The organism is Flavobacterium sp., assembly GCF_041392005.1.
In the GTDB taxonomy this organism is placed as follows: Bacteria; Bacteroidota; Bacteroidia; order Flavobacteriales; family Flavobacteriaceae; genus Flavobacterium.
Genome location: NZ_JAWKMX010000011.1, coordinates 1 through 57,016, shown reverse-complemented (window position 1 = coordinate 57,016; position 57,016 = coordinate 1). Strand labels below are relative to the sequence as shown.

At 32.2% G+C, this 57,016-nt stretch carries 60 protein-coding genes and 1 pseudogene (1 of these 61 cut by a window edge); 29 read left to right on the top strand and 32 right to left on the bottom strand.

Annotation, left to right across the window (positions count from 1 at the left end; all coding sequences use genetic code 11):
• The 6 genes from R2808_RS07120 to R2808_RS07095 form a co-directional block, all read left to right on the top strand.
• Positions 1-298 carry the 3' portion of a DUF1599 domain-containing protein gene (locus R2808_RS07120; protein WP_371270276.1) on the top strand. The gene continues 245 nt to the left of window position 1, outside the view, so the window shows 298 of its 543 coding nt (coding positions 246-543); the start codon falls outside the window, past its left edge; it ends in the stop codon at positions 296-298.
• Positions 299-321: 23 nt separating this feature from the next.
• Positions 322-1,437 carry a BT_3928 family protein gene (locus R2808_RS07115; RefSeq protein ID WP_371270275.1) on the top strand — a complete coding sequence of 372 codons (1,116 nt, stop codon included), beginning with the start codon at positions 322-324 and terminating at the stop codon, positions 1,435-1,437.
• 1 nt (position 1,438) lies between these two features.
• Positions 1,439-1,939, top strand: coding sequence for a TlpA family protein disulfide reductase (locus tag R2808_RS07110; protein WP_371270274.1), 501 nt, complete (start codon positions 1,439-1,441; stop codon positions 1,937-1,939).
• Between the two features lie 31 nt (positions 1,940-1,970).
• A complete protein-coding gene (gene trmD / locus R2808_RS07105) occupies positions 1,971-2,645 on the top strand; it encodes a tRNA (guanosine(37)-N1)-methyltransferase TrmD (protein ID WP_371270273.1) in 675 nt (224 codons plus the stop codon).
• A 120-nt stretch (positions 2,646-2,765) separates the two neighbouring features.
• Positions 2,766-3,116 (top strand): 50S ribosomal protein L19, encoded by a 351-nt coding sequence (gene rplS, locus R2808_RS07100; RefSeq protein ID WP_371270272.1) that lies wholly within the window; start codon positions 2,766-2,768, stop codon positions 3,114-3,116.
• A gap of 222 nt (positions 3,117-3,338) precedes the next feature.
• Complete coding sequence (locus R2808_RS07095) at positions 3,339-5,561, top strand: NADP-dependent isocitrate dehydrogenase (RefSeq protein ID WP_371270271.1); 2,223 nt, start codon at positions 3,339-3,341, stop codon at positions 5,559-5,561.
• A gap of 66 nt (positions 5,562-5,627) precedes the next feature.
• Here the strand turns inward: R2808_RS07095 and R2808_RS07090 are convergent, their stop codons facing one another.
• Together R2808_RS07090 and R2808_RS07085 are read right to left on the bottom strand one after the other, a co-directional pair.
• Positions 5,628-6,665 (bottom strand): PLP-dependent cysteine synthase family protein, encoded by a 1,038-nt coding sequence (locus tag R2808_RS07090; protein WP_371270270.1) that lies wholly within the window; start codon positions 6,663-6,665, stop codon positions 5,628-5,630.
• Between the two features lie 152 nt (positions 6,666-6,817).
• Positions 6,818-8,950 carry a S9 family peptidase gene (locus tag R2808_RS07085; RefSeq protein ID WP_371270269.1) on the bottom strand — a complete coding sequence of 711 codons (2,133 nt, stop codon included), beginning with the start codon at positions 8,948-8,950 and terminating at the stop codon, positions 6,818-6,820.
• A gap of 64 nt (positions 8,951-9,014) precedes the next feature.
• On the opposite strand from R2808_RS07085, the gene R2808_RS07080 reads away from it, so the two are divergent.
• Positions 9,015-9,338: a YbaB/EbfC family nucleoid-associated protein gene (locus R2808_RS07080; protein ID WP_371270268.1), complete on the top strand. Its 324-nt coding sequence runs from the start codon at positions 9,015-9,017 to the stop codon at positions 9,336-9,338.
• A 27-nt stretch (positions 9,339-9,365) separates the two neighbouring features.
• Here R2808_RS07080 and R2808_RS07075 read toward each other — a convergent pair whose 3' ends face one another.
• On the bottom strand, positions 9,366-10,385 hold the full coding sequence (locus R2808_RS07075; protein WP_371270267.1) for a low specificity L-threonine aldolase: 1,020 nt from the start codon (positions 10,383-10,385) through the stop codon (positions 9,366-9,368).
• 166 nt (positions 10,386-10,551) lie between these two features.
• Between R2808_RS07075 and prfB the strand changes: the two genes are divergently transcribed.
• From prfB to R2808_RS07060, 3 genes are all read left to right on the top strand, one after another.
• A protein-coding gene (prfB, locus tag R2808_RS07070) for a peptide chain release factor 2 (protein WP_371270266.1) occupies positions 10,552-11,650 on the top strand; the annotation gives its coding sequence in 2 pieces (ribosomal slippage) (positions 10,552-10,614 and positions 10,616-11,650; 1,098 coding nt in all).
• Positions 11,651-11,721: 71 nt separating this feature from the next.
• Positions 11,722-13,365, top strand: a complete 1,644-nt coding sequence (locus tag R2808_RS07065; protein WP_371270265.1) for an acyl-CoA carboxylase subunit beta — start codon at positions 11,722-11,724, stop codon at positions 13,363-13,365.
• Between the two features lie 101 nt (positions 13,366-13,466).
• Positions 13,467-15,128 (top strand): pseudouridine synthase, encoded by a 1,662-nt coding sequence (locus R2808_RS07060; protein WP_371270263.1) that lies wholly within the window; start codon positions 13,467-13,469, stop codon positions 15,126-15,128.
• Here the strand turns inward: R2808_RS07060 and R2808_RS07055 are convergent, their stop codons facing one another.
• Genes R2808_RS07055 through R2808_RS07045 form a run of 3 tightly spaced genes read right to left on the bottom strand, consistent with a single transcriptional unit; the run spans position 15,129 to position 18,264 of the window.
• A complete protein-coding gene (locus R2808_RS07055; protein ID WP_371270262.1) occupies positions 15,129-16,616 on the bottom strand; it encodes an aminotransferase class V-fold PLP-dependent enzyme in 1,488 nt (495 codons plus the stop codon).
• 3 nt (positions 16,617-16,619) lie between these two features.
• On the bottom strand, positions 16,620-17,651 hold the full coding sequence (locus R2808_RS07050; RefSeq protein ID WP_371270261.1) for an RluA family pseudouridine synthase: 1,032 nt from the start codon (positions 17,649-17,651) through the stop codon (positions 16,620-16,622).
• A complete protein-coding gene (locus R2808_RS07045; protein WP_371270260.1) occupies positions 17,638-18,264 on the bottom strand; it encodes a PASTA domain-containing protein in 627 nt (208 codons plus the stop codon). The genes R2808_RS07050 and R2808_RS07045 overlap by 14 nt, the downstream gene beginning before the upstream one ends.
• Before the next feature lie 82 nt (positions 18,265-18,346).
• On the opposite strand from R2808_RS07045, the gene R2808_RS07040 reads away from it, so the two are divergent.
• From R2808_RS07040 to R2808_RS07030, 3 genes are all read left to right on the top strand, one after another.
• On the top strand, positions 18,347-19,345 hold the full coding sequence (locus tag R2808_RS07040) for a D-alanine--D-alanine ligase (protein WP_371270259.1): 999 nt from the start codon (positions 18,347-18,349) through the stop codon (positions 19,343-19,345).
• A gap of 7 nt (positions 19,346-19,352) precedes the next feature.
• Positions 19,353-19,808, top strand: coding sequence for a pantetheine-phosphate adenylyltransferase (gene coaD, locus R2808_RS07035; RefSeq protein WP_371270258.1), 456 nt, complete (start codon positions 19,353-19,355; stop codon positions 19,806-19,808).
• Between the two features lie 72 nt (positions 19,809-19,880).
• Complete coding sequence (locus tag R2808_RS07030; protein WP_371270256.1) at positions 19,881-21,419, top strand: SulP family inorganic anion transporter; 1,539 nt, start codon at positions 19,881-19,883, stop codon at positions 21,417-21,419.
• Between the two features lie 57 nt (positions 21,420-21,476).
• Here R2808_RS07030 and R2808_RS07025 read toward each other — a convergent pair whose 3' ends face one another.
• Positions 21,477-21,950 carry a Dps family protein gene (locus R2808_RS07025; RefSeq protein ID WP_371270254.1) on the bottom strand — a complete coding sequence of 158 codons (474 nt, stop codon included), beginning with the start codon at positions 21,948-21,950 and terminating at the stop codon, positions 21,477-21,479.
• Between the two features lie 99 nt (positions 21,951-22,049).
• Here R2808_RS07025 and R2808_RS07020 point away from each other — a divergent pair, with 99 nt between their 5' ends.
• Positions 22,050-22,991 carry a LysR substrate-binding domain-containing protein gene (locus tag R2808_RS07020; protein WP_371270253.1) on the top strand — a complete coding sequence of 314 codons (942 nt, stop codon included), beginning with the start codon at positions 22,050-22,052 and terminating at the stop codon, positions 22,989-22,991.
• Here R2808_RS07020 and R2808_RS07015 read toward each other — a convergent pair.
• The 4 genes from R2808_RS07015 to R2808_RS07000 all read right to left on the bottom strand — a co-directional run bounded on the left by R2808_RS07015 (position 22,988) and on the right by R2808_RS07000 (position 24,931).
• Entirely contained in the window at positions 22,988-23,182 is a 195-nt protein-coding gene (locus R2808_RS07015; protein WP_371270252.1) for a hypothetical protein, read from the bottom strand. The genes R2808_RS07020 and R2808_RS07015 overlap by 4 nt on opposite strands.
• An 82-nt stretch (positions 23,183-23,264) precedes the next feature.
• Positions 23,265-23,930 (bottom strand): tRNA (5-methylaminomethyl-2-thiouridine)(34)-methyltransferase MnmD, encoded by a 666-nt coding sequence (gene mnmD, locus R2808_RS07010; RefSeq protein ID WP_371270250.1) that lies wholly within the window; start codon positions 23,928-23,930, stop codon positions 23,265-23,267.
• A 46-nt stretch (positions 23,931-23,976) separates the two neighbouring features.
• Complete coding sequence (locus tag R2808_RS07005) at positions 23,977-24,420, bottom strand: hypothetical protein (protein ID WP_371270249.1); 444 nt, start codon at positions 24,418-24,420, stop codon at positions 23,977-23,979.
• 1 nt (position 24,421) lies between these two features.
• Complete coding sequence (locus R2808_RS07000) at positions 24,422-24,931, bottom strand: DUF4920 domain-containing protein (protein WP_371270248.1); 510 nt, start codon at positions 24,929-24,931, stop codon at positions 24,422-24,424.
• Positions 24,932-25,110: 179 nt separating this feature from the next.
• Between R2808_RS07000 and R2808_RS06995 the strand changes: the two genes are divergently transcribed.
• Positions 25,111-26,178: a branched-chain amino acid aminotransferase gene (locus tag R2808_RS06995; protein ID WP_371270247.1), complete on the top strand. Its 1,068-nt coding sequence runs from the start codon at positions 25,111-25,113 to the stop codon at positions 26,176-26,178.
• Positions 26,179-26,786: 608 nt separating this feature from the next.
• Here R2808_RS06995 and R2808_RS06990 read toward each other — a convergent pair.
• Positions 26,787-27,170 (bottom strand): hypothetical protein, encoded by a 384-nt coding sequence (locus R2808_RS06990; RefSeq protein WP_371270246.1) that lies wholly within the window; start codon positions 27,168-27,170, stop codon positions 26,787-26,789.
• Positions 27,171-27,241: 71 nt separating this feature from the next.
• Here R2808_RS06990 and R2808_RS06985 point away from each other — a divergent pair, with 71 nt between their 5' ends.
• From R2808_RS06985 to R2808_RS06975, 3 genes are read left to right on the top strand one after another with little or no spacing between them, the layout of a single operon-like run.
• The gene (locus R2808_RS06985; RefSeq protein WP_371270245.1) at positions 27,242-27,430 is read left to right on the top strand and encodes a hypothetical protein; all 189 of its coding nucleotides are present in this window, start codon (positions 27,242-27,244) and stop codon (positions 27,428-27,430) included.
• Between the two features lie 52 nt (positions 27,431-27,482).
• Positions 27,483-28,616: an SRPBCC family protein gene (locus tag R2808_RS06980; RefSeq protein ID WP_371270244.1), complete on the top strand. Its 1,134-nt coding sequence runs from the start codon at positions 27,483-27,485 to the stop codon at positions 28,614-28,616.
• 26 nt (positions 28,617-28,642) lie between these two features.
• Entirely contained in the window at positions 28,643-29,563 is a 921-nt protein-coding gene (locus R2808_RS06975) for a T9SS type A sorting domain-containing protein (protein WP_371270243.1), read from the top strand.
• A gap of 129 nt (positions 29,564-29,692) precedes the next feature.
• Here R2808_RS06975 and R2808_RS06970 read toward each other — a convergent pair whose 3' ends face one another.
• From R2808_RS06970 to R2808_RS06960, 3 genes are read right to left on the bottom strand one after another with little or no spacing between them, the layout of a single operon-like run.
• The gene (locus R2808_RS06970; RefSeq protein ID WP_371270242.1) at positions 29,693-30,418 is read right to left on the bottom strand and encodes a ThiF family adenylyltransferase; all 726 of its coding nucleotides are present in this window, start codon (positions 30,416-30,418) and stop codon (positions 29,693-29,695) included.
• Between the two features lie 14 nt (positions 30,419-30,432).
• Positions 30,433-31,077, bottom strand: a complete 645-nt coding sequence (locus tag R2808_RS06965) for a TatD family hydrolase (protein WP_371270241.1) — start codon at positions 31,075-31,077, stop codon at positions 30,433-30,435.
• Positions 31,077-31,670, bottom strand: coding sequence for a DUF1684 domain-containing protein (locus R2808_RS06960; protein WP_371270240.1), 594 nt, complete (start codon positions 31,668-31,670; stop codon positions 31,077-31,079). Before R2808_RS06960 ends, R2808_RS06965 begins: the two co-directional genes overlap by 1 nt.
• An 85-nt stretch (positions 31,671-31,755) precedes the next feature.
• On the opposite strand from R2808_RS06960, the gene R2808_RS06955 reads away from it, so the two are divergent.
• Positions 31,756-32,976: an MDR family MFS transporter gene (locus R2808_RS06955; RefSeq protein ID WP_371270239.1), complete on the top strand. Its 1,221-nt coding sequence runs from the start codon at positions 31,756-31,758 to the stop codon at positions 32,974-32,976.
• A 2-nt stretch (positions 32,977-32,978) separates the two neighbouring features.
• Here R2808_RS06955 and mtaB read toward each other — a convergent pair.
• A pseudogene (mtaB, locus tag R2808_RS06950) lies at positions 32,979-34,306 on the bottom strand (tRNA (N(6)-L-threonylcarbamoyladenosine(37)-C(2))-methylthiotransferase MtaB).
• 144 nt (positions 34,307-34,450) lie between these two features.
• Between mtaB and R2808_RS06945 the strand changes: the two are divergent.
• Positions 34,451-34,744 carry a hypothetical protein gene (locus R2808_RS06945; RefSeq protein ID WP_371270238.1) on the top strand — a complete coding sequence of 98 codons (294 nt, stop codon included), beginning with the start codon at positions 34,451-34,453 and terminating at the stop codon, positions 34,742-34,744.
• A gap of 44 nt (positions 34,745-34,788) precedes the next feature.
• On the opposite strand, the gene R2808_RS06940 is transcribed toward R2808_RS06945, so the two are convergent.
• Positions 34,789-35,964, bottom strand: a complete 1,176-nt coding sequence (locus R2808_RS06940) for a GlmU family protein (RefSeq protein ID WP_371270237.1) — start codon at positions 35,962-35,964, stop codon at positions 34,789-34,791.
• Positions 35,965-36,271: 307 nt separating this feature from the next.
• A complete protein-coding gene (locus R2808_RS06935) occupies positions 36,272-36,523 on the bottom strand; it encodes a type B 50S ribosomal protein L31 (RefSeq protein ID WP_371270236.1) in 252 nt (83 codons plus the stop codon).
• Between the two features lie 220 nt (positions 36,524-36,743).
• Here R2808_RS06935 and R2808_RS06930 point away from each other — a divergent pair, with 220 nt between their 5' ends.
• From R2808_RS06930 to R2808_RS06915, 4 genes are all read left to right on the top strand, one after another.
• Positions 36,744-37,061 carry a DUF4199 domain-containing protein gene (locus R2808_RS06930; RefSeq protein WP_371270235.1) on the top strand — a complete coding sequence of 106 codons (318 nt, stop codon included), beginning with the start codon at positions 36,744-36,746 and terminating at the stop codon, positions 37,059-37,061.
• A gap of 216 nt (positions 37,062-37,277) precedes the next feature.
• Complete coding sequence (locus R2808_RS06925) at positions 37,278-38,228, top strand: glycosyltransferase family 2 protein (protein WP_371270234.1); 951 nt, start codon at positions 37,278-37,280, stop codon at positions 38,226-38,228.
• Between the two features lie 45 nt (positions 38,229-38,273).
• Complete coding sequence (locus R2808_RS06920) at positions 38,274-40,001, top strand: phospho-sugar mutase (RefSeq protein WP_371270233.1); 1,728 nt, start codon at positions 38,274-38,276, stop codon at positions 39,999-40,001.
• Complete coding sequence (locus tag R2808_RS06915) at positions 40,001-41,830, top strand: ABC transporter ATP-binding protein (protein ID WP_371270232.1); 1,830 nt, start codon at positions 40,001-40,003, stop codon at positions 41,828-41,830. The genes R2808_RS06920 and R2808_RS06915 overlap by 1 nt, the downstream gene beginning before the upstream one ends.
• Before the next feature lie 64 nt (positions 41,831-41,894).
• Here R2808_RS06915 and R2808_RS06910 read toward each other — a convergent pair whose 3' ends face one another.
• The gene (locus R2808_RS06910; RefSeq protein ID WP_371270231.1) at positions 41,895-42,404 is read right to left on the bottom strand and encodes a hypothetical protein; all 510 of its coding nucleotides are present in this window, start codon (positions 42,402-42,404) and stop codon (positions 41,895-41,897) included.
• A 106-nt stretch (positions 42,405-42,510) separates the two neighbouring features.
• On the opposite strand from R2808_RS06910, the gene R2808_RS06905 reads away from it, so the two are divergent.
• Positions 42,511-43,212 carry a hypothetical protein gene (locus R2808_RS06905; protein ID WP_371270230.1) on the top strand — a complete coding sequence of 234 codons (702 nt, stop codon included), beginning with the start codon at positions 42,511-42,513 and terminating at the stop codon, positions 43,210-43,212.
• 20 nt (positions 43,213-43,232) lie between these two features.
• Here R2808_RS06905 and R2808_RS06900 read toward each other — a convergent pair whose 3' ends face one another.
• Genes R2808_RS06900 through R2808_RS06880 form a run of 5 tightly spaced genes read right to left on the bottom strand, consistent with a single transcriptional unit; the run spans position 43,233 to position 49,456 of the window.
• A complete protein-coding gene (locus R2808_RS06900) occupies positions 43,233-44,015 on the bottom strand; it encodes a DUF1828 domain-containing protein (protein ID WP_371270229.1) in 783 nt (260 codons plus the stop codon).
• A complete protein-coding gene (locus R2808_RS06895; RefSeq protein ID WP_371270228.1) occupies positions 44,012-44,512 on the bottom strand; it encodes a hypothetical protein in 501 nt (166 codons plus the stop codon). The genes R2808_RS06900 and R2808_RS06895 overlap by 4 nt, the downstream gene beginning before the upstream one ends.
• Before the next feature lie 16 nt (positions 44,513-44,528).
• Entirely contained in the window at positions 44,529-45,251 is a 723-nt protein-coding gene (locus R2808_RS06890) for a hypothetical protein (protein ID WP_371270227.1), read from the bottom strand.
• Positions 45,252-45,297: 46 nt separating this feature from the next.
• On the bottom strand, positions 45,298-47,709 hold the full coding sequence (locus tag R2808_RS06885) for a carboxypeptidase-like regulatory domain-containing protein (protein WP_371270281.1): 2,412 nt from the start codon (positions 47,707-47,709) through the stop codon (positions 45,298-45,300).
• A gap of 58 nt (positions 47,710-47,767) precedes the next feature.
• Complete coding sequence (locus tag R2808_RS06880; protein WP_371270226.1) at positions 47,768-49,456, bottom strand: M23 family metallopeptidase; 1,689 nt, start codon at positions 49,454-49,456, stop codon at positions 47,768-47,770.
• Positions 49,457-49,644: 188 nt separating this feature from the next.
• On the opposite strand from R2808_RS06880, the gene R2808_RS06875 reads away from it, so the two are divergent.
• From R2808_RS06875 to rny, 3 genes are all read left to right on the top strand, one after another.
• Positions 49,645-49,935, top strand: coding sequence for a hypothetical protein (locus R2808_RS06875; protein ID WP_371270225.1), 291 nt, complete (start codon positions 49,645-49,647; stop codon positions 49,933-49,935).
• Positions 49,936-49,941: 6 nt separating this feature from the next.
• A complete protein-coding gene (locus R2808_RS06870) occupies positions 49,942-50,235 on the top strand; it encodes a cell division protein ZapA (RefSeq protein ID WP_371270224.1) in 294 nt (97 codons plus the stop codon).
• A gap of 211 nt (positions 50,236-50,446) precedes the next feature.
• Complete coding sequence (rny, locus tag R2808_RS06865) at positions 50,447-52,009, top strand: ribonuclease Y (RefSeq protein ID WP_371270223.1); 1,563 nt, start codon at positions 50,447-50,449, stop codon at positions 52,007-52,009.
• Positions 52,010-52,094: 85 nt separating this feature from the next.
• Here the strand turns inward: rny and R2808_RS06860 are convergent, their stop codons facing one another.
• A complete protein-coding gene (locus R2808_RS06860; RefSeq protein WP_371270222.1) occupies positions 52,095-52,982 on the bottom strand; it encodes a hypothetical protein in 888 nt (295 codons plus the stop codon).
• A 39-nt stretch (positions 52,983-53,021) separates the two neighbouring features.
• Between R2808_RS06860 and R2808_RS06855 the strand changes: the two genes are divergently transcribed.
• The gene (locus R2808_RS06855) at positions 53,022-53,384 is read left to right on the top strand and encodes a TM2 domain-containing protein (protein WP_371270221.1); all 363 of its coding nucleotides are present in this window, start codon (positions 53,022-53,024) and stop codon (positions 53,382-53,384) included.
• 50 nt (positions 53,385-53,434) lie between these two features.
• Here R2808_RS06855 and xerD read toward each other — a convergent pair whose 3' ends face one another.
• The 7 genes from xerD to rpmB form a co-directional block, all read right to left on the bottom strand.
• A complete protein-coding gene (gene xerD, locus R2808_RS06850; RefSeq protein ID WP_371270220.1) occupies positions 53,435-54,331 on the bottom strand; it encodes a site-specific tyrosine recombinase XerD in 897 nt (298 codons plus the stop codon).
• Between the two features lies 1 nt (position 54,332).
• A complete protein-coding gene (locus R2808_RS06845) occupies positions 54,333-54,629 on the bottom strand; it encodes a DUF721 domain-containing protein (protein ID WP_371270219.1) in 297 nt (98 codons plus the stop codon).
• Positions 54,626-55,021: a hypothetical protein gene (locus tag R2808_RS06840; protein ID WP_371270218.1), complete on the bottom strand. Its 396-nt coding sequence runs from the start codon at positions 55,019-55,021 to the stop codon at positions 54,626-54,628. Before R2808_RS06840 ends, R2808_RS06845 begins: the two co-directional genes overlap by 4 nt.
• A gap of 124 nt (positions 55,022-55,145) precedes the next feature.
• The gene (gene ftsY / locus R2808_RS06835; RefSeq protein ID WP_371270217.1) at positions 55,146-56,099 is read right to left on the bottom strand and encodes a signal recognition particle-docking protein FtsY; all 954 of its coding nucleotides are present in this window, start codon (positions 56,097-56,099) and stop codon (positions 55,146-55,148) included.
• Between the two features lie 87 nt (positions 56,100-56,186).
• On the bottom strand, positions 56,187-56,339 hold the full coding sequence (locus R2808_RS06830; protein WP_371270216.1) for a DUF4295 domain-containing protein: 153 nt from the start codon (positions 56,337-56,339) through the stop codon (positions 56,187-56,189).
• 38 nt (positions 56,340-56,377) lie between these two features.
• Entirely contained in the window at positions 56,378-56,560 is a 183-nt protein-coding gene (gene rpmG, locus R2808_RS06825; protein WP_112373121.1) for a 50S ribosomal protein L33, read from the bottom strand.
• A 34-nt stretch (positions 56,561-56,594) separates the two neighbouring features.
• A complete protein-coding gene (gene rpmB, locus R2808_RS06820) occupies positions 56,595-56,816 on the bottom strand; it encodes a 50S ribosomal protein L28 (protein WP_371270215.1) in 222 nt (73 codons plus the stop codon).
• Between the last annotated feature and the right edge of the window lie 200 nt (positions 56,817-57,016).

The window sequence follows — 57,016 nt, the reverse complement described above, 5'->3', positions numbered from 1 at the left end:
AAAAAAAGGCGTAGGTAAATTTCCCGATTTTACTTATGATGAAGCTATAAAATATTACGATGAAGAAGTAGCCGCAGTAAAAACATTAATGGAAAATAAAAACCACGACTACGGCGAAGTTTGGCGCGATATGCGAATTAGCTCGATAACCGATTTAATTTTAATGAAAATTTTTAGGCTAAAATCTATGGAAGATAATAACGATATTTTAGAAGTTTCCGAAGGCCGCGATGCCAACTACCAAGATATTATTAATTATGCCGTTTTTGCTTTAATACTTTTAGAAGAAGCAAATTAATTACAAATTATAAATTACAAATTATGAATTTTAAAAATATAATTACACAAATTGCCCGAATTTTAGTTGGCATACTTTTCATTATTTCAGGTTTAATAAAATTAAACGATCCAATAGGCTTTTCATACAAATTAGAAGAATATTTTAATGCCGAAGTGCTTAACATGGAATTCTTAATTCCGTATGCGTTACTAATTGCTTGTTTTGTAGTTATTTTCGAAGTTGTTTTAGGTGTAATGCTATTGTTAGGCTTTAAAACTAAGTTTACGGTTTGGAGTTTGCTAGCTATGATTGTGTTTTTTACGTTTCTCACGTTCTATTCGGCTTATTTTAACAAAGTTACCGATTGTGGTTGCTTTGGCGATGCTTTAAAACTAACACCTTGGGAATCGTTTACTAAAGATGTTGTTTTACTTTTTTTAATCTTAATTCTATTCTTCAATCAACAATTTATTAAACCTATTTTAGCGAAAGTTCCTATGAATTTTGCGGTTTTTATTACCTATACTTTGTGTTTACTTATGGCGTATTATGTATTGCAACATTTACCAATTATAGATTTTAGAGCTTATAAAGTAGGTACTAACATTCAAAAAGGAATGGAAATTCCAGAAGGCGCGCCAAAAAGCGAATATGAAATGAAGTTTATTTACAAAGTAAACGGAGTAGATACCGAATTTAGCCAAGATGATGTTATGGCAAATAAAGTTCCTAAAAATGCCGAGTTTGTAGATCGAATTGATAAACTAATAAAAAAGGGATACGTTCCGCCTATTCACGATTTTAGCATCGAAAAAGATGGATTTGACTACACCGAAAGTGTATTAGAAGAACCTAAAGTAATGCTCTTTATTTCGTACGATTTAAGAAAAGCAAACGAAGAAGGCATGAAAAAACTAGAAGCCTTACACCAAAAAGCTCTTGAAAAAGGTTATTTGGTTATAGGTATGACGGCTTCAGACGAGAATTTAATTGAACAAAACAAGCAAAAATTTGGGTTAACGTTCGATTATTATTTTTGCGATGCCACAACATTAAAAACAATTGAACGCGCTAATCCTAGTATTGTTATTTTAGAAAACGGAACTATTACGCAAAAAAAACATTATAACGATAGTGAATCTTTAACTTTAAAATAAAATGAAAAAAATACTAACACTACTATTTATAACTACCTTATTTATTTCGTGTAAAACAGAAAATAAAACTACGTTTCCTAAAGAAGCTTTAGATAACGAAATGTTAACAACTAATAATCAGGAAATTACATTTCAAGAAATAATAAATCAATATAAAGGTAAAACTGTTTTTATAGATGTTTGGGCATCTTGGTGCCCCGACTGTGTAGGTGGAATGCCTAAGGTTAAAGCACTTCAAGAAAACCGTAACGATTTAGTTTATCTTTTTATTTCAATGGATAAAGATTATGATTCATGGCTAAAGGGAATTGAAAAATACAATGTTGTAGGAGAACATTATCTTGTTTCAGACGGAATGAAAGGTGTATTCGGCAAAGCCATCGAGCTAAGTTGGATACCGCGTTATATGATTTTAGACAAAAACGGAAACATTGCACTTTATAATGTAATTGAAGCCGATGATGCTAAAATAGAAGAAACATTAAAAAAATTAGCCAACTAATTTAATCTAGCTATTTTTTAACCACTATAAAATGCGAATTGATATCATAACGGTTTTACCCGATTTATTGCGTAGCCCTTTTGAAGGTTCTATTATGAAACGTGCTATTCAAAAAGGATTGGTCGAAGTGCATTTTCATAATTTACGCGATTATAGCACCAATAAGCACAAAAACGTAGATGATTATCAGTTTGGTGGCGGTGCAGGTATGGTTATGCAAGTGGAACCTATCGATAATTGTATTTCAAAATTAAAAGAAGAACGCACCTATGATGAAATTATCTATATGACACCCGATGGCGAAACACTACATCAAAAAATGGCTAATTCTATGTCAATGTTGCAAAATATCATTATTTTATGTGGGCATTACAAAGGTGTGGATCAACGCGTGCGCGATATGCACATTACAAAAGAAATTTCAATTGGCGATTATGTTTTAAGCGGTGGCGAAATTGGCGCTATTGTTTTTTGCGATGCTATTATCCGATTAATTCCTGGAGTGTTAAGCGATGAAACATCTGCATTAACCGATAGTTTTCAAGATAATTTATTATCGCATCCTATTTACACACGTCCGGCAGAATATAAAGGTCTAAAAGTTCCCGATATTTTATTAAGCGGTAATTTTCCTGAAATTGAAAAATGGCGCGAACAAAAAGCTTACGAACACACTAAAAATCGTCGTCCTGATTTACTTGAATAAAAATATTTTTAATTAATAATTTATAATTCATAATATTTTTATAAATTTGCACCCACATTTGGACCAACCTCTGGCGATAGACGTGTATGTTGCTCTGATTCAATAATTTATTCTTAAAAAATGGCAAATTTAGTAGATTTCGTACAAAACGAATTTGTAACAAAAAAAGATTTCCCTGAATTTAACTCGGGAGACACAATTACTGTGTATTATGAAATTAAAGAAGGTGAAAAAACAAGAACGCAGTTCTTTAAAGGAGTTGTTATCCAAAGAAGAGGAACTGGCGCTACTGAAACTTTCACTATCCGTAAAATGTCAGGCGCTGTAGGTGTAGAACGTATCTTCCCTATCAACATGCCAGCTTTACAAAAAATTGAAGTTAACCAAAGAGGTAAAGTTCGTAGAGCTCGTATTTTCTACTTCAGAGAACTTACTGGTAAAAAAGCAAAAATTAAAGAAAGAAGATATTAATCTTTTCTTTAAACAGTATAAAAAAGGTTGGACAAATTGTTCAACCTTTTTTATTACTAAAAATTTAGGTGCAATTTTATTAAATTCGCAAAATTAAAATCTTATATTATGAATATCCAAATAATACTCATTAGAAGCTATTAGTTGGTAAAAAATCCTCATTAATTTCTTATATTTGCGTGGCTTTTAAATTTTTATGTCTAAATAAAAAACACAAATTATATGTCAAATCAACCAAAAATTATTTATACAATTACTGATGAAGCTCCCATGTTGGCTACACATTCTTTTTTGCCAATTGTTAAAGCTTTTTCAAAACCAGCAGGAATTACTTTAGAAACACGCGACATTTCATTAGCAGGAAGAATTTTAGCAAATTTTCCTGAGTTTTTAAAAGAAGACCAAAAAATTAGCGATGCACTAGCAGAACTTGGTCAGCTTGCAACAACTCCAGAAGCTAATATTATCAAGTTGCCTAATATTTCGGCATCAGTTCCGCAATTAAAAGAAGCTATTGCAGAGCTACAAACACAAGGTTATGCTGTTCCAAATTTTCCAGAAGATCCAAAAACCGATGCTGAAAAAGCAATTAAAACAAAATATGCAAAAGTTTTAGGCTCGGCAGTAAACCCTGTTTTACGTGAAGGAAACTCCGATAGAAGAGCTCCAAAAGCTGTAAAAAATTATGCAAAAGCTCATCCACATTCAATGGGAGCTTGGACAAGCAATTCAAAATCACACGTTGCAAGTATGACCGATGGCGATTTTTACGGCACTGAAAAATCAGTTACTGTGGCTGATGCTGGAAGTTTTTCAATCGAATTTACAGATGCAAATGGAAACACAAAAGTTTTAAAAGACAATTCGCCTTTAAAAGCTGGAGAAGTTATCGACTCGTCGGTAATGAGTATGAAAAAATTAAAAATGTTCATTGCTGAGCAAGTTGCCGATGCAAAAGTAAAAGGCGTGTTATTTTCGGTTCACTTAAAAGCAACTATGATGAAAGTTTCAGACCCATTATTATTTGGAGCTTTTGTTGAAGTATATTTTAAAGATGTTTTTGCTAAATATACCGATTTATTTGCTGAACTTGGTGTAGATACTAAAAATGGTTTAGGCGATGTTTATGCAAAGATTGCAGGAAACCCTAAACAAGCCGAAGTGGAAGCTGCTTTAAACACTGCTATTGAAAACGGTCCAGCTTTAGCCATGGTTAATTCTGATAAAGGAATTACCAATTTGCACGTCCCTTCAGATGTAATTATTGATGCTTCAATGCCAGCCATGATTCGTAACTCCGGACAAATGTGGAACGCAGCAGGTAAATCGCAAGATACAAAAGCTATTATTCCAGACAGAAGCTATGCTGGTGTTTACGAAGCTACTATCGATTTTTGCAAAGCAAATGGTGCATTAGACCCAAAAACAATGGGAAGTGTTCCAAATGTTGGTTTAATGGCGCAAAAAGCAGAAGAATATGGTTCGCACGATAAAACTTTCCAAATATCAACAAACGGAACTGTTAATGTAAAAGATGCAAATGGTACTATTTTAATGAGTCAAACAGTTGAAACAGGCGATATTTTCAGAATGTGTCAAACAAAAGATGCGCCAATTCAAGATTGGGTAAAATTAGCAGTAAACCGAGCCAAAGCAACTGGTGTTCCTGCTGTTTTTTGGTTAGATGAAAACAGAGCACACGATAGGGAACTAATCAAAAAAGTAACTACATATCTTAAAAATTACGATACCACGGGATTAGATATTCGCATTATGAATCCTGTTGAGGCTACAAAATTCTCTTTAGAAAGAATTGTTAAAGGCGAAGATACAATTTCTGTTACAGGAAATGTTTTACGTGATTATTTAACCGATTTATTCCCAATTTTAGAAGTGGGTACTTCAGCAAAAATGTTATCGATTGTGCCGTTAATGAATGGCGGTGGATTATTTGAAACGGGCGCAGGTGGTTCGGCTCCTAAGCATATTGAGCAATTTATTGAAGAAGGTTATTTACGTTGGGATTCATTAGGCGAGTTTTTAGCATTAGGTGTTTCATTAGAACATTTAGGCGAAACATTTTTTAATAAAAAAGCCTTAATATTGTCGGAAACATTAGATGAAGCTACTGAGAAATTTTTAGAAAACGACAAGTCGCCAGCTCGTAAATTAGGAAGTATCGATAATCGAGGTTCACATTTTTATTTAGCATTATATTGGGCTAATGCACTAGCTAACCAAGATAAAGATACCGAATTAAAAGCTATCTTCACTCCTATTGCTGAAGCTTTAAATACGAATGAAACTAAAATTAATGAAGAGTTGATTGCAGCTCAAGGTAAACCACAAAATATTGGTGGTTATTATCATCCAAATTTTGAGTTAACAGACAAAGCAATGCGTCCTAGTAGTACTTTTAATGCTATTTTAGCAAAATTAAACTAAGTAATTTTCTATAAAAACAAAAAGGCTTTCTTATTATAGAAAGCCTTTTTTGCTGTATTTTGAATATTATTTTATAACTTCAACTTTTTGTTTGTCTTCTATATTCACACTATCAAAAAAGCCTTGTTCTGCCATCCATTCATCGCTATAAATTTTGCTCATATAACGCGAACCATGATCTGGAAAAATAATAACTACATTGCTATCTTTTGTAAACTCACCTTCTTCTGCATATTGTTTTACAGCTTGTAATGCTGCTCCCGATGTATAACCTACAAACAAACCTTCTGTTCTGGCAATTTCGCGTGCAGTATGTGCACTTTCTTCATCGGATACTTTCATAAATTTATCAATACTTTCAAAATCGGTTGCTGTAGGAATTAAATTTTTTCCTAAACCCTCTATTCTGTAAGGATAAATTTCATTGTTATCGAATTCTTTAGTTTCGTGGTATTTTTTTAAAACCGAACCGTAAGCATCTACGCCTAAAATTTTAATATTCGGATTTTTCTCTTTTAAAAAACGTGCAGTACCCGAAATGGTTCCGCCTGTTCCGCTACAAGCTACTAAATGTGTAATTTTTCCGCCTGTTTGCTCCCAAATTTCTGGACCTGTCATTCTATAATGCGCATCAATATTTAATTCATTAAAATATTGGTTAATATATATAGAACCTTTAGTTTCTTCGTGCAATGTTTTGGCTACATTGTAATATGAACGTTCATCGTCTGCTGATACATGTGCTGGGCAAACGTAAACTTTTGCTCCCATTGTGCGTAGCATATCAATTTTATCTTTAGACGATTTTGAACTTACTGCTAAAATACAGTCGTAGCCTTTAATAATACTAACCATTGCAATACTAAAACCTGTATTGCCCGAAGTGGTTTCAATTATTGTATCGCCCGGTTTTAGAATACCTCTTCTTTCGGCTTCTTCAATAATATAAAGTGCAATTCTGTCTTTAGTTGAATGTCCTGGATTAAAAGCTTCTACTTTTGCGTAAAAATTTCCTGTCAGGTTTTTTGTAATCTTATTTAACTTGATAAGTGGCGTATTCCCAATTAATTCAAGAACATTGTTGTACGCTTTTATTTCTTTCATCTGTTAATTTTATTTACTTTAAATGTCAGATGGAATTCGTCAAAATTAATGTTGAAAAAATTTCATCTTGACTCATTTCATAAATTAATTTATTCTATTTCGTATGAAAATTTGAAACAGAAAACCTTGCAAATTTAACAAAAAAAGTTAAACTATTCTTCAATTTTTTCTAAATCTAATAAAAAGGCAAACTCTTTTGCTAATTCTTTAAGTGCTTCGAACCTTCCAGAAGCGCCACCGTGCCCTGCGTCCATATTGGTATCTAAATACAAAACATTATTGTCGGTTTTTAATGCACGTAATTTTGCTACCCATTTTGCGGGTTCCCAATATTGTACTTGCGAATCGTGCAAACCTGTAGAAACATACATATTAGGATAATTTTGTGCTTTTACATTGTCGTAAGGCGAATACGATAACATGTAGTCGTAATATTCTTTTTCATTAGGATTTCCCCATTCGTCGTACTCGCCAGTTGTTAATGGAATGGTGTCGTCTAACATTGTTGTTACCACATCTACAAAAGGTACTTGTGCAATTACACCATTGTAGAGCTCTGGTGCCATATTAACTACTGCTCCCATCAAAAGTCCACCAGCAGAGCCGCCTTCGGCATATAAATGTTGGGGCGATGTATATTTTTGATTAATTAAATATTTGGAACAATCGATAAAATCGGTAAAGGTATTTTTCTTTTTCAATAATTTTCCGTCTTCATACCACTGGCGGCCTAAATCTTCGCCGCCACGAATGTGTGCAATGGCGAAAATGAATCCACGATCTAATAGACTTAAACGGGTTGACGAAAACCAAGGATCAAGCGAATTTCCGTATGAACCGTAAGCATATTGTAATAGCGGATTATTTCCATTTAATTGCATTCCTTTTTTGTACACTATAGAAATTGGCACTTTAGTACCATCATTTGCTGTGGCCCATATGCGTTTTTCTTCGTAATTATCTTTATTAAATTTTCCGCCCAATACTTTTTGCTCTTTTAAAACCGTTTTTTGTTTGGTTTTCATATTAAAATCGATAACAGATGAAGGCGTTTTTAACGATTGATACGAAAAACGCAATATATCGGTATCAAAATCGGGATTAGTAGTGGTATAAGCCGTGTAGGTTTCACTTTCAAAAGGAAGATAATAAGCTTCTTCTTCATTCCATGGTCGAATTTGAATTTTATTTAATCCATTAGCACGTTCTTCTACTACCAGATAATCTTTAAAAATATCGATTCCCTCTAGTAAAACATCATTACGATGAGGAATTAAATCGACCCAATTATCTGATGAGGTTTTGCTTTCAGGCGTTTTCATCAATTTAAAATTAGTAGCCTTATCCTTATTAGTCAACACGTAAAAACTATCGCCGTAATGCGAAATAGAATACTCTAAACCTCTTGTACGTGGTTGAAATACTTTAAAATTTCCATTTGGATTGTTGGCCTCTAAAATTTGAAACTCAGAAGTCATTGTGCTTGTAGAGCCTATAACCAAATACTTTTTCGATTTTTCTTTATAAACAAAAGTATAAAAAGTGTCATCTTTTTCATGAAAAACTAAAACGTCATTTGCAGCATCAGAATTTAATTGATGTCTGAAAATTTTATCAGAACGAAGTGTTTTTGGATCGTTTTTGGTATAGAAAAAAGTTTTATTATCGGCTGCCCAAGCGGTACTACCTGTTGCATTTTCAATTTTATCAGGTAAAATTTCACCCGTTTCCAAGTTTTTAATTTGAATAGTATATTGTCGGCGTGAAACGGTATCAATTCCAAAGGTTACCCATTTATTATCTTCACTTACCGAAATTCCGTTTAAGTTAAAATACGAATGCCCTTTTGCCATTTCGTTGCAATCGAACATAATTTCTTCTTTAGCTTCTAAACTTCCTTTTTTTCTTGAATAAATTGGATAGTCTTTACCTTTTTCAAATCGTGTGATATAGAAATATCCATTATAAAAATAAGGCACCGATTCATCATCTTCTTTAATACGGCTTTTCATTTCTTCAAACAACTCTTTTTGAAATTGTTGTGTATGTGCCGTCATTTTTTGGTAATACTCATTTTCTGCTTCTAGGTAAGCAATCACTTCTGGATTTTCCCTATCGTTTAACCAATAATAATCATCATTTCTTACATGGCCATGTTTTTCTAATTTATGGGGATTTTTTTTTGCTATTGGCGGCTGCATGGTATTTTTCATGGTGTTATCTTTATCTTTACAAGCGGTCGCAAAAATAAGAGAAATTGGTAGTAATAGAATTATTTTTTTCATGAAGTTGCATTTTAATTCATGGCTAATTTACTAATTTTGTGCTTTAATATTAAAATTTAATATTATGTTTGGAGATATTATGGGAATGATGGGTAAAATAAAAGAAACCCAAGCCAAAGTTGAAGCCACAAAAAAACGCTTAAATACTGTTTTAATTGATGAAAAAAGTTCGGACGGATTGTTAGAGATTACCCTTACGGCAAATCGCCAAATTAAAAACATTTCAATAGCTGATGATTTACTAAATGATAAAGAAATGTTAGAAGATTATTTAGTAAACACTTTAAACAAAGTCATTGAAAGAGCTACAAATATAAACGAAAACGAATTGGCCGCCGTTGCAAAAGAAGGCATGCCTAATATTCCAGGTATGGATTTATTCAAGTAAAAAAGAGATTAATAATCTCTTTTTTACTTATAATTTTCCCAAAACTTCCAATACATAATCATGCATCACTTGTCTGTAATCCATATGGGTAACCATACGTAGTTTTCCTTGACCCATAGAGCTGATTAATATCATTTTAGACTTCATCTTTTCAATAAAAAGTTTCTCATCTATAGTAGGCTGTAGTGTAAATATTACAATATTCGTTTCAACTGGTTCAACATCTTTTACAAAATCCTTTGTACGCAAAACAGCAGCTAATTCTTTTGCTCGTTCATGATCTTTTTCTAAGCGTGAAATATTATTTTTCAAAGCATATATACCAGCCGCCGCCAAATAGCCCGATTGACGCATATTACCACCAAACAATTTACGAATCCGCATGGCTTTTTTCATATCGGCTGCACTACCTACTAATACAGAACCCACAGGCGCACCCAATCCTTTCGATAAACAAACGGAAATCGTATCAAACAAATCGCCAAAATCTTTTGGTTTTTGATTTTTAGCAACTAATGCATTCCACAATCTGGCACCATCTAAATGATAACTCAAATTGTGTGCGATACAAACTTGTTTAATTTTTTGTAATTCTTCCAAATCATAACAAGCACCACCGCCTTTATTTGTTGTATTTTCAATACTTACCAATCGAGTCATAGGTGCATGATAAAATTCCGGATCATTAATAGCTTGTTTTACTTGTTCTGCTGTAATTTTACCACGATTTCCATCCAATAAATGACACGAAACACCACTATTAGCAGCTACACCACCACCTTCATACAAAAATATATGCGACCATTTATCACAAATTACTTCATCACCAGGTTTTGTATGCAATCGAATTGCCGTTTGATTGGCCATCGTACCACTTGGAAAAAACAAGGCTGCTTCTTTACCAAATAATTGAGCCACATATGCTTCCAATTCATTTACCGTTGGGTCTTGTTTAAACACATCATCACCAACTTGAGCAGTAAACATTGCGTCAAGCATTTCTGCAGTAGGTTTGGTAACTGTATCACTTATCAAATTTATTTCCATATCTAAAATAGATGTCTTACTTTTGAATTTTATTATTTGAAGCTATTTCCCGCTATTCGTTGCAATCTTTTTAAAATTTGAAAACAATATTTTTTCAAAGTAAATTTTAAAAAGGATTTCCACTGCTATCGGGGCTAGTTTCCAAGCAAACAAAACTACAACAATTATGGTAAATACCGAACAAGCAAAAGACATTATTGATCGCCTTGGTGCGTTAAGGAGGTATCTTTGACATCGATAAAAAATTAATCGAAATTACCAACGAAGAAGAAAAAACTTTAGCACCCGGCTTTTGGGACAAACCCAAAGATGCCGAAAAAGTAGTACGCGAAATACGTTCCAAAAAGAAATGGGTTGACGATTACAACAAAGGTCTAGAAATGTGCGATGAACTACAAATCATGCTCGACTTTCTTAAAGAAGGTGAAATTTCGGACGAAGAAGTCGACGAACATTATGCCAAAACGATAACTCATATCGAAGATATCGAATTCAGAAATATGCTTTCAGATGAAGCTGATAGTATGAGTGCGGTATTACAAATTACTGCCGGTGCTGGTGGAACCGAAAGTTGTGACTGGGCATCGATGCTAATGCGTATGTATTTAATGTGGGGCGAAAAACAAGGTTACAAAATTAAAGAATTGAACTTTCAAGAAGGCGATGTAGCGGGTGTAAAAACAGTTACTTTAGAATTTGAAGGCGATTTTGCTTTTGGTTACTTAAAAGGAGAAAACGGTGTTCATCGTTTGGTGCGTATTTCACCTTTTGATAGCAATGCTAAGCGGCATACTTCATTCGTTTCCGTTTATGTTTATCCATTAGTTGATGATACTATAGAAATTATCGTTAATCCTTCTGATATTGAAATCACTACTGCGCGTTCTAGTGGTGCCGGTGGACAAAATGTTAATAAAGTAGAAACCAAAGTACAATTAGTTCACAAGCCAACAGGCATTCAAATTCAATGTTCTGAAACCCGTTCACAACACGACAATAGAGAACGCGCCATGCAAATGCTTAAATCGCAATTGTATGAAATTGAAATGAAAAAACGACTCGAACAACGTGCTGATATTGAGGCCGGTAAAATGAAAATTGAATGGGGTTCGCAAATTCGAAATTACGTAATGCATCCCTATAAATTAGTAAAAGACGTACGTTCGGGTTACGAAAGTAGCGATGTTGATGCCGTAATGAATGGTGATATCGACGAATTTTTAAAAGCCTATTTAATGATGATGGGACAAAAAGATAGTGAGTAGTAATAAGTAATTGGTTTACAGTTTACAATATACATTTTCAAAATACACATAAATAAACAACACAACATATCATGGACTTAAATTTCAATATAAACGAAGATCATAATAAATTATTAGTTTCTGATTTACGTAGCCGATTTGCCCAAATTAGTTTAGGTGGCGGTAAAAGCCGTATCGAAAAACTACATAGCGAAGGCAAAATGACGGCTCGCGAACGAATTGATTATTTGTTGGATAAAAATTCTAAAAGTATTGAAATTGGTGCTTTTGCTGGAGATGGCATGTATGCCGAACATGGTGGTTGCCCTTCTGGTGGTGTGGTTGTTAAAATGGGCTATATTCAAGGAAAACAATGTATTGTTGTGGCCAATGATGCAACCGTAAAAGCGGGTGCTTGGTTTCCAATTACCGGTAAAAAAAATCTTCGTGCTCAAGAAATTGCTATCGAAAATAGATTACCTATTATTTATTTGGTAGATTCTGCAGGCGTTTATTTACCAATGCAAGATGAAATTTTTCCAGATAAAGAACATTTTGGTCGTATTTTTCGTAACAACGCTATAATGAGTAGTATGGGAATTACCCAAATTGCAGCCGTTATGGGCAGTTGCGTAGCGGGTGGTGCTTATTTACCTATTATGAGTGATGAAGCTTTAATTGTTGATAAAACGGGAAGTATATTTTTGGCAGGAAGCTATCTAGTAAAAGCCGCTATTGGAGAAAGCATTGATAATGAAACACTTGGCGGTGCTACAACGCATTGCGAAATTTCAGGTGTTACTGATTATAAAGCAAACGATGATAAAGACGCTTTAGACAGAATAAAATCGGTAGTTGGAAAAATTGGCGATTATGAAAAAGCGGGTTTCAATCGAATTAAAGCAGAAAAACCAACTGAAAATGAAGAAGATATTTACGGAATTTTACCCAAATCGCGTTCCGATCAATACGATATGATGGAAATCATCAAGCGTTTGGTTGATAATTCTGAATTTGATGAATACAAAGCGGGTTATGGACAAACCATTATTACTGGTTATGCTCGTATCGATGGCTGGGCTGTGGGAATTATAGCCAATCAACGTAAAATTGTAAAAACTACTGCAGCAAAAACCAAACCAAGCGAAATGCAGTTTGGTGGCGTAATTTATTCTGATTCTGCCGATAAAGCCACTCGTTTTATTGCTAATTGTAATCAAAAGAAAATTCCTTTAGTTTTTTTGCAAGATGTTACTGGTTTTATGGTAGGAAGCAAATCTGAACATGGTGGAATTATAAAAGATGGTGCCAAAATGGTTAATGCAGTATCGAATTCTGTAGTTCCAAAATTCACGGTTGTTATTGGAAATTCGTATGGTGCCGGAAATTATGCCATGTGTGGAAAAGCTTACGATCCACGATTAATCTTCGCTTGGCCAAGTGCAGAATTAGCGGTTATGGGTGGTGCACAAGCTGCCAAAGTTTTATTACAAATTGAAGCCGCTTCACTTAAAAAATCGGGAGAAGAATTAACTCCAGAAAAAGAAAACGAACTTTTCAATAAAATAAAAGCCAAATACGATGCTCAGGTTTCTCCTTATTACGCAGCAGCTCGTTTATGGACAGATGCTGTTATAGATCCATTAGAAACACGTACTTGGATTTCTATGGGAATTGAAGCTGCTAACCATGCACCTATCGAAAAACCATTTAATTTAGGAGTAATACAAGTTTAATACATTTTTTTTCATTTCGAACTTGTACAAATTCTTTGAATCTTCGATTTCGGATTTCTTTTTTTAGATGCTGAAATAAATTCAGCATGACAACTCTTTTTATGAATAACAAATTCCAACATTTCAAAACCGATATTTCAGGTATAAGTTTACCTGAAAAATTTACGTTTCCTTTTTACTACGAGCCGCATCTATTAAGTGAAATCGCTGCTAAAGAATTGCAAAATTATTTAGAAACGCAAACCGATTTTGAGCATAATTTTGGTTTACAAGAAAATCAAATTGGGTTGGTAATTGGAAAAATGTTTGGGGTTTTGGTTTGCCAAGATGAAAATGGAAAATTAGGCTATTTATGGGGTTTTTCTGGAAAATTGGCCGATAGCAATCATCATGAAAAATTTGTTCCACCAGTTTTTGATATGCTAACTCAAAATAGTTTTTTCAAACAAGAAGAAGCGATTTTAAATCAATACAACCGAAAAATTGAAGAATTAGAACAAAGTACAGAATTGGCTGAAGCCAAAGAAAATCTGAAACAAACAGAACATGAAGCCACAACGGATATTCAGCGCCAAAAACAACGCATTAAAGATTTAAAAATAGAACGTGATACTAAGCGTACTTCTTTTAAAAACCTTTCGTTACAAGAAATTGAACAATTAGAAATCGAACTTTCTGAAGAAAGTAAAAAAGAAAGTATTTTGTTGAAGAAAATGACGAAATATTGGAATTTGACAGTGGAAAGTCGAAAGTTGAAAGTTGAAAAGTTGCTTTCTGAAATTGAGAAATTAAAAAATGAACGTAAACAAAAATCAAGCGACTTGCAACAACGCTTATTTTCGGAATACACTTTTTTAAATCAAAATAAAGAAATGAAATCTATTGGCGAAATTTTCGATAATAATCCACCTGCTGGTGCTGGAGAATGTGCTGCTCCAAAATTATTGCAATATGCTTTTCAAAATAACTTAAAGCCTATTGCGTTAGCCGAATTTTGGTGGGGTCAATCGCCAAAGAGTGAAGTACGAAAAAACCAACAATTTTATCCTGCGTGTCAAAGTAAGTGCAAACCTATTTTAGCACATATGCTTGAAGGAATTGAAATGGAGGAAAATCCATTATTGGAAAATCCTGCTGAAGGAAAAACCATTGAAATTGTTTTCGAAGATAATTATTTAGCTGTGGTAAACAAGCCTGCAGAAATGCTCTCGGTTCCTGGAAAAAACATTCAAGATTCCGTTTTTGAAAGGGTAAAAAATCTATATCCTGAGGCTACTGGGCCACTAATTGTACATCGATTGGATATGTCCACATCGGGTTTATTAATTATTGCAAAATCTGAAGAAATTTATAAAAAAATTCAAGCACAATTTATAAAACGAACCGTAAAAAAGCGTTATGTAGCTGTTTTAGATGGCATTGTAAAAAAACCAGAAGGAATTATCAATTTACCTTTGCGAGTAGATTTGGATAATCGACCCCATCAATTGGTGTGTTATGAATACGGAAAACCTGCTGAAACACACTACAAAGTAATTGAAATAAAAAACAAAAAAACAAGAATTCACTTCTTCCCTATTACTGGTCGCACGCATCAGTTACGAGTGCACGCATCGCATCAATTAGGTTTAAATTGTCCCATTTTGAGTGATGATTTGTATGGAAAAAAAGCGGATAGATTGCATTTACATGCTGAAGAAATTACGTTTACACATCCTGTTTCAAAAGAAATTTTGACTATTTTTAAAGAAGCGGAGTTTTAACTAAACCGAAAACCAGCTGTTTACTTTCTCTTTTATTGGATTTTCTTGTATGTTTTTGTGTGTAAACTCATTGGTTTTGTTGTTATAAATATAATCTTTTTTCCATTCTTCATGGTTTTTTGCCATATCTATTATTGCATTACACACATATTCAATTTCTTCGGAAGAAGTTGTAGGGTGAATCGACATACGAATCCAACCAGGTTTATGTTCCATATCGCCATCGGTAATTTGGCACACAATAGAATCGGAAGTAGCTTCATCTACATGTAATAAATAATGCCCATACGTTCCAGCGCAGCTACAACCGCCACGCGTTTGTATTCCAAATTTATCATTTAAGAGTTTTACCCCTAAATTATAATGCAAATCATCTATATAAAATGAAATTACACCTAGTCGGTCTTGGTGTTGTGGTGCTAAAATAGTAATGTTATCTACAGTGCTTAATCGGTTAAAAATATAGGAAACCAATTCGCGTTCGCGTTCCAAAATATTAGCAACGCCCATTTGTTCTTTTAATTTAATTGCCAAAGCGGTTTTTATTACTTGTAAAAAGCCTGGTGTTCCACCGTCTTCTCTATCTTCAATATTGTCGATATACTTGTGTTTTCCCCAAGGATTTGTCCATAAAACGGTACCACCACCTGGGCAATCGGGCACATTATTTTTGTACAAATTTTTATTAAATATCATTATACCACTTGTACCTGGTCCACCTAAAAATTTATGTGGCGATAAAAAAATAGCATCTAAATACGCTTCGTTATCTTCGGGGTGCATATCTATTTTTACATAGGGTCCAGAACAAGCAAAATCTACGAAACAAACGCCACCATTTTGGTGCATAATTTTGGCTACTTCGTGATATGGTGTTTTTATTCCCGTTACATTTGAACAAGCTGTTATAGAAGCAATTTTAAAACTTCTATCGTTATATTTTTCTACTAATTTTTTAAAATTATTTAAACAAAATAAACCATCTTCGCTTGCTGGAACAACAACTACATCGGCAATGGTTTCTAGCCAAGAGGTTTGGTTCGAATGATGTTCCATATGCGAAATAAAAACTACTGGTTTAATTGCATTTGGAATAGTTGTAAAGTCTTTTAAATTTTCGCTTACTTTTAAACCTAAAATACGTTGCAATTTGTTTACAACACCTGTCATGCCAGAGCCTGTAGCTATTAAAACATCGTTTTCAGTTGCGTTTACGTGTTTTTTAATAATTTGTCGTGCTTCGTGATAAGCAAATGTCATTGCTGTTCCTGTTACCGAAGTTTCAGTATGTGTGTTGGCTACAAAAGCGCCAAAATCGTTCATTAATTTTTCTTCAATTGGTCGGTATAATCTCCCACTTGCTGTCCAATCAGTATAAATAATTTTTTTAATTCCGTAGGGAGAATAAAAGGTTTCATTAATTCCTATAATTTGATTTCGAAATTTTTCAAAATACTGTTCGAGTTGTGTAGGTTGCGTTGTTGTCATAATTTAATCTTCTAGTTGTTGGGCTTTCGAGTAAATACGCCATTTTTCGATACATTCTACCATATCGTTCGGAATTTCTGTTTCAAAACGCATAAATTCTTTAGTAGTAGGATGTTGAAAACCTAAAGTACGAGCATGCAGTGCTTGACGTGGTAAAACTTTAAAACAATTATCTACAAATTGTTTATATTTAGTAAAAGTAGTTCCTTTTAAAATGGCATTTCCGCCATAACGTTCGTCATTAAACAAAGTATGTCCTATAGATTTCATATGTACGCGAATTTGGTGTGTGCGTCCTGTTTCTAATTGGCACGAAATAACGGTAACATAACCTAATCGTTCTAAAACTTTATAATGTGTAACAGCTGGTTTCCCTTTTTCTCCATCGGGATAAACTGCCATTTGCATACGATTGGTTAAATGTCGATCTATATTTCCTTCGATAGTTCCTTCCTCTGCTTCTACATTTCCCCAAACAATAGCAACATATTCGCGTTCCGATGTTTTTTCGGCAAATTGTTTGCTTAAATAATCCATTGCTTGTTCGGTTTTAGCTACTACCAATAATCCTGAAGTGTCTTTATCGATACGATGCACCAATCCGGGTCGGTTGGAACTATTCATTGGTAAATTATCAAAATGATAGGCTAACGCATTAACCAGCGTTCCGCTATAATTTCCATGACCTGGATGCACCACCATTCCTGCAGGTTTATTAACTACAATAAGTTGGTCGTCTTCAAAAACAATATCAAGCGGAATATTTTCACCTTTGAGTAAATGTTCATACGGTGGGTGCTCGAGCATTACCTGAACAACATCGTTTGGCTTTACTTTATAATTTGATTTTACAGCAATTTTGTTGACTAAAATTCCGTTATTATCGGCTGCTTTTTGTATTTTACTACGTGTCGTGTTTTCAATTAAGTTCATTAAAAATTTATCTACACGAAGCTGTTGTTGCCCTTTTGGCACTAAAAATTTATGGTGTTCGTATAAATCGTCTTCAAGTTCTTCAAAATTATTCTCCTGCATTGTCTTCGGTTTCCTGAGATTGACTAATTGAGTCTGTTTTGGTAAAAGTATCGTCGGTGTAAAGCTCTTCGCCATCGCCAAGAAGAAAATCTAACACGGCATTTTTTTTAACTTTATCGCCTCTCTTCACTTTTTTCCCCTTAAAAAAAACACCTAATACTTCGTCTTTTGCTATATGCGGTTTATAGGTTACTTTACCTTCTTTTAAACCTAACGATATAATATTAGCGCTAACTTGGCGAAAAGTTTTTCCTTCTAAATCGGGAAGGGTAACATCGCTATATTCTCCAGCATTTATTTTTACATAAATTTTTCGTCCGTCTTTAACTGCATTTTTCGGTTTTGGATCTTGTTCTACAATTGAAAACGGTGGTAAATCGGGTCTAAAATCTACTGTATCTAAAACATACAACTCTAAACCAGCTTCCTTTAATTTCTCGTCGGCAGCTGTAAGTTGCATTTTAATTAAATCTGGCACTTCAATTTCTTTTCCGTGATGGGTTCTAAAATTTAAAAATTTTAATAACCCAAATACCAATACAGCTACTAGTACTATTGCTATTACCAATTGTATAAAAAATGTTTTGCTGGTTAAAAACTTTACTAAACTCATAAACAAAGTATTTTGGCAAAGATAACATTTCTAATTCTGAATAAATAATGTATTTTTGTTAATTATAAAACTTTCAAATTTTATGCTAAACGTTGCAGTTGTAATGGGTGGATATTCTGATGAATATGTAATTTCATTAAAAAGTGGTCAATTAATACTTCAAAACTTAGCTTTAAGCAATTATGCTATTTTTGAAATTCATATTGTAAAAGAAGGTTGGTTTTTATTACATAACGAAGAAAAAATTCCTATTAACAAAGCTGATTTTTCGGTAGAATTAAACGGAAAAAAAATAGAATTCGATGTTTTAGTAAATACTATTCATGGTACACCTGGAGAAGATGGCCACATGCAAGCCTACTGGGAATTACTCGAAATTCCTTACACGGGTTGTGGTTTTTACCAATCGAGCTTAACTTTTAACAAGCGTGATACATTATCCGTTTTATCAAAATTTAATATTCCACGAGCAAATTCTATATATTTAAGTAAAGGCGATACTATTAATAAAGAAGAAATTATTGCTACTTTAGGCATACCCTTATTTATAAAACCCAATCAATCTGGTAGTAGTTTAGGTATAACTATGGTTCAAGATTCAAACGATTTTGAAAAAGCACTTGACTTTGCCTTTGCAGAAGATAACGATATTTTAATTGAATCGTACTTAAAAGGAACAGAAGTTTCTGTAGGCGTTATTAATTTTAAAGGAAAAACAACAGTACTTGGCACTACAGAAATTGTGCCGCACAATGCTTTTTTTGATTACGAAGCTAAATATTTGGGCAAATCTGATGAAATTACACCAGCTCGCTTAGATAAAGAAACAGAAAAACGAGTTTATGAAACTGCAGCAAAAATATATGAATTGTTAGGCATGAGTGGTTTTTCGCGAACCGATTTTATTATAGTTGATGGAGTACCGCATTTTATTGAAATAAATACCAATCCAGGACTAAGCCCGCAAAGTATTTTTCCGCAACAAGCAGAATATGCGCAAATACAGTTTAGCAATTTGTTAGATAATGAAATTGAACTAGCCTTACAACGAAAACCTATTTGGAATAGGTTTAAAAAATAATATAAGTATGAAACGAGCAATATTTCCTGGTTCATTTGACCCCATTACTAATGGCCATTTCGATATTATTAAACGAGGCGTTTCGCTTTTTGATGAAGTTATTGTGGCTATTGGTGTAAATGCCGAAAAAAAATATATGTTCCCTTTAGAACAACGCAAAAAATTTATTGAAGATGCCTTTAAAAAAGAACCAAAAGTTAGGGTAATTACTTATACAGGTTTAACTATAGATTTGTGTAAAAAAGAAAAAGCAAATTTTATTTTGCGTGGTTTACGCAACCCAGCCGATTTTGAATTTGAAAAAGCTATTGCACATACAAACCGTGTTTTATCTAAAATTGAAACCGTATTTTTATTAACTGCTGCTAGCACTTCTTATATTTCATCAAGTATTGTACGCGATGTAATGCGCAACGGTGGCGATATTTCAAAACTGGTTCCAGAATCTGTATTACAAAAGTAAATCTATAACTTGTGCCTAACCTTCTAGTTAAAAAACTTACCTTTGCCGCTTTTAAGCCAAAAAGAAGTTTTTATGCAAAAAGTATTTAATTTATTCGATTTTTCTCAAAAAGTAAATTATAAAACTGAAATTTTAGCCGGACTTACCGTTGCAATGACCATGATTCCCGAATCGTTGTCGTTTGCAATTTTAGCTGGGTTTCCACCACTTGTAGGTCTTTACGGTGCTTTTATTATGGGCTTAATTACTGCTATTTTTGGCGGTCGCCCTGGATTAATTTCAGGTGGTGCAGGCGCTACTGTAATTGTATTAATCGCGTTAATGAAATCGCACGGATTAGAATATGTTTTTGGAGCTGTAATTATAGCTGGCCTACTTCAAATTATTGTAGGTGTTTTTAAACTTGGTAAATTTATTCGTTTAGTTCCGCAACCTGTTATGTATGGTTTTGTAAATGGTTTGGCTGTTGTTATTTTTATGTCGCAATTAGAACAGTTTAAAACTACTAGCAATGACGAAACAACTTGGTTAACAGGAAGTGCTATGTTTATAATGCTCGGGTTAGTAGCTTTAACTATTGCAATTGTGTATTTTTTTCCAAAAATTACAAAAGCTATTCCAGCATCTTTAGTTGCTATTGCCGTTGTTTTTGCTGTTGTTTTACTTTTTGGAATCGAAACCAAGCAGGTAAAAGACATAGCATCGGTTAGCGGTAGCCTTCCTCCTTTTCATATTCCTACTATTCCACTAAATTGGGAAACTTTAAAAATTATTTTTCCCTACGGATTAGTAATGGCGGCTGTAGGATTAACCGAAGGTTTATTGACACTAAATTTAGTTGATGAAATTACTGCTACTAAAGGAAATAGTAACCGCGAATGTTTAGCGCAAGGAACGGCTAATATTGCTAATGGTTTTTTCTTCGGAATGGGTGGTTGCCCTATGATTGCGCAAACCTTAGTAAACTTATCGGCAGGTTCTAGAGCACGACTATCAGGAATAATTGGTGCGTTAACCATTTTAGCCATTATTTTAGTTGGTGCACCTGTAATTGAATTATTACCAATGGCTGCTTTAACAGGTGTTATGATTATGGTAGCTATTGGAACTTTTGAGTGGACAAGCTTTAAAACCTTCAACAAAATGCCAAAATCGGATATTTTTGTAATGCTTGTGGTTACACTAATAACTATTTTTATGCACAATTTAGCATTAGCGGTATTAATTGGCGTAATTATTTCGGCTTTAGTTTTTGCTTGGGAAAATGCTAAACGCATTCGTGCCCGAAAATATGTAGATGAAAATGGTATAAAACATTACGAAATATTTGGTCCGTTATTTTTTGGTTCTACAACGGCTTTTGCCGAAAAATTTGATATTCAAAACGACCCGAAAGAAATTATAATTGATTTTGCCGAAAGTAGAATTGCCGATATGAGTGCTATTGAAGCTGTTAATAACATAACAACAAAATATGCCAATTTAGGAAAAACGGTACACTTACGCCATTTAAGTAACGATTGTATTACTTTATTAAAAAACGCCGAAGCTATTATTGATGTTAATATATTAGAAGATCCTTCTTATAGTGTAATGCCTGGCAAAAATTAATAAGCGAGTTTAGTATAACACACCAAACCCGCTTATTTAAGTAACCAAATTGTGTATTTATTGATCTAACCAAGCATTCATCATCCAAATTGTTTTTTCTTGTTCGGTTATAAAGCCACTCATCATTGCATTAGTTCCTTCGTCGTTTATTTCGCCAGAAGCTTCTAAAATTTTTCGTTCTATTTGCAGTAAACTAGCCAACGATTGAATTACAAGTTGCACTGCTTTTTCATCGTTCGATATATTTTTACCTACTTCTAATTGGTTTGCTTCAATATAATCAGAAAAAGTATGCAAAGGTACGCCTCCTAAAGTAAGTACGCGTTCTGCTATTTCATCAATTTTTAGTTGAGAATCGTTATACAATTCTTCAAACTTAATATGTAAATCGAAAAAGCGTTTTCCTCTAATATTCCAATGTAAACCTCTTAAGTTTTGATAATACACTTGAAAATTGGCTAATAAAACATTTAAGTCGGTTATTAATTGTTTTGTTTCTTCAATTGGTAATCCTAATGTGTTTGTTTTCATTGTCTTGTTTTTTGTTACTACAAATTTATTCAAAAATAATAGCGTAAAACTATAAATCAAATTGATAATTATTATATTTGCATAAAATTTTTCTATAAAATGACCATAACGCAATTACATTACGTTTTAGCTGTTGCCGAACACAAAAATTTTACGCTTGCAGCCGAAAAATGCTTTGTTACTCAGCCAACTTTAAGTATGCAAATTCAGAAACTTGAGGAAGAACTTGATATTTTAATTTTTGATAGAAGCAAAAAACCAATTTTATTAACAGAAATAGGTACTAAAATTGTAGCACAAGCTAAAAATATAGTAAATGAAGCCAATAGAATTAAAGATATTGTAGATCAACAAAAAGGCTATATTGGTGGCGAATTTCGTTTAGGTATTATTCCTACGGTTACCCCTACACTATTGCCTATGTTTTTAAATAATTTTATTCATAGTTATCCAAAAGTAAATTTAATAATAGAAGAATTAACTACTGAAGAAATACTAACTAAATTAACAAATGGTCATTTAGATTGTGCCATTGCTGCTACGCCATTAGAAAATGAAAATTTAAAAGAAATTGTTTTATACTACGAACCTTTTGTGGCGTACTTAAACGATAATCATAATGGCATCGACAAAAAAGAAATTGAAGTTAACGATTTAGAATTTGACCATTTATTGTTACTACAAGACGGGCATTGCTTTAAAAATGGTATTTTAAATTTATGCAAAAACAATAAATTTATTGCCGAAAATCATTTTCAGTTAGAAAGCGGAAGTTTCGAAACACTTATTCGTTTAGTAGATGAAGGACTTGGTGTTACATTACTACCTTATTTGCATACCTTAGATTTAAATGAAAAAAGTAAAGCCAAATTACGACAGTTTACCAATCCGAAACCAGCTAGAGAAATTAGCCTATTGTACTCTAAAAATGAGCTAAAAGTGCATATAATTGACGCGCTTCGCAATACAATAAATGGCGTAGTTAGAGGTGCTATTGCCTTTCACGATGTGGAAATAATTAGCCCTAAAATAAAAAATTAATTAATAAAAGCTAAACAATGCCTTAACTCGGGTTTTTCTTTAGTATATTGAAAAAGCCAGTCGCGTAGTTGCTCTATTTCGTAAGGTAATAATACTTTAACCGCTTTTTCTAATTCTTTACAAAACAATTTAGAATCGAAACTTACTCTTTCAAGTATCGATTTTGTGTAATTAAACATTTTTGTTGCCATATTTAATTAATGTTTGGTTAAAAACTATCTTCAAAGATATAAAGAAAACGTTTTCGTAAAACTATTATTGTGTAAAATTTTGTTAAAGTTTTATTGCCCGTAGCATTTCTCTTTTACCAGGTGCGCCTGGCAATTTTTCTACAGAAAAACCCGCCGCTAACATTGCTTTTTTTATAACAGAACGGCAAGCGTAAGTTACTAAAACACCATTCTTTTTTAATGCTTTGTACATTTTTACAAACATTTCTTCACTCCATAATTCGGGTTGAACACTGTAACCAAAAGCATCAAAATATATTACGTTAAAGGTATTTTCTTGATTAATTTCTTGAAAAAATTGTTGCTTTTTTGTTAAACTAAAATAGGGCGAAATTTGATTTTCTTGTTCCCAAGCAACTTCGTGAAATTGATTAAAAACAGTTGCCTCTTTTATTGCGTTTAATGCTTTTACATAGTTTAAACAGTTTGCTTCTTCTTTAGAAATAGGATAAGCCTCTACGCCTACATAGTGTATTTTTTGTTTATGTATTTTTGTTTCTAAATAGGTAATAAAAGCATTTAAACCTGTTCCAAAACCTATTTCTAAAATAACTAGTTCTGGTTTATTGCTAAACAAATGGAGGCCGTTTTTAATAAAAACGTGCTTTGCTTCTTCAACAGCACCGTGTTTAGAATGGTATGTTTCATTCCATTCTTCAATGTAAAAGGTTACAGAACCGTCATTAGTTGTAATTATTTTTTTATCCATTTTCATAAAAGTAAAAAAGTTTAAGATTACTCTTAAACTTTTTTAGTTATTGAATGTATAATTTTTTTATTCGCGGAATAGGACCACCGCATTTAACTTTATGGCAATTTATACAAGCATCAATAGCGTTGTTAAAATGCTCTTTTGCTTTTTCGGGCTCTTTATAAATTAATTCTTGCGCTTGTATAAATTTTTGCGCTTGTTCCTTAAAAAAAGCATCTTTATCGGTTTCGTCTGTTAATACTGCTTCGTGAATACGAATAAAATGTTGTGGAAAAACACCTATTGTATCGCCGCTAATAATTCGGTTTTTTAAGCGTTCGTTATCTACATACATTTGTTCCATTAACGCAGCCATTTCACTCATTTCATACATTTCAAAACCTTCGGCATTGTTTTTTTTTGCATCAGTTTCGCAGCTTTCTTCTTGCTTCTTTTGGCACGATAACAGTAAAACAGCTATGCCAAGTATTATTACTATTTTTTTCATTTTATTGTTTAGCAATTAATACCCCATCTGCTAAAAAACCATACGTTACTTCAGGCTCGGTAATACTATCGATAGCCGCTTGCGATTTTCCTTCGTCTTTTGCGTAATGTTTTAAATCATCTACGCTAATAACACTTACAAAAGCTTTTCCTTCTACAATAGATTGATTTTCCTGTGCGTTCATTGGTACAAAAAAGGCATAATCTTTAAATTTCACAAACGATTCTTGCTCGTTTCCTAAATCGAGTGTCATCCAGCAACCTTTTTTTTGGCACACATTATTAATGTTCGATTTAAATTTTACCGTAATAGTATCGCCTTCTTTTAAACTTTTATATTTATCTAGCATTTCAGCTTCGGTTAAAGCGTCAGCATCGGTTATTGTAGCGCCAAAAGTAGCATATTCTACTTTGTTTCCTGTAACTTCATTGTTGCTGTTTTCTGTTTTTGAGTCTTTACAAGCTATTGCAAAACTTGCTATTGTAAAGGCAAGCAGTATATTTTTTTTCATTTTTATTATTTTTAATATTAATTTGAAGCAAAAATAAGGCAAAAGTTTAAAAAAGCCAGCTTTTCTTGTTAATAATATTTTACATCAAAATGAGTAATTATTATTTCTGCTCGTTCCTTTTTATTAAATTTGCGAAAGCATCGATTTTTAAGATGTTTTAAATTTTTTAATTATTTTTTATGGAATTACCTTCAATTACAGCTATTGAAATAACATTAGCTTCTACTTCTAAAATAAATACTGTTGATTTTGAAAATGTAGTGTTTGGCAGTACTTTTACGGATCATATGTTAGTTTGTAGCTATAAAAATGAAAAATGGCAAACGCCAAAAATTATGCCTTATGCTCCGTTTACTTTAGATCCGTCGGCTAAGGTTTTTCATTATGGTCAGGCTATTTTTGAAGGTATGAAAGCCTATAAAGATTCTAATGAAGACGTTTGGTTGTTTCGTCCCGACCAAAATTTTGAACGTTTCAATAAAAGTGCCGTAAGAATGGCCATGCCCGAAATTACGGAAGAAATTTTTTTAGGCGGATTACGAAAACTACTCGAAATTGATAAAAACTGGGTTCAAAAAAATGCTGATAGTTCTTTGTATATTCGACCATTTATGATTGCAACAGGAACGGGTGTTAAAGCATCGCCATCAGACGAATATACTTTTGCCATTTTGCTTTCTCCTGCAAAATCGTACTATTCTGGCGAAGTAAAAGTGATTATTGCTAATCATTATAGTCGTGCTGCTAACGGTGGAATTGGTGCAGCAAAGGCAGCTGGAAATTATGGCGGCCAATTTTATCCTACAAAATTAGCGCAAGAAAACGGTTTTCAACAAGTAATTTGGACAGACGATGCGACACACACAAAGCTTGAAGAAGCTGGCACTATGAACCTTTTCTTTAAAATTAACGATACCTTATATACCGCGCCTACTAGCGATAGAATTTTAGATGGTGTTACTCGAAAAAGCATATTGGCATTAGCCAAAAGAGAAAACATAAAAGTAGAAGAAAAATCGCTTTTAGTAAGCGAGCTACTTGCTGCTGCAAAAAATGGTAGTTTAAAGGAAATTTTTGGTTCGGGTACTGCAGCGGTAATTAGTCCTGTGGCTGGCTTTTCGTATGAAAATGACTATTACGATTTACCCAAAGCAACCGATACTACTGCAGAATTTTTAAAAGATAAATTAAAAGCCATACAGTATAAAACAGCGGAAGACACCTTTGACTGGACGGTTAAGATTTAAAGTAACTTAACAAATGATATAACTAATAATTAATATATTACGATGAATGCAATTGATGAAAAAAAGTTAGAAATTCTAATTGAAGAATATAAAATTGTTAATAATAGAATAGAAAACTTTATGAATTCTCAAAAATACTATTTTTTTGGGGGGTTTCAATGATTTTACTTGCATTAAATTTATTTAAAGAGGTAAAATACATCTTAATATCCTTACCTTTTATTTCAATTGTATTTATCGGATTATTCCTATATCATTATAATAGAATAATAACTTCTCAAGTATATAAAGGCGACCTAGAAAAAAGAATAAATAAACTGAAATGATAAAGATGCTTTATACTTTTATAGATTAGGATTTTTAAAACAAGAAAAAACAAGCGCTTTTATTATTGCTAACTATTTTGTTGGTGGTATTTTTCTTTTTTTGATTGGAGTAAGCATTTGGTATTTTTTTCAAGAAAATGACAACGATAATGTTATTATTATTGCTTCAATTATTTTAATTATTGTTTCACTTTTATACGGATATGCCTCTTTAAGTATTTTTAGAAGTGTACCAAAGATAGAAAGTTATATTTCTGAAATTAAACGAAGAAAATAAAAATTTTACTTTAAAATTTTTTCAAAATTAGGTTTAAAATAATTTGGCCCTTTCATTACTTTACCATCTTCACGGTAAATAGGTTTTCCATCTTCTCCAAGTTTGCTCATATTTGAACGTTGTATTTCGTCAAATACTTCTTCTATTTTATGTTGTAAACCGTGCTCTAAAATAGTACCACATAAAATATATAACATATCGCCAAGTGCATCGGCAACCTCAACCAAATCGTTGTTATTAGCAGCTTCTAAATATTCTTCGTTTTCTTCTTTCATTAAATTAAACCGAAGTGTATTTTTAGCACTTCCTAAATCGGCTTTTGGTTGTTGCTCAATTCCTAATCCGTAAGTTTTATGAAAATTTGCTACGCTATTTAATTGTTTTTTCATTTTTTTAAAATTTGTACTAAAATACACGTAAAGCAGGTTTGATTTTTTACTTTTGTAAAAAATTTATCCGTATGTTTTCAACAGGTCAACTATATTTTGCATTATTTTTTGTAATTGTTTTTATTGCCATTATAATTTTTGTGTATAAAAAAGATTTGCATCAATTACAAAAACAATACAAAGGCACTTTTTGGATTTTACTTGCTATTGTAACTTTTATTGCCGTGTTAGTTTTACTAAAAAAAGTTATAAAACTTTAGTTATGTTGTATTTACAAGAAAAAGTGTATATTTGAAAAACTTGTTGTAAAAAATGAAAATTTTCAAATATTTACTATTACTATTTTTATTATTCGCAATAGCACTTACTGTATTTATTGCCACACAGCCTTCTAGTTTCGAAATATCGGCATCGCAAACCGTAAAAGGAAATAAAAAAGTAGTTTTTGGTTTTGTTAACGACTTAAACACTTGGCAAAAGTGGTTTACTCCGCTACAAAATACCACCACTCAAAATTATAGTGCTGATAGTAGTGCCATAGAATGGAATATTACTGAAAAACTGAATATAAAAAAAGAGCAACTTGTACATTACGATTCTATAAATTGTACAATAAACGAATACGATTTTAAAGGAAAAACTACCTTTATTTTTACTAAAAAAAACGATACCGAAACTATTGTTACTTGGCGCATTAACGGTGTTTCGGATAATAAATTGAAGTTTAAAGCTTTTTTAAAAGGTGGATTTCAAAGTTTGTTTGGCGGCAAAATGAAACAATCGCTTAAAAATTTAAATACGGTTTTACATTCTACATTTTTTAAATATGAAATTAGCAACGATGGTTTTGTTACTAAAACCAACGCTACTTATATTGCCATTACCGATACGATTTCGTTTGATGGTTTTGATAAAGCTAAAGAAAAGAATATAGCAACATTAACACAAATAGGAAAGCAACATCGGTTAACCTTTAACAATTCGCCTTTTGTAATTTTTAAAACGTGGAATATGGCAACTAAAACTACCATTTTTAAAACCTGCTTACCTATTACACCTGTAAATGATAGCTTAACTAAAATTGTTAATGCGCAACAATTAACCGGAGGTTTATCGTTAAAAACAACATTAAAAGGAAGCTATACTTACCGAGAAGAAGCTTGGAACACAGCCTTTAAAGCTATTGAAGCTAGCAATTACAAAGAAAATAAAAAGGGAGAATATATAGAAGTGTATAAAACTGCAGATGCTAAAATTCCTGCAAATACCACTACCGAAATTTATATTCCTGTATATTTTGAAACACCTAAAACTGTAAAAAACGCAACAACCACAAATAACGATAGTATTGCAGCAGAACCTCAAGTAAAAATCCGTAGAGATACTGTAAAACGAAACTTTTCTACTACCGAAATTGAAGCCAAGATTGCTAACGATAGCTTGTAATTAGCAGTAAGTATATAAAACAAATTATGAGAATACTTTTTTATATTTTGATAGGTTCTATTGCTTCGGCTCAAAATTTGGTTCCAAACCCAAGTTTTGAAGTCTATACCCAGTGCCCTAATAGTCAAACACAAATAAATTATGTTTCACAGTGGAACAGACCTCCCAATACAACAGGAACACCTGACTATTTTAATAGTTGCGCCGTGGGAACAGTCGATACGCCTTCAAATATTTATGGAACACAAGAACCATTCGATGGAAACGGTTATGTTGGTATTTGTACCTATTACCAAACTCCTACTACAAGTAATTTTAGGGAGTATATTCAAACCCAACTAATATCACCGCTAGTAAACGGTGAAACATATCAGGTTTCTTTTTATGTATCTTTATCTGAGAATCCAGGACTTGCCTCTAATAATATTGGTGCAATTTTTACAGTTAACCAACTTACAGGGAATGGTTCAAATCTACCAATAGTTGTGTTACCCCAAATACTTCATCAAGATATTGTTTTAGATACAACTGGCTGGACACAAATTTCGGGAACTTACACTGCAACAGGCAATGAGCAATACTTAACCATAGGTAATTTTTTCGATAATGCACAAACTCAAACTCAAATTACAGGTGGAACTTGGGGAAGTACTCAGGCGATTTATTATATTGATAATGTAAGTGTAACCCCATTTTTAAAACAAGAAGATTTTGTTCAAAATAAGATAAAAATATTCCCAAACCCTGTTACTGATTCATTTTCTATTAATGCAATTGAGAATGAAACAATAACAAATATCGAATTATATTCGGGGTACAATCTAGTAAAACGCTTCAGCATAAACGATACTATTTTTGATATAAAAGAGCTACCGACAGGTATTTACTATCTTTCCGTAACATTTGAATCAAATAACAAGATAATGTCAAAAATCATTAAATTATAATCTCTGTTGCTAACAGTACATTTATAAAATGACAAATTTTATTTAAAAGTAAACTTTGTGCATTAAAGAAAGTTAAGTATCAGAATAAAATATCGGTTTTCAAAAATGCAACTTCATAAATATGAAACTTTACTTCACTTTTCTTTCGAGCAAATCTATCACAACGGTTTCGGCGGCTTGTAATCCAAATGCGGCTGGAATCCAGCTATTTGTACCGTAAAACGATTTTTTAAAGTTTGAGCCATCGGTTCGTTTTACACTATCGTAATCTGGACGTTCATCAGAATATACAACTTTTACACCTTTAGAAATGCCTTCTTTTTTTAGTCGTTTTCTTATATTTTTAGCAAGTGGGCAATAATCGGTTTTACTAATATCTTTTACTTTTATTCTTGATGCTAAAAACTTACCACCAGCTCCCATATTACTAATAATTTTTACTTTTTTGCGTTTGGCGGCTAAAATTAAATTCAATTTTGGGGTAACACTATCAATACAATCCAATACATAATCGTACTCGTTAGTAACCAATTCGAAAGCACGTTCTGGCGAAAGAAACTCCTGAATACGGATTAACTGCAACGCTGGGTTTATATCGAGTAACCTATCGCCTACTATAGTTACTTTTGGTTGGTTTACTGTAGAATGCAAAGCAGGCAATTGGCGGTTAATATTGGTTATATCTACCGTATCGCCATCTACAATAGTCATTTTGCCTACGCCAGCTCGAGCTAAAAATTCGGCTGCAAAACTACCTACTCCACCTAGTCCTACAATCATAACATTAGCATTAGTTAATTTTTCTAATCCTTCGGGTTTAAATAACAATGCTGCGCGTTCTTGCCATTTTGCCATACTTAATTAATTTTTTATTTGAATATATTATGATAATTTTCGTTTACTTGTGCTTTTAAAGCCTCAATATTTACTTTTTTTATACTTGCTGCTTTTTTATAAACCGTTTCAATATTTTCTGTAATCGTATCGGTTTCTAAGAAAAAACAAGTATGGGGTACAAAGTTAAAAACTTCTTCTAAATTTGGATTTTGCAACAACTGTTTTCCAAAAGATAAATACAATCCATTGTCTAAAAGTGATTTTGCAACTTGTTTATTTTTTGAAAATCCGTGAATAATTATAGGGTTTTTAATATTCATTTCTTTTTTTATAGCTATAACTTCTTCATACGCCGCTACACAATGCACAATAATGGGTTTTAGGGTAGTTTGTACCATTTCTATTTGTTGCTGAAAAACAGTTGTTTGAATAGCTAATGGCGTTTCTATTCGCTTATCTAAACCACACTCGCCAAGTGCCAAACAGTTTTTTTCTTGTAATTTTTCTGAAATTAATTGGATATCATTTTGCAAGCGTTCTAAAGCAATATACCAAGGATGAATACCAATGGAATACTGTGGAATTGCTATAGAAAACTCATTCGGATACTGGTTAACTATTTCAAAAACTTCTTTTTGGTTCGAGAATCGATGTGTATGTAAATTGATATATTGCATTAATCGTGAAACTTTTTTACGCCAGCTTCTACAGCAATGCTTAAATCGTTTTCCATAGGAACAATGGGGCAAGAATAGTTGTAATTATAAGCACAATAAGGATTATATGCTTTATTAAAATTAACAATTACTTTAGTATCCTTTGGAATTTTAAAATCTAAATAGCGACCGCCTATGTAAGTTTCTTTTCCATTTGTAGTATCGGTAAACGGTAGAAACAAATAATCTTCGTAGCCTTTTTTTTGTGTTAATTCTAAATTTTGATAAACATTCAATTGAAATTCTTTATCATCTATACTAAAATAAAGCGTTCCGTATTTTTTATACTTTGGTGCTCGCTTTGTAGTGGTTTTCATTTTAAAAGTCTTTTCTTTTTTTAATTTTACAAAACGAGCTTCTACAATAAATTTTTCAGAAACAGGAAAAAAATCTAAACCTTTAAATTGCTGCAAATCTTCTTTAAGCAATGGACTTGACAAAGAATCGGAAAAGTTTTTATTTAATTCTTCTTGAAATTGTATCGCATCGGTGCTGTCGGTTTCTTGGGAAAAAATAAAATTAATGCAGATAATACACAGGATTAGATATTTCATAAAAAATAATTTTTACAAAAATATAAATTATCATTTACATAAATTTCTAAAAGGGTTTCTTAATTTTGTTGTTCATTTTGAAATTATGCCTACAAAAGCAATCGAAAAATATCTAAACAACTTTAAAGGCTTTTCGCGCGAAATTTGGATTTTAACCTTAATTACCTTTATTAACAGAGCTGGCACAATGGTGCTTCCGTTTTTATCGAAATACCTAAAAGAAGATTTGGGTTTTAGTTACGACCAAGTAGGCTGGATAATGGTAAGCTTTGGTTGTGGTTCTATGGTTGGTTCTTGGTTAGGCGGAAAATTATCCGATAAAATTGGGTTTTATAAAATTATGATTTTTAGCTTGTTTACAAGCGGATTGTTGTTTTTTGCCCTTCAACGCATTACATCATACGAAGGTTTACTAGTTGCCATTTTTATAATTATGGTTATTGCCGATATGTTTCGCCCAGCTATGTTTGTTTCGCTTGCTGCCTATGCAAAACCCGAAAATAGAACCCGTGCTTTAACTTTAGTTCGGTTAGCCATTAATCTTGGTTTTGCTGCTGGCCCTGCAATGGGCGGATTAATTATAATGAATATTGGCTACAAAGGTTTGTTTTGGATTGATGGTTTTACTTGTATTTTAGCCATACTTATTTTTTGGTGGCAGGTAAAAGAAAAAGAAAAATCGAAATATTTAGACACCAAAAACCCTGGCGAAGTACTTACCGCATCTGTATTTAAAGATATTCCGTTTTGGATATTTTTAATAACTTGTTTAATAACTGGAATTATATTTTTTCAACTGTTTACAACTTTGCCTTTATACCACAGGGAACAATTTAACATGACCGAATTTAAAACAGGTTTACTATTAACCTTTAATGGATTGTTAATTTTTGTTTTAGAAATGCCATTGGTTAGCTTTATTGAAAAACGAAAGTTTAATAAAATACTTGTTGTTACACTTGGCACGTTATTAATGGGAATTTGTATGTTTATGTTACTTGCAAACAAATGGGAATTTGTGCTTTGGCTTATGATGTTTCTAATGACATTTGGCGAAATGCTAGCGTTTCCGTTTTCTAATTCGTTTGCTATGAGTCGTGCTCCAAAAGGACACGAAGGCAGGTATATGGCTATTTTTACTATGAGCTATAGCTTAGCACACATACTCTCGGCAAAAACAGGAATGACACTAATTGAGAACTTCGGCTACCAAGCCAATTGGGCTTTTATGGGAACTCTTGGCTTAATAGGTGCGCTTTTAGGCTATTGGGTTTACAAGCTTGTAGAAAAGGAAAAAAGTAACTAAAATTACACCAATTCTTTTATAAACTCAATTCGAACTCTTCCTTCGTCATCAATTTTAGTTAATGTAACTTCTTGCAATGTGTTTGCTAATTCAGGATGCCAAGGTGCAATAACTTTTACATAGTTTTCAGTAAAACCATGAATGTAACCTTCTTTATTTTCGTTTTCAAATAAAACAGTTCTTGTTGTGCCAATTTGACTTTCATAAAAAGCACGACGTTTTTTAACCGATAAACCGCGCAACATTTTACTGCGTTTTGCACGTACATTTTTTGGAACAATGCCTTCCATTTCTATTGCTTCTGTATTATCTCTTTCTGAATACGTGAATACATGTAAATAAGAAATAGCTAAATCATTTAAAAAATGATAGGTTTCTAAAAAATGTTCATCAGTTTCGCCAGGAAAACCAACAATTACATCTACACCAATACAAGCATTGGGCATTACTTCACGAATTTTAGAAACTCGGTCAACATATAATTCACGCATATAACGACGTTTCATTTTTTTCAAAATATCGTTAGAACCTGACTGAAGTGGAATATGAAAATGCGGTACAAATGTTCTGCTTTTTGAAACAAAATCAATCGTTTCATTTTTAAGTAAATTGGGCTCTATTGAAGAAATACGTAAACGTTCGATACCTTCAACTTTATCTAAATTTTGAACCAATTCTAAAAAAGTATGTTCGTGTTTTTTGTTGCCAAATTCGCCTTTGCCATAATCGCCAATGTTGACGCCAGTCAATACAATTTCTTTAATTCCTTTGCAGAAATTTCAGCTGCATTTTTCAATACATTTTCCATGGTATCACTTCGAGAAATACCACGAGCAAGCGGAATGGTACAATACGTACACTTATAATCGCAACCGTCTTGTACTTTTAAAAAAGCACGCGTTCGATCGCCAAAAGAATAACTTCCTACATAAAAATCGGCTTCTTCAATTTCGCATGAGTGTACTTCACCCATATCATTTTTGGAAAGATCGTTAATATAATCGGTGATTTTAAACTTTTCGGTAGCACCTAAAACCAAGTCAACGCCATCTACAGCAGCCAATTCTTCTGGTTTTAATTGAGCATAACAGCCAATAGCGGCTACGAAAGCTTTATCATTTTTTTGTAAAGCTTTGCGAACAATTTGTTTAAATTGTTTGTCGGCATTATCGGTTACCGAGCAGGTGTTGATAACATAAATGTCGGCAACGTCTTCAAAATCAACGCGGTCAAAACCTTCGTCTTTAAAATTTCGGGCAATAGTGGATGTTTCAGAAAAGTTTAATTTACATCCTAGCGTATAAAACGCGACTTTTTTTTTGTTTTCCATAATACAGCTCAATTCATGAATTCGTTGTCAAAAAATTGAGGGTGCAAAGTTAGGCTTAATTTGAAAATTAAACAATTTGAAAATTTGAAAATTTTATATCATTGTAACTTTTTATAAAACCTCTCGTATAACTATTAAAAAGTTATGTGGGGTGGTGGTTTCATGCTTCAAGCTATTCAGAGTTTAAAATTTAATAAAGAGCAACGTGCCAGCTCAAAATTTTCACGACCCGATTGGAAAGATTATCATATAAATTATAATGAAGTTGGTTACGATCCCATAAAAGCTACACCCGAACTTTTAGAAGAAATTAGAACACAAAAACAATTAGAAAATAAAAAAAGAAAGAACCGCGATATTTTATTTGCCATTCTTTCTTTACTAATTGTAATAATCTTTTTTATTTATTTAAGTAATTCGATAAATGGTTTTTTATAATTTTCACATTCGCTTATTTGCTAATTTTCTAATTCGCTAATTAATTACTCTTTTCGCCACTTTTTAGTTTCCTCAAAAACGTGTTCTAAAATGGCTGCATCTTGTTCGGTAAATTCTACTTTGCGTCGACTCATAACAATTTTTGCTGTTTCAAAAGCTTTTTTGGTAATGTAGGTTGTAAAACCCGATGCACCACCCCAAGAAAAACTCGGAACAAAATTTCGTGGAAATCCACTTCCAAAAATATTTGAAGAAACACCAACAACCGTACCCGTATTAAACATCGTATTGATGCCACATTTACTATGATCGCCCATCATTAAACCACAAAACTGTAAGCCTGTTTTGGCAAAACCTTCGGTTTCATAACTCCAAAGGCGAACTTCTTCATAATTATTTTTCAAGTTAGAATTGTTACTATCGGCACCAATATTACACCATTCACCCAAAACTGAATTGCCTAAAAAACCATCGTGCCCTTTATTAGAGTAGGCAAACAATACCGAATTGCTTACCTCGCCACCTACACGACAATGTGGCCCAACAGTTGTTGCTCCATATATTTTAGCACCCAATTTTACCTGAGCCTCTTCACACAAGGCAAATGGCCCACGAATTAAAGAACCTTCCATAATTTCAGTGTTTTTACCTATATATATAGGACCACTCGAAGCGTTTAACGTCACAAATTCAAATTTGGCACCTTCTTCTATAAAAATATTTTCAGGAGCAATTACGTTAACACTTTTTGGAATTGGTTGCGAATGTCGACCTTCAGTTAACAAATCAAAATCTTCACGAAGAGCAGCATCATTTTTTTCAAAAATGTCCCAAGTGTTTTCAATTCGTAACAAATCACCTTCATATTCTACCAATTCATAGGCATCAAAATCAATTTCCTCTTGCGTGTCGTTGGTATAAAATGCAACGATTTCTTCACCTGCCAAAATCGCCTGTTTGGGTTCCAAATTAAAAATCATTTCCACCAACACCTCATTCGGAAAAAATGATGCATTAATCATAATATTTTCCTCCATTTCCACCATCGGATATTTCTCCATCAAATATTCTTCAGTGAGTGTAGTAGTGGTATAGCCCAAATATTTTTCCCATTTCTCACGAATTGTTAAAATACCCACACGAATATCGGCAACTGGGCGCGTAAAAGTGAATGGAAGCAACGCATTACGAACAGTTCCGTCAAAAAGTATATAGTTCATTTTATTATGATTAATGTTAAAGGTTTAAAGTTACAAAGTTTATTGTTTTTTTTATAAGAAGCACCAAAAAAGTTTCTCAAATCACAAATTCTCGTACTGATGAATTTATTATCAGTATTCCGACATAAAATCGTCGGAACTTTCGCCTGCACGCGGTGCTTGGCTCTATCGGGGCTAGTCATTACCTTAGGTTGTTTAAAAAATCGAATAAATAACCAAACCTCAAAGGTTTTAAAAACCTTTGAGGTTTGGTTAAAAAAAAATCCCACCAAAAAGGCAGGATTTGTATGATGTAATCTCAAAAAAATTATTTTTGAAATTTAGCATATTTGTTTTTGAATTTATCAATACGACCAGCGGTATCAATAAGTTTCGATTTACCAGTATAAAATGGGTGCGACGTTCTCGAAATCTCCATTTTAAACACAGGATACTCAACACCATCAACTTCGATAGTTTCTTTAGTTTCTACTGTAGATTTTGTAATAAACACATCTTCATTTGACATATCTTTAAATGCCACTAATCTGTAATTTTCTGGGTGAATACCTTTTTTCATAATGTAAATCTTTTATTGATGATTATTTGTTACTTTGCGGCTTTACTTTTTATAATAAAGGTATAAGCAACACCATAACCTTTTAATAATACTAATTTTTAAATTCAGTTTGCAAATTTACATTATTTTTTGAATATACAAGCATTCCTGTAACTTTTTTTGTGTTTTGAATACTGATAAAATAACTAGTATATTTGTACAACTAAAACAAACTAAAATTATGAACGAAATTGTAAAAAAAAACGCAGTTAAATTTGGAGTAATAGCAGGTATAATTGCTGTAGTTATTACTTGCGCTATGTATGCTATAAACCTTCAATTGTTTGCTGAGTGGTGGATTGGAATTGCTAATATTATTATATATACAGCTCTAGGTATATACGCAATGGTACAAACTAAAAAACAATTAAACGGAATATATTCCTTTAAAGATGCGTTTACTACTTATTTTGTATATGCAGTAATTGGAATTGCAATTTCTATTACTTTTAATATACTTTTATTCAATTTTATAGATCCAAGTGCAAAGAAACTTTAAGAAAATTTCTAGAAGCTGCTGTTTCTATGATGAAAAAATTTGGCGCTCCACCGAAATCTATAAAGACTGCGGTAGAAGAAATGAACAAATACAGATCAGTTTGGAATTGTAGAACAATTAAAAGGTCTTATATTTAGTATCATATTTAGTGCTATTTTCGCATCAATTTTAGCGCTTATTTTTAAAACCAAACCAAAAGAACAATTTTAATTCTAAATGAATTTATCCATAATAATTCCATTATTAAACGAACAAGAATCGTTGCCTGAGCTACATAAATGGATAAAGAAAGTTATGACTACTCATAACTTTTCTTATGAAATTTGGTTTATTGATGATGGTAGTACCGACAATTCTTGGCAAATTATAGAAAACCTTTCTCGTGAAGACAATAGCGTGAAAGGTATTCGTTTTTTTAAAAACTACGGTAAAAGTCAGGCTTTGCATGCGGGTTTTGCCCGTGCTAACGGCGAAATTATTATCACAATGGATGCCGATTTGCAAGATAGTCCAGATGAAATTCCAGAGTTGTACGATTTAATTGCCAATAAAGGTTATGATTTAGTTTCGGGGTGGAAAAAAAAGCGCTACGATTCTATTATTGGTAAAAATTTGCCCTCAAAATTATTTAATTGGGCAGCCCGTAAGACTTCGGGTGTAAAGCTACATGATTTTAATTGTGGGCTTAAAGCTTACCGTAATGAAGTGGTAAAAAATATAGAAGTTTCGGGCGAAATGCACCGTTATATTCCGGTTTTAGCTAAAAATGCTGGTTTCTCAAAAATTGGAGAAAAAGTAGTGCAACATCAAGCTCGAAAATATGGACATTCTAAATTTGGAATGAACCGATTTATAAATGGTTTTCTCGATTTAATTACCATTTGGTTTTTATCAAAATTTGGTAAACGCCCCATGCACTTGTTTGGTGCTTTAGGTGTTTTAATGTTTATAATTGGTTTTATTTCTGCTATGTTTATTGGCTTCTTAAAACTTTGGAAATTATACCATAATGAACCAACAATATTAGTTACTGATAATCCTTGGTTTTATATTTCATTAAGCACTATGATTATTGGGACTCAGTTTTTTTTAGCAGGATTTTTGGGTGAAATTGTTCTGCGAACAAAAAGCAATGAAGAACGATACAAGATTGCTAAAGAAATATAATCAATAACGCTTTTCTTCGTAAATTTGCCATTAAATTTTATAATTATGCACATCGAACAAAATATATTAGATAAAGTAAACGAATGGCTTACGCCTACATTTGATACCGAAACACAAAATTCAATTAAAGAAATGATGACTTCTTCTCCTAAAGAATTAGAAGACAGCTTTTATAAAAATTTAGAATTTGGTACTGGCGGTATGCGTGGTATTATGGGGGCAGGTACCAATAGAATCAACAAATATACTTTAGGAAAAAACACACAGGGACTTTCTAATTATATGAAAAAAGTTTTTTCTGGCGAACAATTAAAAGTTGCAATTGCTTACGATTGCCGTCATAATAGTAATACGCTGGCTAAAGTAGTTGCCGATGTGTTTTCGGCTAATGGAATTCAAGTTTATTTATTTTCAGAATTACGCCCAACACCTGAATTATCTTTTGCAGTTAAGTATTTAAATTGCAACGCAGGAATTGTACTTACCGCTTCGCATAATCCACCTGAATATAATGGATACAAAGTTTATTGGCAAGACGGCGGTCAATTGGTACCACCACAAGACGGCGAAATTATTCAAGAAATCGAAAGTTTAAATTATAGCGATATCAATTTTGATGCGAATGAAAGTTTAATTCAATATATTGATAAAGAAATAGATGAAGCTTTTTGGCAATCAACTATTGAAAATGCGAGTTTCAATACCGATGCTAAAGCAAAACAACAATTAAAAATTGTTTACACACCATTACACGGAACTTCAGTAAAAGCAATACCTAATGTATTAGCACTTGCGGGTTATACCGATGTAAATATTGTAAAAGAACAAGAAACACCCGATGGTAATTTTCCTACGGTAAAATCGCCAAATCCAGAAGAGCCCGAAGCGCTTTCGATGGCTGTTGCTTTAGCCAATAAAATTGATGCAGATATTGTATTAGGAACTGATCCCGATTCAGATAGATTAGGCGTTGCCGTTCGCGATTTGGATGGTAACATGAAATTGCTCAATGGGAACCAAACAATGGTCATTATGACAGCCTTTTTGCTCGAACAATGGAAAAAAGCTGACAAAATAAACGGAAAACAGTTCATTGGCTCAACTATTGTATCTACACCAATGATGCTCGATTTAGCAGAAGCTTATGAAGTAGAATGTAAAGTAGGTTTAACTGGTTTTAAATGGATTGCTAAGTTTATTAAAGATTTTCCAGAATTAGAATTTATTGGTGGTGGCGAAGAAAGTTTTGGATTTATGGTGGGCGACAAAGTGCGCGATAAAGATGCCGTTGGTGCTATATTATTAGTATGTGAAATTGCAGCACAAGCCAAAGCTGCTGGAAGTAGTTTGTACCAAGAGTTAATCAATCTTTCTGTAGATTTTAAATTTTATAAAGAGCATTTAATATCGATAACTAAAAAAGGAATTGAAGGTGCTAATGAAATTAAACAAATGATGATTGATTTGCGTGAAAATCCGTTAACTGAAATTATTGGTGAACGTGTTGTATGTGTTGAAGATTATCAAAGTTCTAAAGGAAAAGACTTTATGAATAATGAAACGTTTGAATTGACCGTTCCAAAATCGAATGTATTGATTTATTATTTAGAAGATGGTACTAAAATTTGTGCACGCCCAAGCGGAACCGAACCAAAAATTAAATTCTACTTTAGTGTAAATGAAGAATTATCTTCTGCTAATGAATACGCTTCAGTTGAAAAACAATTAGACAACAAAATTGCAGCTATAATTGCTGAAATGAATTTAAATTAATGAAAAAAATTATTGAAAAACTATTTCCTATTGTATTGCCATTCAAAAAGCATATTATTTGGAATATTACTTTTAACATTTTATATGCTTTTTTAGGTGCGGTTTCTTACGCTACTTTAATTCCTTTATTAAATGTAATGTTTGATAAAACGAAGAAAGTTTATAAAGAACCCGCTTATACAGGAATTAGTGATATTATGAATTATGCTCAAGATTATTTAGCATATAAAGTAACTCATTTTACTGAACAAGGAAATACACAAACGGCTTTATTATTTGTAGTTTCTATTGTTATTACCACTTTTTTACTAAAGAATTTAGCCGATTATTTAGCATCTTTCCATATGATGCATTTGCGAAACGGAACTATGACCAAGTTACGCCAATTAATGTATGACAAAATCATTAGTTTACCCGTTTCATTTTATTCCGAAAAAAGAAAAGGCGATGTTATGGCACGTATGCTGGGCGACATTGGCGAAGTTCAAAATTCGTTTTTTACCTTATTGTCATTAATTGTAAAAGAACCTTTATCTATTCTATTTTCAATAGGATTAATGTTTTACTTAAGCTGGCAATTAACGCTTTTTGTGTTTATTTTTATTCCTATTTCAGGTTTAATTATTTCTCGAATTGGTAAAAGTTTAAAGTCGCAATCACTTCGTGCACAAAATGAAGGTGGCTATATGATTTCGCTTGCAGAAGAAACCTTAACGGGATTAAAAGTGGTAAAAAGCTATAACGCCGAACCCATTTTTAAACAAAAATTCAAAGAATCAGTTGAACGAATTTTAAAACTTTCAAATAAAATAGGAAAGAAAAATAACTTAGCTTCACCTGTAAGTGAATTTTTAGGTATTCTTACAATTGCTACATTATTGTGGTATGGCGGTCATCTTGTTTTGGTTGAAAAAACATTAGAAGGAACTGTTTTTATAGCCTTTATGGGATTAGCCTACAACATTTTAACACCCGCAAAATCTATTTCGAAAGCCTCTTATGCCGTTAAAAATGGTATTGCCGCTGCCGAACGTGTGTTTGAAATATTAGAACAAGAAAATACAATTGATTCTAAAGAAAATGCTTTAGTTAAAAATACTTTCGACGATAAAATTTCGATTGAAAATATTTATTTCCGTTATGGCGATGAAAATGTATTAAAAAACTTTTCAATTGAAGTGCCAAAAGGAAAAACAGTGGCTTTAGTCGGGCAATCGGGTTCTGGAAAAAGTACAATTGCCAATTTACTAACGCGTTTTTACGATGTTAATGAAGGCAGCATTAAAGTTGATGGCACCGATATTCGCGATTGGAACATTCATTCATTACGTGCATTAATGGGCTTGGTTACGCAAGATTCTATTTTGTTTAACGATACTATAAAAGGTAATTTATTAATTGGTAAACCCAATGCAACTGATGAAGAATTAGTTGCCGCCTTAAAAATTGCCAATGCCTACGAATTTGTAAAAGATTTGCCAAAAGGCTTGGAAACCAATATTGGCGATGCTGGCGGTAAATTATCGGGCGGACAAAAACAGCGTTTGTCAATTGCAAGAGCCGTGCTTAAAAACCCGCCAATTATGATTTTAGATGAAGCCACATCGGCCTTAGATACCGAAAGCGAAAAACTGGTTCAAGATGCTTTAGAAAACATGATGCAAAATAGAACTTCGGTTGTTATTGCCCATCGTTTATCTACTATTCAAAAAGCAGATACTATTGTAGTGATGCAAAAAGGAGAAATAGTGGAGCAAGGAAACCACGCCGAATTAATGGCTAAAAATGGAACGTATGCCAAACTAGTTTCACTACAATCATTTGAATAATTATTGTTTTTTAGATATAAAAAAGGGTTTGCAATGCAAACCCTTTTTGTTTCGTAAATTTTTACTAAAAAGAATAAACAACAAACATAAATTCTTGGTCAATAGCAACCGCTTTTGATGCACCATTATCGCTATCGCCTATTAAAACATCAAAAGAAGATGTAGTTTGATTGTAGTACGTTGCCGAAGGAGCATCATACTTATCGGCATTTGCTCTTCCTGGGCATCTACCGTTACAATTCATAACTGTTAAAACAATTACATAATTTGCAGATGCTAACTCATTATCAAAAGTAATAGTATAATCGCCTTTTCCATTTCTAGAAACTGTTGCTCCACTTGCAGAATAACTAGGCGAGTTACTTGCTTCAACTTTCCCTGCAGCAACTACTTGTATTGGCGAAATGGCCACAACACCATCAACATCGGCAACTACTGTGCCTTTTGTTAAATTTCGTATACGTAAATTCCCATCAACATCTAGTGCTTCTGTAGGCGAAGTAGTATTAATACCCACTTGGGCATTTACAAAATTTATCACTAATAGTACTACAATGTTGTAAAATAATTTCATTTGTATTTTTATATTTAATAATTTTATGCAAATTTACGTTTGATTTTAAAACTTTTCTTACATTTTTTGTAGAGTTTTATTTACAGAATTTTAATAACTCGTGTAGATGTATTTCGATAATTCAAATATTAAACTTACCGCAACAAATAGCACTATAGTGTGGAAATATTTAGATTTATCTAAATTTCTAGATATGCTTATTTCTAAAAAACTGTTCATGTCGCGTTCCGATAAGTTTGAAGATCAATATGAAGGTACATTTTCTGAACCCACTTTTGAGGAAATTAAACGGTTAAGTACTAACAATCTAGGTTTTTTAGATTATTATAAAACACATCGCGAAAAGGTAGTAATTAGTAGTTGGCATGCTAACGCATACGAATCGTTTGCGATGTGGCAAATTTTTACTAAAAATAACGAAGGTTTGGCTATTCAATCTACCATAGGACGTATAAAAGAAGCTTTACAAACCGAAAATCATTACGAGCAATATATAGGCGAGGTCAATTATATAGATTACAAAAAAGATTTTATTCCGTTTGACGACAACTTTTTTCCATTTCTATTTAAGCGAAAAAGCTTTCAGTACGAACGTGAAATTAGAATTTTAACCGATGTTAGTAATAAGAGTATAAGTATTGACAATGGTTTAAAAATAGAGGTAAACTTGAGCCAATTAATTGAGAAAATTTACATTCATCCAAAAAGCGAAAATTGGTATAAAAAACTGGTAATTGAATTAGTAGAAAAATTAGGTTTCGATTTTAAAATTGAAATTTCCGATTTAGAAAGTGATATTTTGATATAGTACCTTAGCCAATACTATCTTTATGCAGATATTAATTGTATATTTTTCTCTAAATTACGTTCAGACCAAAGAATATAATCAGCATTTTTAGCTTTAAGTGCTTCTAAAAATTCATTTTTTATTTCTTTATCTACGTTATTAATTACTGCAATAGCATTAACCTCCTTTTTTGTTATTTTTTCACGAACAGGTTTAATGTCTTCCCAAGAAAATAAAAATGTTGGTAAGTTAGACTTATTTATCGTGTTGAACGATTTTATTACAATCTCTTTATTCTTTTTAGCTATTTGAAAGTCAAAATTAAATTCTAATCCTGTTATACCTTTAGAAATAAAATCAGGTGTATAGATTATATCATTAGAATCTAAATAATTTCTGACATCCTCTTTAAATATTGAAGCTACATTATGTTTAGATAAAACATACAAATCACTAATTTCAATTATTGCAGATAAAATATTATGTTTAGATTGTGAAAAATTCTCAATATTAGCTTCTATAATTAGCTCATTATTTTCTTCTCTAACTCCATAATTTATTAGAATTGTATCTAAAATTATTCTACGTTTTTTAGAACCTTGAATATGTAGACCTTGGAGTTCTAAATTCGCCATAGTTTCTCCATTATCACTTAGCCTTAAATAATTACCCATTCTCTTAGCATAAATCTCAATTGTATCATTAAATGCCCCAACAAAAGGTGTATTTATAATAAACCAGTCAGTATCATAGTCTTCTTGGATAAAAGTCTTCTCTTTTAGCCAATTATAATAATCATTCACATATGTGTTTATCCAATTCAAAGTATTGCTTGTTGAATATTAATTAATGTTTTTAAATTTATCTTTTGAGCAAAGTTATATATTAAATCTGATAAGTCAGATGAATGAATAATGTTTTTAATTGGAAAATCAATATCACATAGTGGAATTGCCCAAACTAAAGGTTTATAACCTTCAACATAAATATGCATATGAGGTTCATCCGGTTTAAACCATTTATCAGCATAAGGAATTAAAAAATCATGTAAAGTTGATTCTATATTTGGAGGGTTATGATGTCCTCCTTTATAATCTATTCTTAACAATCCGATATATGAATTGCTTTCTAAATGATGAATTGATGTCTTCAGAATAATTTTTTGATTCGTAGTAATTTCAAGCCAAAAATTATAATCAGAATCTTGATGCGAAATCAATTCCAACCTATTTTTCTTTTTGGATAAATCTATTATTTGATTTGGATCAGTTAAAACTTTTTCTAATTCTAATAAATATTTTGCTTCTTGATTTGTTAGCATTTTTTTTTAAAATTATTTAAATCGGCGAATATTCTGCTGCTTGCCAACCGTCTTTTAGTAAATCTATGTAATGATAATGCACTTTATCATTTTTATCGAAAGCACCATTTTTGTTAATATCTTCAATGCAACGAAAATACAGTCGGTTTAATGGTACAACTACATTCCAGTCGATAACTTCGTTATAATTTTCAGACAGTTTGGTAAACATTGTACCATCAATATAGCTTAAATACAACGATTTTATATCGTTTTGATTGATAACACCGTCTTTATTCGTATCGCTATCGGCTAAACTGTAAACCAATATTTTTTTATTCGTTTTATCGGCTACATCTTTTAAATAAGTTACCGTTTGTATTTGTACCTTTTGAGTGGTTAAAGCGCAAACCGAATCGGAATCGATGTGTTGAAATTTTAAATTGTCGAAATAACCTGTAAGTTCATATTGATTATAATTCGAAATAGCATAGCTTACTTGGTTCACTTTACTAGAACCATACGAACTTCGATAACTATCATATACACGAACGTCGCCCACTGGATGAATTAAGTACTTTGTTCCTTCCATTAAAATAGGCAAATCGGCTATTTTTATAGCTGTTGTATCTGGTTTTTCTGTTTCGATATTTTTAGCTTTCGCATCTTCATAAATAACTTTTGGTGTAGGTTTTTCGTTTTTACAACTCCAAAAACCTATTAAAACAAAAACCGATAGTAAACAAATTCTTTTTCGCATACGTATAAAGTATTTAAGTATCAAAGGTATTAAAATTTAAGATACATTAGAACCTTGCTATTAATTTTATATTAAACACACGAGTTGTCATATAATTTGGAATTCCGTATTGCGATTTGGTATATACATCGCGTACCCAAGTGTTTGTAATAGCATTTTGGTTGTTAAATAAATTAAATATTTCTAAACCTAATGATAATTCTGAAAAATGTTTTAACCAGTTTTTATTTGATGGTAAACTTTCATCTTTAAACACATACGAAAACCCAGCATCGGCGCGGCGGTAATCTTTTAAACGCAATTGGTACAAATACGGATCGGCATACGAAGGCGAACCACCTGGTAAACCTGTGTTATAAACCAAATTTAAATACACCTTTACATTGGGAATAGCAGGCATATAATCTTGAAACAACAAACCAAATTTTAACCGTTGGTCGGTTGGCCGTGCAATATAGCCTTTATTATCGTAATTTTCTTCTGTTTTTAAATAGCCAAAACTAAACCACGATTCGGTTCCTGGAACAAACTCGCCATTTAATCGAGCATCGAAACCATAAGCATAGGCTTTTGCATTATTATCTGCTTGGTAACGAATACGAACATTATTTATAGTGTAGGTATTAACATTATCCATTTTTTTATAGTAAGCTTCGCTGGTTAATTTAAACGGACGGTTCCACATTTTAAAGCTATAATCGTTTCCTAGTACAATGTGCAATGAACGTTGCGCTTTTACATTAGGTAAAACGTCTCCATTAGCATTTCGTAATTCTCTATAAAATGGAGGTTGCTGGTACAATCCGCCAGAAATTCTAAATAACATATCGGTATCCCAATTAGGCTTTAAAGCAAATTGAGCTCGTGGCGAAAACACAAATTGTGCTTTTCCGTTTTCGTTTTCGGTATTTACTTGCCAATTATGACCGCGAACTCCTGCATTTAACCAATAGTTATGCTCACCTATATTGCCTCTATAATTCCATTGTGTATAGCCCGAAAAACGGTTTATTTTCGTAAAATTAGTAGCTCTTGCACCAGAGTAAGGTACTAGTGGTCCTGTGTATGGGTTATAAGGTTGCTCGTTTTGATACTCTAAAATAGGTGCTGGTAACGAAAAACCTGCAGAATCGATAACTTCCCACTCTACTAACCTATCGCGAATATCTTCGTGTGTATATTTTATACCCCATTCTACTTGCGATTTTTCTGTTAACTCGTGAAAACCTTTTACTTCTCCATTAAATATTAAAGCATCTAAATTGTTTCTTGCATGGTTAAGTTGCGCCCCAACTCCGCGAGAATACACAACATCGCCAAAAGTTTCGGAGCCAATATTCGCATCTACTTCGCCTAATCGATACTGCGCTAAAATATCGTAATATTCTTGTTCTTGTGTATGATAAGCCGAAGCAATAAACTTTATTTTATTGGCATCGTTATACTGATAAACCGATTTTAGTGCTCCAAAATAAGTTTGATATTTATCTTCTTCTTGTCCGTCGTAAACTACTAATAAAGCAATAGGATTATCGACCGTACCAAAATTAGTTTGACGCGACAAAGGTTCGTAGCTATACTTGTTTTGCGAAATGTTTCCTAAAAAACTCCATTGCCATTTTGCCGAAGCGTTATAAGTAAATAACGATTGTACATCGGCAAATGTTGGACGAAAATTGCTTTCGGTTTCTTTACTATTTACAAGTAAACTATTATCGCGATAGCGAATTCCGGTAATATTACTCCATTTTGTATTTTTAGAAATACCTTCAACGGTAAGGCTTCCACCTAACAAGCTAGCTTCTAAGCCTGCTTTAAAACGCGTAGGGTTTCGATACGTGATATCTAAAACCGATGCCATTTTATCGCCATATTTTGCTTGAAAGCCTCCAGCCGAAAAATCGACATTTTCTACCATTTCGGTATTGGTAAAACTTAATCCTTCTTGTTGGCCCGAACGAATGAGAAATGGTCTATATACTTCTATTTCATTTACATATACCAAATTCTCGTCGTAATTTCCACCTCGAACAGCATACGACGTGCTTAACTCATTATTAGAATAAACACCCGGCAATGTTTTAATTATACTTTCTACTCCTGGGTTTGCGCCTGGTATTTTTCTAATAACAACAGGATCAATAGTAGTTAAACCTTCTATTTGTTTTTTGTTGCTCTTCGATTCTATAATAAGCTCGCCCAACTGTTCGGATTGTGTATTTAATACTGGGTTCAGTTCAAAATCTTCGTTTGGTTTTAGAACTAGTTTTATTTTCGAATTTTTAAACGACACATGCGAAAAAACAATAGTTATTTGCTTGTTTGCTGGAATTTCTAATAAATAAAAACCTGTTTTATCGGAAACGGTTCCTGTTTCGCCTACGGCAACACTTACGTTTTCTATAGGTATATTGAACTCATCTAAGATAACACCTTTTACACGAGCTGTTTGGGCCATTACATTTATAGCACAAATAAAAAATGATAGTAAAATTAACTTTCTCAAGAATTATAAATTAAGGATTCATAAAAAAATACGACTCAAAAGTAGTAGAATTTTGCATTTCATCGGTTACAATTACCTTAAAATCGTTTCTTCCTTCTTTGTACTTTTTATCGCTTAAATCGTGTTGCAATGTATTGGTTTTATAATCGTATTCCATCAAAATCCATTCTTCATTTAAATAAGCATTGTAGGTATTAATTCCCGATAAATTATCGGAAACAGAAACTCTTAATATTTTTTGTTGCATTAAATTTCGCCCTTCAATAAAATTAACATTATAAATACGTGGTGGAACTAAATCTTGTGCAAGTTTAAATGTGCCTAAATTTCGTACTCGAGCCGAAAATGAATTTCCTTTTCGCTTGGTTGAATTATAGTCTAATTTTACACCATCTAAAGACGCTATAAATGTTTTTTCCATTTGAGCTTCTGTTAAATTTTGAACATCAGAAAACGTTATGGTAATATGCTTTTGCACTGGTATCATTTCATTATGAAGGTATAAAATTTGGTCTTTTACATCGAATTCTAAATCAAAGTTGTCGTAAAAAGCATTTTCTGGAATATATACCGAAACATTATCTTTACTGTAATTATTTTCTACCTTAGCATTAAGCTTGTACGAAGTTTCGGTAGGTTTTGCTTTTACAATTGCTTCTTCATTAGCATATTCTATTGGAATAGAAAGTTTTGTTGTATTTCCTTGATAGTCTGAAATTTCAATTTTTAACGTATAGTTGGTATTGGGTTGCGTATTTATAATTCCGTTATTTTTAGCATTTGTTACAACCGATAATGGATATGGTGTTTCGAAAAACAATTTTTGAAATCGTTGCTGTTTGTTCTTATAAGTTGCATAATCTATAAAGTTATTAATATAGCGGGTTTCGGCAAAGGCAAAAGTATCGAAAATACTTTCGTAATATAAAACACCATTTAAATGCGCTGTTATTTTATAAACTCCGTTTTTGTTATACGGATTAGTACAATTATCATATACATTTATACCAAATCCTATTTTACCATTTGTTTTAACTGTTGCTGCTAAATAATTTCCATCGGCTTGTTTAGAAAAAGAAACCAATGCCGGAATTTCCGATTTGTTTACAACTGCATTATCTATAGGGTAAACCATTAAAGTTTGAAATGCTGGCTTATGCACATCTTTTACAAATTTTGTAAAGCCAAAATGCAAAGGGTTTACTATATTTTCTGTTTTAGTATCGCGAAACTCAAAATGTAAATGCGGGCCGCCACTTCCGCCAGAGTTTCCAGAGAAAGCAATTACATCGCCTTGTTTTACAGGTAATTCATTAGCGGCAGGAAACATTTCTACTTCATACGATTTTGCCGCATATTGCTTTTTTTTAATATAATCTTCTATAGCACCATTTGCCTTTTGTAAATGAGCATAAACCGTTGTATAACCGTTAGAATGTGTAATATATATTGCTTTTCCGTAACCAAACGTACTTATTTTAATTCTCGAAACGTAACCATCGGCTACGGCTAGCACATTTAATCCTTCCCTTTTTTGCGTTTTTATATCTAAACCCGAATGAAAATGATTACTTCGTAGCTCACCAAAATTTCCAGATAAATCTATAGGAATTTCTAAAGGCGAAATAAAATCATCAGGATACGAACTTTGACTATAGGAAACCGTAAAAGATAATACTAAAAGTAAAAAATATTTCATTGCTTGTTTTTTGCTAAAATAATAAAAATATAAAAAGTAAATACAGAAATCTACCATAAAACACAACTAATTAAAAACCAATTTATTATGTTAAATAAAAGAAAACGTATAAAAAAAGCGTAAAAAAAATTGTAATTCTTAAAATGGAATACTAAATTTGTAAATAACAAAAATGAATTTAATTATTTGTGGGCGAGTTATCTAAATTAATTGATTCTCTTGAAGTTAAATTTTTTAAAGTTAACCAAAAAGTTAGTCAACTAAAAGCAAAAAACGAGGAATTAACAGCGCAATTGCAAACTTTAGAACAAAAAAACAAAGTGCAAGAAACTGAAATTACCGAATTAAAAGAAAACATAGAAAAGCTCAAAATGATAAATTCATTGTTAGGCAGTAACGAAAATAAACGAGAAACAAAACTCAAAATAAATTCATTAATTCGAGAAATCGATTATTGTATTGCACAACTTTCGGATTAAAAAGCAATGAATGAAAAACTGAATATTAAAATATCTATTGCAGACAGGGTTTATCCATTATCGATAGAACCTAACCAAGAGGAAGCCTTGCGTGCCGCTGCAAAAAAAATAGAGAAAATGATAACTCAGTTTGAACAAAGCTATGCCGTTAGAGACAAACAAGATGTTTTAGCAATGTGTGCTTTGCAATTTGCATCGTTAACCGAGCAAAAACAAATTGACAAATCGGATGAACAACTAAATGCAGAAAAACGACTAATTAGTTTAAATGCAAAATTGGGCGAGTTACTCGAAAAATAATACATACGTTCTTAACATAAATCAAAAATACTGCCTACATTAGGAAATATTTGATAAACTCAACATTATTACATTAAAATGAGTGAATCGTCGCAACTATTGTAAGCCCTTAAGTGGGAAACTTGAACTGCGAGTTAGCTCAAAACCTGTTTTTTTGGAGTTTATCCAAACCTTAATGTAGGCTTTTTTTATATAATTTTTTAACTATAATATGGATATACTAAGTATAATAATTGGCGTTGTAATCGGACTTGCACTAGGATTTGGAATTGCAAAATTCTTGGAAAAAAGCAATGTTTCTAATTTAATTAAAAATGCTAAAAAAGAAGCTGCATCAATTTTAAAAGATGCAAAAGCCGAAGCCGAAGCTACAAAAAAAGACAAAATTCTTCAGGCAAAAGAAAAGTTTTTAGAACTAAAAGCAGAGCACGAACAAGTTATTTTATCGCGCGATAAAAAAATGGCAGAAGCCGAAAAACGAACACGCGACAAAGAATCGCAAGTTTCTAGCGAATTGGCTAAAAACAAAAAATTAAATACCGAAATAGAAGAAAAAATTGCCGACTACGATACTCGAATTGAGTTTTTAGAAAAAAAGCAACAAGATATAGAACGACTACACAGAAGTCAAGTAGAGCAATTAGAGGTTATTTCAGGACTATCGGCAGAAGAAGCGAAAAACCAATTGGTAGAAAGTTTAAAAGCCGAAGCCAAAACAGATGCCATGTCTTTTATACAAGACACCATGGAAGAAGCAAAACTTACTGCACAGCAAGAAGCCAAAAAAGTTATCATTAATACGATTCAACGTGTAGGAACAGAAGAAGCAGTAGAAAATTGCGTATCGGTTTTTAACATCGAATCAGACGATGTTAAAGGTAGAATTATTGGTCGTGAAGGCAGAAATATTAGAGCACTAGAAGCCGCTACAGGTGTAGAAATTATTGTAGATGACACACCAGAAGCGATTATATTATCGTGCTTTGACCCTGTTCGTAGAGAAATTGCTCGTTTAGCATTACACAAATTAGTAACCGATGGTCGTATTCACCCAGCTCGTATTGAAGAAGTAGTAGCAAAAACGCAAAAACAAATTGAAGAAGAAATTATAGAAGTAGGTAAACGTACCGTTATCGATTTAGGAATTCACGGTTTACACCCCGAACTTATTAAAATTGTAGGTCGAATGAAATACCGTTCTTCTTACGGACAAAATTTATTACAACACTCACGCGAAGTAGCCAAATTATGTGGTATAATGGCGGCTGAATTAGGTTTAAATGTAAAATTAGCCAAACGTGCTGGTTTATTACACGATATTGGTAAAGTTCCTGAAACTGAAAGCGAGCTACCGCACGCAATATTAGGTATGCAATGGGCAGAAAAATATGGTGAAAAAGAAGAAGTATGCAACGCAATTGGTGCACATCACGATGAAATAGAAATGAAATCGTTAATATCGCCAATTATACAAGTTTGCGATGCAATTTCGGGTGCAAGACCAGGTGCTCGTCGTCAAGTATTAGATTCTTACATTCAGCGTTTAAAAGATTTAGAAGCAATTGCTTACGGTTTTAACGGCGTTAAAAATGCGTATGCTATTCAGGCAGGTAGAGAGTTACGGGTAATCGTAGAAAGCGAAAAAGTTTCTGATGAAATGGCCGCAAACCTATCGTTTGAAATATCGCACAAAATACAAACGGAAATGACCTATCCGGGTCAAGTAAAAATTACCGTTATTAGAGAAACTAGAGCCGTAAATATTGCTAAGTAAGTAGTGAAAAGTAATTAGTTTATAGTAATTAGTTTATAGTAAAAGGGTTTTTCAAATATTGAAAAACCCTTTTTTTTATTTTAGTTTACTTTTTATATACTGTTATAAAACCACTTTCATTTGCATTCAAATTTGCAAAAAGCTCAAATTTTCTATTACCGTCATTTATAATTATTTTAGGTGTATTTAATCCTTCTTCGCCTGTATTTTTTGCTATTAGTTTGAATTCTAAATTAGGCTCATTATTAAAAGAGTAAGATAGCATTTTTACATTTTTAGTAACCTTAAAATCCGATAAAACTTTTCTATCATTTATGTAGAAATCTACAATATCATTATCTTCAATACCCGCATCAAATATTTCAATTTTAAATGTATCGTTCTTAATAAAGACATTTAGTTTTTCATTATTAGAAAGTCTATTTACTTTTAGGCTATCCATAAGTTTTACTGTACTAATTTTATTCTTTTCCTCCTCAGTAATATTTTTTAATTTTTGAATTTTTTTATCAATTTTAGCCATTTTTTTATAAATAGCATCCGAACCCAATAAAGTTAAATAACCATTTAAACAAGGTTCGTCCGAAGGGAAAAAACCTTTAAAATTACCTCTTAATTTACTTTTATTAACATCTGAATGTAGTTCTAAATTTCCTTCAAAATGCACAAAACAGAAAATATCTGGAGAATAATTTGATTTGGTATATAAAATATCTGTTTCTTTAAAAGAAAAAATATTGCTCTTTTGATTGTATTTTCCTGTTATTGAAGATTTTGTTTCATGATCTCCATCAAAATCGGTAACCGAATAACCATTTATTTCTCCGTTTTCTTCTTCAAACACTAAACGATAAGGTATCATTTTATCTTTTTCATGATTTATCATAATAATACCTATAAACTCATAACTATTTTGTGAATATGTTTTAAAAAAGAAGATGCAAAATAGCAGAATTAAATTTTTTTTTCTCATTATTAATTTTTATTTTAGACAAAACTAAAAATCTTTTTTATGAAATTAAAACTTTATGTAACAATGATGGTAGTAATGCTAGGTTTCTTAACTCCATCTTATGCCGCTTTCCCTGTTGTATCGGAAAATCAAACTGAAACTTTAACCAATGGTACTGAAAACAGTTCAGAATTAGTAACACCCGCTGCTGCTGCATCTGGTAAAAGTCAAATTGTTGCCACGTTATTATGCTTTTTTGCTGGTATAATAGGAATTCACCGATTTTATTTAGGCTACACTTGGCAAGGTATTGTTCAAATTTTAACCTTAGGTGGTCTAGGGATTTGGGCTTTTATTGATTTAATTAGAATAGTTATTGGTACCTTACAACCTAAAAACGGTTCATACGATAAAACTTTCTAATAAATAAAACATAAAATTTTAAAAACTGCTTATTTTTTGAGCAGTTTTTTTTATTTTCTAGGATGATACGCTTCTAACACGTCGGCTAAAAACTTTCTATCTAAGTGCATATAAACCTCGGTTGTAGTAATAGATTCGTGCCCAAGCATTAATTGAATAGATCGTAAATCGGCTCCATTTTCTAATAAATGCGTAGCAAACGAATGCCGAAATGTATGCGGTGAAATAGTTTTTTGTAAGTTAATTTTTTTAGCTAAATTTTTAATAATGGTAAAAACCATAGCTCGAGTAAGTTGTTTTCCACGTCGGTTTAAAAACAAAGTATCTTCGTATCCTTTTTGAATAACTAAATGATTGCGAACTTCATTTTTATAAATGGTAATGTACTTTTGAGTTAGTTTACTTAAAGGCACAAAACGCTGTTTGTTTCCTTTACCTGTAACTTTTATAAAACCTTCTTCAAAAAAAATATCTGAAATTTTTAAACTAATTAATTCGGAAACTCGCAAGCCACAGCTATAAAGTGTTTCTAACATGGCGCGGTTGCGTTCGCCTTCGTTTTTGCTTAAATCTATTGCAGTAATAATAGCGTCTATTTCTTGTGTCGATAAGGTATCGGGTAATTTTCTACCTGTTTTTGGCACTTCTATTAATTCCATAGGTGTTTCTTTTCGGTAATCTTCAAAAACAAGAAATGAAAAAAAGCTTTTTAAACCCGAAATTACACGAGCTTGACTACGTGCATTTACATTTGTTGCAATGGTGTAAATAAACTGTTGAATAGTTTCTTCTGTAATGTTTAGTGGTGTTTCGGCAATGGCATTGTTTTCCAGAAAAGTAATTAGTTTTTCTATGTCGAAACTATAATTAGTTATGGTATTTTCAGAAAGACCTCTTTCTAGGCGCAAATAGTTTTGATATTCTTTTACATACGATTGCCAACTCATTTTATTGCAATACAATTGATGAAATTAAATCGCGCTTAATTTCTTCGTTCAACATTTTAATAATTTTTGTTTTGCCTAAGCTTAATTCTTCTCGTAACACCGATGACGATAAAACAACATATAGTGTATTTCCTTTTAGTAAAACATCGATTGTATAACTGTTTACTCCAGCACCCATAACATTTTTCCAAGCATGGCGCACATCTATTTTATCGAAACCTGCTTGTAATTTATTGGCTTGAATAAATTCTTTTAACACATCGGCTATTGGGCTTTCCTCCCCTATTTTGCGTTTCATTGTATTTGTAGTTTCTTGTAGGTATATTGTTTACCTTCGTTGTTTTTTACACTAAAAACCGAATCGTTAAGTGTTATTATTTCTTCATCCCAAGCTGCATAATTGGTTTTATAATACAGTTTATTTTTTGTAATAGTAAAGTTTTCTTTAATTCCGTTTGTTAAAAATTTCTCAGTAGCTGTAGGTACAACCTTTACTTTAAAACCTTTTAAACTATCGTTTATTTCGATATAATCTAAAGCGGGATTGTTGTTAAATTGTTTTTCTTGACCGTTAGAAAAAGTTACTTTTTCTATTTGCCAATAGCCGTTTAGCTTTTGCAATTCTTCTGTTTCTATTTTTTTATTACAAGAAAATAATAAAAGTACTATAATACTATAATATTTTTTCATTTTGATAATTTGCACTAAAATACAATAGTTTTTATGTAAAAATAAGAGAAAACTAAAAAATTTGAAATAAAAAAACGGTTAAGTAAAAACTCAACCGCATCTATATTTGTCGAAAATATTAGATTTATTTAAAAAATGAATCTACAAATTCGTATTTATTGAATACTTGTAAATCTTCAATACCTTCGCCTACGCCAATATATTTAACAGGAATTTTAAATTGATCCGAAATACCAATAACTACGCCTCCTTTTGCTGTACCGTCTAATTTGGTTACCGCTAAGCTTGTAACTTCGGTTGCGGCTGTAAATTGCTTAGCTTGCTCGAAAGCATTTTGACCTGTTGAACCATCTAAAACCAATAACACATCGTGTGGCGCATCTGCTACAACTTTTTGCATAACACGTTTTACTTTAGTTAACTCGTTCATTAAATTAACTTTATTGTGTAAACGACCAGCCGTATCAATAATAACGACATCTGCATTTTGTTTTACCGCCGATTGTAAGGTATCGAAAGCAACAGAAGCAGGGTCGCTACCCATTTGTTGTTTTACAATAGGTACGCCTACTCTATCGGCCCAAACTTGTAATTGGTCTATAGCTGCAGCTCTAAACGTATCGGCGGCACCTAATACCACATTATGTCCTGCTTTTTTAAATTGATACGCTAATTTTCCTATAGTTGTAGTTTTTCCTACTCCGTTTACGCCTACAACCATTAAAACATAAGGTTTTTTATTTTTAGGAATTTCAAATTCTGTTGCATCGCCATGGTTGTTTTCGGCTAATAAACCCGCAATTTCTTCACGAAGAATAGTGTTTAATTCATCTGTACCTAAATATTTATCGCGTTCTACACGTTCTTCAATTCTTTCGATAATTTTTAGTGTGGTATTTACGCCAACATCGGAAGAGACTAAAATTTCTTCTAAATTATCGAGCACACCGTCATCTACTTTAGATTTTCCGGCTACAGCTTTTGATAGTTTTGAAAAAAATGAACTTTTAGATTTTTCTAATCCTTTGTCTAGTGTTTCTTTTTTTTCTGATGAGAATAATTTTTTGAAAAAACTCATATTGATAATGCTTTATTGTACAAAAATAGAAATAAAAAAAGCTACTTTCAAAAGAAAGTAGCTTTTGTATATAATTTGTGAAAATAATTATTTCTTTTTCAAGAATTCGTCAACCATTTCTGGAGCCATTACTTGCTCTACAAAAGTATATGCACCAGTTTTTGGAGATTTAACCATTTTTATAGCTTTGGTTAATCTTTTAGATGAAGTTTGTAATGTTGCTACGGTTTTCTTTGCCATAATCTTTATACTTTATGCCTAGCTATATGCTTTGGCTATTATTTAATTTCTTTGTGAACAGTCATTCTCTTTAAGATTGGATTAAATTTTTTAATCTCTAATCTATCTGGAGTATTTTTTTTGTTTTTAGTAGTAATGTAACGAGAAGTTCCTGGCATACCTGATTCTTTATGCTCTGTACATTCTAAAATAACTTGAATTCTATTACCTTTCTTTGCCATTGTAAATATTTTTAAAAAAGTAGCTACTACTTAATTATTTTTTCGCTTTTTTTAATGCAGCTGATATTCCTATTTTATTAATAGTTTTAAGCGCTGCGGTAGAAATTTTTAAAGTTACCCATCTATCTTCTTCAGGAATATAGAAACGCTTCTTTACTAAATTTACCGAAAATTTTCTTTTGGTTTTATTCATAGCGTGAGAAACATTGTTTCCTGTCATCGCTTTTTTACCTGTAAGTTCACAAACTCTAGACATTATTTCTAATCTTTATATTTCGTTATTCAAAATCAGGGTGCAAAGAAACAAAATAGGTATGAATTACGCAACATTATTTTATTATTTTTTTAAAATTTCTTTATAAAGTAATTCTAGACTTTTATTTACGGCTCTATTTATTACTTTTTCACGAGGTTGTCCAAAGTTAAATTCTTCAACAAATACATTATTTTTTATAC

Bases quoted from the DNA above. Each gene is read 5' to 3' on its own strand.
- R2808_RS07115 (WP_371270275.1), top strand. From the start codon at position 322: ATGAATTTTAAAAATATAATTACACAAATTGCCCGAATTTTAGTTGGC.
- R2808_RS07110 (WP_371270274.1), top strand. From the start codon at position 1,439: ATGAAAAAAATACTAACACTACTATTTATAACTACCTTATTTATTTCG.
- trmD (WP_371270273.1), top strand. From the start codon at position 1,971: ATGCGAATTGATATCATAACGGTTTTACCCGATTTATTGCGTAGCCCT.
- rplS (WP_371270272.1), top strand. From the start codon at position 2,766: ATGGCAAATTTAGTAGATTTCGTACAAAACGAATTTGTAACAAAAAAA.
- R2808_RS07095 (WP_371270271.1), top strand. From the start codon at position 3,339: ATGTCAAATCAACCAAAAATTATTTATACAATTACTGATGAAGCTCCC.
- R2808_RS07090 (WP_371270270.1), bottom strand. From the start codon at position 6,665: ATGAAAGAAATAAAAGCGTACAACAATGTTCTTGAATTAATTGGGAAT.
- R2808_RS07085 (WP_371270269.1), bottom strand. From the start codon at position 8,950: ATGAAAAAAATAATTCTATTACTACCAATTTCTCTTATTTTTGCGACC.
- R2808_RS07080 (WP_371270268.1), top strand. From the start codon at position 9,015: ATGTTTGGAGATATTATGGGAATGATGGGTAAAATAAAAGAAACCCAA.
- R2808_RS07075 (WP_371270267.1), bottom strand. From the start codon at position 10,385: ATGGAAATAAATTTGATAAGTGATACAGTTACCAAACCTACTGCAGAA.
- R2808_RS07065 (WP_371270265.1), top strand. From the start codon at position 11,722: ATGGACTTAAATTTCAATATAAACGAAGATCATAATAAATTATTAGTT.
- R2808_RS07060 (WP_371270263.1), top strand. From the start codon at position 13,467: ATGAATAACAAATTCCAACATTTCAAAACCGATATTTCAGGTATAAGT.
- R2808_RS07055 (WP_371270262.1), bottom strand. From the start codon at position 16,616: ATGACAACAACGCAACCTACACAACTCGAACAGTATTTTGAAAAATTT.
- R2808_RS07050 (WP_371270261.1), bottom strand. From the start codon at position 17,651: ATGCAGGAGAATAATTTTGAAGAACTTGAAGACGATTTATACGAACAC.
- R2808_RS07045 (WP_371270260.1), bottom strand. From the start codon at position 18,264: ATGAGTTTAGTAAAGTTTTTAACCAGCAAAACATTTTTTATACAATTG.
- R2808_RS07040 (WP_371270259.1), top strand. From the start codon at position 18,347: ATGCTAAACGTTGCAGTTGTAATGGGTGGATATTCTGATGAATATGTA.
- coaD (WP_371270258.1), top strand. From the start codon at position 19,353: ATGAAACGAGCAATATTTCCTGGTTCATTTGACCCCATTACTAATGGC.
- R2808_RS07030 (WP_371270256.1), top strand. From the start codon at position 19,881: ATGCAAAAAGTATTTAATTTATTCGATTTTTCTCAAAAAGTAAATTAT.
- R2808_RS07025 (WP_371270254.1), bottom strand. From the start codon at position 21,950: ATGAAAACAAACACATTAGGATTACCAATTGAAGAAACAAAACAATTA.
- R2808_RS07020 (WP_371270253.1), top strand. From the start codon at position 22,050: ATGACCATAACGCAATTACATTACGTTTTAGCTGTTGCCGAACACAAA.
- R2808_RS07015 (WP_371270252.1), bottom strand. From the start codon at position 23,182: ATGGCAACAAAAATGTTTAATTACACAAAATCGATACTTGAAAGAGTA.
- mnmD (WP_371270250.1), bottom strand. From the start codon at position 23,930: ATGGATAAAAAAATAATTACAACTAATGACGGTTCTGTAACCTTTTAC.
- R2808_RS07005 (WP_371270249.1), bottom strand. From the start codon at position 24,420: ATGAAAAAAATAGTAATAATACTTGGCATAGCTGTTTTACTGTTATCG.
- R2808_RS07000 (WP_371270248.1), bottom strand. From the start codon at position 24,931: ATGAAAAAAAATATACTGCTTGCCTTTACAATAGCAAGTTTTGCAATA.
- R2808_RS06995 (WP_371270247.1), top strand. From the start codon at position 25,111: ATGGAATTACCTTCAATTACAGCTATTGAAATAACATTAGCTTCTACT.
- R2808_RS06990 (WP_371270246.1), bottom strand. From the start codon at position 27,170: ATGAAAAAACAATTAAATAGCGTAGCAAATTTTCATAAAACTTACGGA.
- R2808_RS06985 (WP_371270245.1), top strand. From the start codon at position 27,242: ATGTTTTCAACAGGTCAACTATATTTTGCATTATTTTTTGTAATTGTT.
- R2808_RS06980 (WP_371270244.1), top strand. From the start codon at position 27,483: ATGAAAATTTTCAAATATTTACTATTACTATTTTTATTATTCGCAATA.
- R2808_RS06975 (WP_371270243.1), top strand. From the start codon at position 28,643: ATGAGAATACTTTTTTATATTTTGATAGGTTCTATTGCTTCGGCTCAA.
- R2808_RS06970 (WP_371270242.1), bottom strand. From the start codon at position 30,418: ATGGCAAAATGGCAAGAACGCGCAGCATTGTTATTTAAACCCGAAGGA.
- R2808_RS06965 (WP_371270241.1), bottom strand. From the start codon at position 31,077: ATGCAATATATCAATTTACATACACATCGATTCTCGAACCAAAAAGAA.
- R2808_RS06960 (WP_371270240.1), bottom strand. From the start codon at position 31,670: ATGAAATATCTAATCCTGTGTATTATCTGCATTAATTTTATTTTTTCC.
- R2808_RS06955 (WP_371270239.1), top strand. From the start codon at position 31,756: ATGCCTACAAAAGCAATCGAAAAATATCTAAACAACTTTAAAGGCTTT.
- R2808_RS06945 (WP_371270238.1), top strand. From the start codon at position 34,451: ATGTGGGGTGGTGGTTTCATGCTTCAAGCTATTCAGAGTTTAAAATTT.
- R2808_RS06940 (WP_371270237.1), bottom strand. From the start codon at position 35,964: ATGAACTATATACTTTTTGACGGAACTGTTCGTAATGCGTTGCTTCCA.
- R2808_RS06935 (WP_371270236.1), bottom strand. From the start codon at position 36,523: ATGAAAAAAGGTATTCACCCAGAAAATTACAGATTAGTGGCATTTAAA.
- R2808_RS06930 (WP_371270235.1), top strand. From the start codon at position 36,744: ATGAACGAAATTGTAAAAAAAAACGCAGTTAAATTTGGAGTAATAGCA.
- R2808_RS06925 (WP_371270234.1), top strand. From the start codon at position 37,278: ATGAATTTATCCATAATAATTCCATTATTAAACGAACAAGAATCGTTG.
- R2808_RS06920 (WP_371270233.1), top strand. From the start codon at position 38,274: ATGCACATCGAACAAAATATATTAGATAAAGTAAACGAATGGCTTACG.
- R2808_RS06915 (WP_371270232.1), top strand. From the start codon at position 40,001: ATGAAAAAAATTATTGAAAAACTATTTCCTATTGTATTGCCATTCAAA.
- R2808_RS06910 (WP_371270231.1), bottom strand. From the start codon at position 42,404: ATGAAATTATTTTACAACATTGTAGTACTATTAGTGATAAATTTTGTA.
- R2808_RS06905 (WP_371270230.1), top strand. From the start codon at position 42,511: ATGTATTTCGATAATTCAAATATTAAACTTACCGCAACAAATAGCACT.
- R2808_RS06895 (WP_371270228.1), bottom strand. From the start codon at position 44,512: ATGCTAACAAATCAAGAAGCAAAATATTTATTAGAATTAGAAAAAGTT.
- R2808_RS06890 (WP_371270227.1), bottom strand. From the start codon at position 45,251: ATGCGAAAAAGAATTTGTTTACTATCGGTTTTTGTTTTAATAGGTTTT.
- R2808_RS06885 (WP_371270281.1), bottom strand. From the start codon at position 47,709: ATGGCCCAAACAGCTCGTGTAAAAGGTGTTATCTTAGATGAGTTCAAT.
- R2808_RS06880 (WP_371270226.1), bottom strand. From the start codon at position 49,456: ATGAAATATTTTTTACTTTTAGTATTATCTTTTACGGTTTCCTATAGT.
- R2808_RS06870 (WP_371270224.1), top strand. From the start codon at position 49,942: ATGAATGAAAAACTGAATATTAAAATATCTATTGCAGACAGGGTTTAT.
- rny (WP_371270223.1), top strand. From the start codon at position 50,447: ATGGATATACTAAGTATAATAATTGGCGTTGTAATCGGACTTGCACTA.
- R2808_RS06860 (WP_371270222.1), bottom strand. From the start codon at position 52,982: ATGAGAAAAAAAAATTTAATTCTGCTATTTTGCATCTTCTTTTTTAAA.
- R2808_RS06855 (WP_371270221.1), top strand. From the start codon at position 53,022: ATGAAATTAAAACTTTATGTAACAATGATGGTAGTAATGCTAGGTTTC.
- xerD (WP_371270220.1), bottom strand. From the start codon at position 54,331: ATGAGTTGGCAATCGTATGTAAAAGAATATCAAAACTATTTGCGCCTA.
- R2808_RS06845 (WP_371270219.1), bottom strand. From the start codon at position 54,629: ATGAAACGCAAAATAGGGGAGGAAAGCCCAATAGCCGATGTGTTAAAA.
- R2808_RS06840 (WP_371270218.1), bottom strand. From the start codon at position 55,021: ATGAAAAAATATTATAGTATTATAGTACTTTTATTATTTTCTTGTAAT.
- ftsY (WP_371270217.1), bottom strand. From the start codon at position 56,099: ATGAGTTTTTTCAAAAAATTATTCTCATCAGAAAAAAAAGAAACACTA.
- R2808_RS06830 (WP_371270216.1), bottom strand. From the start codon at position 56,339: ATGGCAAAGAAAACCGTAGCAACATTACAAACTTCATCTAAAAGATTA.
- rpmG (WP_112373121.1), bottom strand. From the start codon at position 56,560: ATGGCAAAGAAAGGTAATAGAATTCAAGTTATTTTAGAATGTACAGAG.
- rpmB (WP_371270215.1), bottom strand. From the start codon at position 56,816: ATGTCTAGAGTTTGTGAACTTACAGGTAAAAAAGCGATGACAGGAAAC.